General features: G+C 43.7%; 51 protein-coding genes and 9 tRNA genes (2 of these 60 only partly in view). 17 read left to right on the forward strand and 43 right to left on the reverse strand.

Features of this window, described 5'->3' with window-relative positions; all coding sequences use genetic code 11:
* Both ABMY45_RS01075 and ABMY45_RS01080 read left to right on the forward strand, forming a co-directional pair.
* Positions 1-72, forward strand: the 3' portion of a protein-coding gene (locus tag ABMY45_RS01075) for a tetratricopeptide repeat protein (protein WP_174168680.1). It extends 1,131 nt beyond the left edge of the window; the window shows 72 of its 1,203 coding nt (coding positions 1,132-1,203); its start codon lies beyond the left edge, outside the window; the stop codon is at positions 70-72.
* A gap of 8 nt (positions 73-80) precedes the next feature.
* Positions 81-1,016, forward strand: coding sequence for a M20/M25/M40 family metallo-hydrolase (locus tag ABMY45_RS01080; protein ID WP_349288296.1), 936 nt, complete (start codon positions 81-83; stop codon positions 1,014-1,016).
* Here ABMY45_RS01080 and ABMY45_RS01085 read toward each other — a convergent pair.
* Positions 944-1,276 carry a GIY-YIG nuclease family protein gene (locus tag ABMY45_RS01085; protein ID WP_102057019.1) on the reverse strand — a complete coding sequence of 111 codons (333 nt, stop codon included), beginning with the start codon at positions 1,274-1,276 and terminating at the stop codon, positions 944-946. The two genes, ABMY45_RS01080 and ABMY45_RS01085, sit on opposite strands and share 73 nt — an antisense overlap.
* Positions 1,277-1,457: 181 nt before the next feature.
* Here ABMY45_RS01085 and bamE point away from each other — a divergent pair, with 181 nt between their 5' ends.
* Positions 1,458-1,817: an outer membrane protein assembly factor BamE gene (gene bamE, locus ABMY45_RS01090; RefSeq protein WP_010605101.1), complete on the forward strand. Its 360-nt coding sequence runs from the start codon at positions 1,458-1,460 to the stop codon at positions 1,815-1,817.
* A gap of 58 nt (positions 1,818-1,875) precedes the next feature.
* Here the strand turns inward: bamE and ABMY45_RS01095 are convergent, their stop codons facing one another.
* Complete coding sequence (locus ABMY45_RS01095; RefSeq protein WP_349288397.1) at positions 1,876-2,211, reverse strand: RnfH family protein; 336 nt, start codon at positions 2,209-2,211, stop codon at positions 1,876-1,878.
* Complete coding sequence (locus ABMY45_RS01100; protein WP_010605103.1) at positions 2,211-2,645, reverse strand: type II toxin-antitoxin system RatA family toxin; 435 nt, start codon at positions 2,643-2,645, stop codon at positions 2,211-2,213. The genes ABMY45_RS01095 and ABMY45_RS01100 overlap by 1 nt, the downstream gene beginning before the upstream one ends.
* 141 nt (positions 2,646-2,786) lie before the next feature.
* Between ABMY45_RS01100 and smpB the strand changes: the two genes are divergently transcribed.
* Positions 2,787-3,269, forward strand: coding sequence for an SsrA-binding protein SmpB (gene smpB, locus ABMY45_RS01105; RefSeq protein ID WP_010379116.1), 483 nt, complete (start codon positions 2,787-2,789; stop codon positions 3,267-3,269).
* An 82-nt stretch (positions 3,270-3,351) separates the two neighbouring features.
* Here the strand turns inward: smpB and fabB are convergent, their stop codons facing one another.
* Complete coding sequence (fabB, locus tag ABMY45_RS01110; RefSeq protein ID WP_174168676.1) at positions 3,352-4,566, reverse strand: beta-ketoacyl-ACP synthase I; 1,215 nt, start codon at positions 4,564-4,566, stop codon at positions 3,352-3,354.
* A gap of 176 nt (positions 4,567-4,742) precedes the next feature.
* On the opposite strand from fabB, the gene mnmC reads away from it, so the two are divergent.
* On the forward strand, positions 4,743-6,728 hold the full coding sequence (gene mnmC / locus ABMY45_RS01115; protein ID WP_206470986.1) for a bifunctional tRNA (5-methylaminomethyl-2-thiouridine)(34)-methyltransferase MnmD/FAD-dependent 5-carboxymethylaminomethyl-2-thiouridine(34) oxidoreductase MnmC: 1,986 nt from the start codon (positions 4,743-4,745) through the stop codon (positions 6,726-6,728).
* Positions 6,729-6,885: 157 nt separating this feature from the next.
* Here mnmC and ABMY45_RS01120 read toward each other — a convergent pair whose 3' ends face one another.
* Together ABMY45_RS01120 and ABMY45_RS01125 are read right to left on the reverse strand one after the other, a co-directional pair.
* Positions 6,886-7,791 (reverse strand): hypothetical protein, encoded by a 906-nt coding sequence (locus tag ABMY45_RS01120; protein ID WP_206470987.1) that lies wholly within the window; start codon positions 7,789-7,791, stop codon positions 6,886-6,888.
* Between the two features lie 267 nt (positions 7,792-8,058).
* Positions 8,059-9,543: a DUF3612 domain-containing protein gene (locus ABMY45_RS01125; RefSeq protein WP_206470988.1), complete on the reverse strand. Its 1,485-nt coding sequence runs from the start codon at positions 9,541-9,543 to the stop codon at positions 8,059-8,061.
* 145 nt (positions 9,544-9,688) lie between these two features.
* On the opposite strand from ABMY45_RS01125, the gene ABMY45_RS01130 reads away from it, so the two are divergent.
* Together ABMY45_RS01130 and ABMY45_RS01135 are read left to right on the forward strand one after the other, a co-directional pair.
* Complete coding sequence (locus tag ABMY45_RS01130; protein WP_206470989.1) at positions 9,689-10,177, forward strand: malate synthase; 489 nt, start codon at positions 9,689-9,691, stop codon at positions 10,175-10,177.
* Positions 10,178-10,271: 94 nt separating this feature from the next.
* On the forward strand, positions 10,272-12,458 hold the full coding sequence (locus ABMY45_RS01135) for a cation:dicarboxylase symporter family transporter (RefSeq protein ID WP_029215785.1): 2,187 nt from the start codon (positions 10,272-10,274) through the stop codon (positions 12,456-12,458).
* 135 nt (positions 12,459-12,593) lie between these two features.
* Here ABMY45_RS01135 and recD read toward each other — a convergent pair whose 3' ends face one another.
* The 5 genes from recD to ABMY45_RS01160 form a co-directional block, all read right to left on the reverse strand.
* A complete protein-coding gene (gene recD, locus ABMY45_RS01140) occupies positions 12,594-14,471 on the reverse strand; it encodes an exodeoxyribonuclease V subunit alpha (protein WP_174168669.1) in 1,878 nt (625 codons plus the stop codon).
* Complete coding sequence (gene recB / locus ABMY45_RS01145) at positions 14,468-18,004, reverse strand: exodeoxyribonuclease V subunit beta (RefSeq protein WP_349288297.1); 3,537 nt, start codon at positions 18,002-18,004, stop codon at positions 14,468-14,470. Before recB ends, recD begins: the two co-directional genes overlap by 4 nt.
* Positions 17,991-21,248 (reverse strand): exodeoxyribonuclease V subunit gamma, encoded by a 3,258-nt coding sequence (recC, locus tag ABMY45_RS01150; protein ID WP_248298610.1) that lies wholly within the window; start codon positions 21,246-21,248, stop codon positions 17,991-17,993. Before recC ends, recB begins: the two co-directional genes overlap by 14 nt.
* A 282-nt stretch (positions 21,249-21,530) precedes the next feature.
* Complete coding sequence (locus tag ABMY45_RS01155; RefSeq protein ID WP_010605111.1) at positions 21,531-22,556, reverse strand: GGDEF domain-containing protein; 1,026 nt, start codon at positions 22,554-22,556, stop codon at positions 21,531-21,533.
* Between the two features lie 304 nt (positions 22,557-22,860).
* Positions 22,861-23,901, reverse strand: coding sequence for an alkene reductase (locus ABMY45_RS01160; protein ID WP_174168664.1), 1,041 nt, complete (start codon positions 23,899-23,901; stop codon positions 22,861-22,863).
* A 156-nt stretch (positions 23,902-24,057) separates the two neighbouring features.
* On the opposite strand from ABMY45_RS01160, the gene ABMY45_RS01165 reads away from it, so the two are divergent.
* Positions 24,058-24,636, forward strand: coding sequence for a TetR/AcrR family transcriptional regulator (locus ABMY45_RS01165; protein WP_010605113.1), 579 nt, complete (start codon positions 24,058-24,060; stop codon positions 24,634-24,636).
* On the opposite strand, the gene ABMY45_RS01170 is transcribed toward ABMY45_RS01165, so the two are convergent.
* From ABMY45_RS01170 to ABMY45_RS01180, 3 genes are all read right to left on the reverse strand, one after another.
* Positions 24,633-25,448, reverse strand: a complete 816-nt coding sequence (locus ABMY45_RS01170) for a hypothetical protein (protein WP_349288298.1) — start codon at positions 25,446-25,448, stop codon at positions 24,633-24,635. The two genes, ABMY45_RS01165 and ABMY45_RS01170, sit on opposite strands and share 4 nt — an antisense overlap.
* 137 nt (positions 25,449-25,585) lie before the next feature.
* Positions 25,586-25,987 (reverse strand): hypothetical protein, encoded by a 402-nt coding sequence (locus ABMY45_RS01175; protein WP_349288299.1) that lies wholly within the window; start codon positions 25,985-25,987, stop codon positions 25,586-25,588.
* An 82-nt stretch (positions 25,988-26,069) separates the two neighbouring features.
* Positions 26,070-26,555 carry a hypothetical protein gene (locus tag ABMY45_RS01180; RefSeq protein WP_174168660.1) on the reverse strand — a complete coding sequence of 162 codons (486 nt, stop codon included), beginning with the start codon at positions 26,553-26,555 and terminating at the stop codon, positions 26,070-26,072.
* A gap of 439 nt (positions 26,556-26,994) precedes the next feature.
* Here ABMY45_RS01180 and ABMY45_RS01185 point away from each other — a divergent pair, with 439 nt between their 5' ends.
* A complete protein-coding gene (locus tag ABMY45_RS01185) occupies positions 26,995-28,350 on the forward strand; it encodes a hypothetical protein (RefSeq protein ID WP_174168658.1) in 1,356 nt (451 codons plus the stop codon).
* A 350-nt stretch (positions 28,351-28,700) separates the two neighbouring features.
* On the opposite strand, the gene ABMY45_RS01190 is transcribed toward ABMY45_RS01185, so the two are convergent.
* The 20 genes from ABMY45_RS01190 to aspS form a co-directional block, all read right to left on the reverse strand.
* A tRNA-Ser gene (locus tag ABMY45_RS01190) sits at positions 28,701-28,791 on the reverse strand.
* An 89-nt stretch (positions 28,792-28,880) separates the two neighbouring features.
* Entirely contained in the window at positions 28,881-29,924 is a 1,044-nt protein-coding gene (gene nadA / locus ABMY45_RS01195) for a quinolinate synthase NadA (protein ID WP_010605119.1), read from the reverse strand.
* Positions 29,925-30,057: 133 nt separating this feature from the next.
* Positions 30,058-30,133 (reverse strand) — tRNA-Lys (locus ABMY45_RS01200).
* Between the two features lie 155 nt (positions 30,134-30,288).
* A tRNA-Lys gene (locus ABMY45_RS01205) sits at positions 30,289-30,364 on the reverse strand.
* A 155-nt stretch (positions 30,365-30,519) separates the two neighbouring features.
* A tRNA-Lys gene (locus ABMY45_RS01210) sits at positions 30,520-30,595 on the reverse strand.
* Positions 30,596-30,625: 30 nt separating this feature from the next.
* A tRNA-Lys gene (locus ABMY45_RS01215) sits at positions 30,626-30,701 on the reverse strand.
* Between the two features lie 155 nt (positions 30,702-30,856).
* A tRNA-Lys gene (locus ABMY45_RS01220) sits at positions 30,857-30,932 on the reverse strand.
* A 29-nt stretch (positions 30,933-30,961) separates the two neighbouring features.
* Positions 30,962-31,037, reverse strand: a tRNA-Lys gene (locus ABMY45_RS01225).
* A gap of 29 nt (positions 31,038-31,066) precedes the next feature.
* Positions 31,067-31,142, reverse strand: a tRNA-Lys gene (locus ABMY45_RS01230).
* A gap of 29 nt (positions 31,143-31,171) precedes the next feature.
* Positions 31,172-31,247 (reverse strand) — tRNA-Lys (locus ABMY45_RS01235).
* A gap of 149 nt (positions 31,248-31,396) precedes the next feature.
* Positions 31,397-32,149: a tol-pal system protein YbgF gene (gene ybgF, locus ABMY45_RS01240; RefSeq protein WP_174170098.1), complete on the reverse strand. Its 753-nt coding sequence runs from the start codon at positions 32,147-32,149 to the stop codon at positions 31,397-31,399.
* 12 nt (positions 32,150-32,161) lie between these two features.
* Positions 32,162-32,698, reverse strand: coding sequence for a peptidoglycan-associated lipoprotein Pal (gene pal / locus ABMY45_RS01245; RefSeq protein WP_010605122.1), 537 nt, complete (start codon positions 32,696-32,698; stop codon positions 32,162-32,164).
* 40 nt (positions 32,699-32,738) lie between these two features.
* Positions 32,739-34,097, reverse strand: a complete 1,359-nt coding sequence (gene tolB / locus ABMY45_RS01250; RefSeq protein WP_010605123.1) for a Tol-Pal system beta propeller repeat protein TolB — start codon at positions 34,095-34,097, stop codon at positions 32,739-32,741.
* Between the two features lie 9 nt (positions 34,098-34,106).
* Positions 34,107-35,048 (reverse strand): cell envelope integrity protein TolA, encoded by a 942-nt coding sequence (tolA, locus tag ABMY45_RS01255; protein WP_010605124.1) that lies wholly within the window; start codon positions 35,046-35,048, stop codon positions 34,107-34,109.
* Positions 35,048-35,476: a protein TolR gene (tolR, locus tag ABMY45_RS01260; RefSeq protein WP_010377593.1), complete on the reverse strand. Its 429-nt coding sequence runs from the start codon at positions 35,474-35,476 to the stop codon at positions 35,048-35,050. Before tolR ends, tolA begins: the two co-directional genes overlap by 1 nt.
* Positions 35,463-36,167 (reverse strand): protein TolQ, encoded by a 705-nt coding sequence (tolQ, locus tag ABMY45_RS01265; protein WP_010605125.1) that lies wholly within the window; start codon positions 36,165-36,167, stop codon positions 35,463-35,465. The genes tolR and tolQ overlap by 14 nt, the downstream gene beginning before the upstream one ends.
* A 993-nt stretch (positions 36,168-37,160) precedes the next feature.
* Entirely contained in the window at positions 37,161-38,165 is a 1,005-nt protein-coding gene (gene ruvB / locus ABMY45_RS01270) for a Holliday junction branch migration DNA helicase RuvB (RefSeq protein ID WP_010605126.1), read from the reverse strand.
* A 2-nt stretch (positions 38,166-38,167) separates the two neighbouring features.
* Positions 38,168-38,785, reverse strand: coding sequence for a Holliday junction branch migration protein RuvA (gene ruvA, locus ABMY45_RS01275; protein ID WP_010605127.1), 618 nt, complete (start codon positions 38,783-38,785; stop codon positions 38,168-38,170).
* A gap of 2 nt (positions 38,786-38,787) precedes the next feature.
* Positions 38,788-39,309 (reverse strand): crossover junction endodeoxyribonuclease RuvC, encoded by a 522-nt coding sequence (ruvC, locus tag ABMY45_RS01280; protein WP_010605128.1) that lies wholly within the window; start codon positions 39,307-39,309, stop codon positions 38,788-38,790.
* A 123-nt stretch (positions 39,310-39,432) separates the two neighbouring features.
* Positions 39,433-41,217 (reverse strand): aspartate--tRNA ligase, encoded by a 1,785-nt coding sequence (aspS, locus tag ABMY45_RS01285; protein ID WP_174170097.1) that lies wholly within the window; start codon positions 41,215-41,217, stop codon positions 39,433-39,435.
* Positions 41,218-41,411: 194 nt separating this feature from the next.
* Between aspS and ABMY45_RS01290 the strand changes: the two genes are divergently transcribed.
* Entirely contained in the window at positions 41,412-42,260 is an 849-nt protein-coding gene (locus tag ABMY45_RS01290; protein ID WP_158299115.1) for a DUF72 domain-containing protein, read from the forward strand.
* On the forward strand, positions 42,260-42,766 hold the full coding sequence (locus ABMY45_RS01295; RefSeq protein WP_174170096.1) for a YgjP-like metallopeptidase domain-containing protein: 507 nt from the start codon (positions 42,260-42,262) through the stop codon (positions 42,764-42,766). Before ABMY45_RS01290 ends, ABMY45_RS01295 begins: the two co-directional genes overlap by 1 nt.
* A gap of 27 nt (positions 42,767-42,793) precedes the next feature.
* Here ABMY45_RS01295 and ABMY45_RS01300 read toward each other — a convergent pair whose 3' ends face one another.
* A complete protein-coding gene (locus tag ABMY45_RS01300; protein ID WP_010377574.1) occupies positions 42,794-43,591 on the reverse strand; it encodes a M48 family metallopeptidase in 798 nt (265 codons plus the stop codon).
* A 231-nt stretch (positions 43,592-43,822) separates the two neighbouring features.
* On the opposite strand from ABMY45_RS01300, the gene ABMY45_RS01305 reads away from it, so the two are divergent.
* Positions 43,823-45,028 (forward strand): Bcr/CflA family multidrug efflux MFS transporter, encoded by a 1,206-nt coding sequence (locus ABMY45_RS01305; RefSeq protein ID WP_174170095.1) that lies wholly within the window; start codon positions 43,823-43,825, stop codon positions 45,026-45,028.
* A 55-nt stretch (positions 45,029-45,083) separates the two neighbouring features.
* On the opposite strand, the gene ABMY45_RS01310 is transcribed toward ABMY45_RS01305, so the two are convergent.
* From ABMY45_RS01310 to ABMY45_RS01330, 5 genes are all read right to left on the reverse strand, one after another.
* Positions 45,084-45,647 (reverse strand): YSC84-related protein, encoded by a 564-nt coding sequence (locus tag ABMY45_RS01310; protein WP_174170094.1) that lies wholly within the window; start codon positions 45,645-45,647, stop codon positions 45,084-45,086.
* Positions 45,648-45,721: 74 nt separating this feature from the next.
* Positions 45,722-46,828 carry an aminotransferase class I/II-fold pyridoxal phosphate-dependent enzyme gene (locus ABMY45_RS01315; RefSeq protein WP_174170093.1) on the reverse strand — a complete coding sequence of 369 codons (1,107 nt, stop codon included), beginning with the start codon at positions 46,826-46,828 and terminating at the stop codon, positions 45,722-45,724.
* 52 nt (positions 46,829-46,880) lie between these two features.
* A complete protein-coding gene (gene ovoA / locus ABMY45_RS01320; protein ID WP_227387032.1) occupies positions 46,881-48,986 on the reverse strand; it encodes a 5-histidylcysteine sulfoxide synthase in 2,106 nt (701 codons plus the stop codon).
* Positions 48,987-49,288: 302 nt separating this feature from the next.
* Positions 49,289-50,152, reverse strand: a complete 864-nt coding sequence (locus tag ABMY45_RS01325) for a DUF417 family protein (RefSeq protein WP_174170091.1) — start codon at positions 50,150-50,152, stop codon at positions 49,289-49,291.
* Positions 50,153-50,270: 118 nt separating this feature from the next.
* A complete protein-coding gene (locus tag ABMY45_RS01330) occupies positions 50,271-51,140 on the reverse strand; it encodes a LysR family transcriptional regulator (protein ID WP_174170090.1) in 870 nt (289 codons plus the stop codon).
* 103 nt (positions 51,141-51,243) lie between these two features.
* Between ABMY45_RS01330 and ABMY45_RS01335 the strand changes: the two genes are divergently transcribed.
* From ABMY45_RS01335 to ABMY45_RS01355, 5 genes are all read left to right on the forward strand, one after another.
* Positions 51,244-52,221, forward strand: coding sequence for a TDT family transporter (locus ABMY45_RS01335; protein WP_174170089.1), 978 nt, complete (start codon positions 51,244-51,246; stop codon positions 52,219-52,221).
* Positions 52,222-52,314: 93 nt separating this feature from the next.
* Entirely contained in the window at positions 52,315-52,800 is a 486-nt protein-coding gene (locus ABMY45_RS01340; RefSeq protein WP_039497284.1) for a MarR family transcriptional regulator, read from the forward strand.
* Positions 52,793-53,857 (forward strand): HlyD family secretion protein, encoded by a 1,065-nt coding sequence (locus ABMY45_RS01345; RefSeq protein ID WP_206471002.1) that lies wholly within the window; start codon positions 52,793-52,795, stop codon positions 53,855-53,857. The genes ABMY45_RS01340 and ABMY45_RS01345 overlap by 8 nt, the downstream gene beginning before the upstream one ends.
* Position 53,858: 1 nt before the next feature.
* Positions 53,859-54,890 carry a DUF2955 domain-containing protein gene (locus ABMY45_RS01350; protein WP_206471003.1) on the forward strand — a complete coding sequence of 344 codons (1,032 nt, stop codon included), beginning with the start codon at positions 53,859-53,861 and terminating at the stop codon, positions 54,888-54,890.
* 15 nt (positions 54,891-54,905) lie between these two features.
* On the forward strand, positions 54,906-55,553 hold the full coding sequence (locus tag ABMY45_RS01355) for a tRNA (adenine(22)-N(1))-methyltransferase TrmK (protein WP_227387030.1): 648 nt from the start codon (positions 54,906-54,908) through the stop codon (positions 55,551-55,553).
* On the opposite strand, the gene ABMY45_RS01360 is transcribed toward ABMY45_RS01355, so the two are convergent.
* The 3 genes from ABMY45_RS01360 to ABMY45_RS01370 form a co-directional block, all read right to left on the reverse strand.
* Complete coding sequence (locus tag ABMY45_RS01360) at positions 55,543-56,136, reverse strand: DUF998 domain-containing protein (protein ID WP_102057046.1); 594 nt, start codon at positions 56,134-56,136, stop codon at positions 55,543-55,545. The two genes, ABMY45_RS01355 and ABMY45_RS01360, sit on opposite strands and share 11 nt — an antisense overlap.
* A gap of 85 nt (positions 56,137-56,221) precedes the next feature.
* Positions 56,222-56,971: a transporter substrate-binding domain-containing protein gene (locus ABMY45_RS01365; RefSeq protein WP_349288300.1), complete on the reverse strand. Its 750-nt coding sequence runs from the start codon at positions 56,969-56,971 to the stop codon at positions 56,222-56,224.
* A 156-nt stretch (positions 56,972-57,127) separates the two neighbouring features.
* Positions 57,128-57,671, reverse strand: the 3' portion of a protein-coding gene (locus tag ABMY45_RS01370; RefSeq protein WP_174170083.1) for a nucleoside deaminase. The gene runs 38 nt beyond the window's last position; the window shows 544 of its 582 coding nt (coding positions 39-582); the start codon falls outside the window, past its right edge; the stop codon is at positions 57,128-57,130.

Raw genomic sequence — 57,671 nt, forward strand, 5'->3', positions numbered from 1 at the left:
GAAGGCAAACTGGCCTTATTGAGAGGAGTTGCAAGCAACCAATTGAATTTAACAGACAACGATGAGAGATAACAATAATAATGAAGAAATGTTCTTTCAAGCTAATCGGCATGATGCTGGCCGCGATATGTACCACGAATGTATTGGCTCAGTCGCGACATCAAAGTATTGCTAATGTTGATAATATATTGGTGCAAGATTTACAAGCTCTCACAAGTGCTCGTCACCAAGGCCGTAAAAGTGGTGCTCAATCGCCTAACATCAGTGCCCAATATATTTTTGCTGCTTTTGAGCAATTAGGTGGAAACCCGATCTATCAGCACTTTACCTTTAGAGCAGGTATTTTTAGTAAGGACGCAGGTCACAACGTCACGGCGATTTTACCTTGCACTCAACCTCGATGTGATAAGGCCATCGTTATCAGCGCGCATTACGACCATTTAGGAACCACAGGACAAAGACATTATCCAGGTGCCAATGATAATGCATCTGGCACCGCTGCAATGTTGCACATTGCGAGGCAACTTAGTCAAACAAATCGCGCTCGCGATATATTGTTTGTCGCAACCGATGCAGAAGAGCGCGGCTTACATGGAGCGAAACATTATGCCAAGCACCTTAAACGAGAAGTTGAGCTCAATATCAACCTTGATATGTTAGGAATAAATAACAACAACCGTTTATTTGCATTGTTTTCACCGGGTTTCAAGGAATATAAATCTGAGCTCCAGAACAAGGCGCAATCTTCAGTAAAATTGACCATAGTATCGTCACAACGACAAATTGAGCGTTATATAAATAACCCAAGAGTTGATTGGCACAAAGCAAGCGATCACTACGCCTTTTATCGCCAAGGGATCCCCTATATTTATTTTGGTATGGGTGAAGATAAACATCATCACACCACCAGGGATACACTAGAGAATATGGATCTAAATAAGTATCAGGCAGGGGTTAACCTCATCAATGACTTTATTTTGTCATTAACTCGTTCACCTTTTGACTCTACCAGCTGAATTTTTTGTGCTTTTGTCAGCTGCTTAACATGCCACTCAAGTTTTGCAGCTTGAGATTTAGTACCTGCAGCACATTGAAATTTTAACGTTAAGGGCCCTTTACCTTTTAAATTTTTTGCCCCCTTCCCAGCCTGATGCTGCTCTATGCGCCGCTCTACATTGGTTGTTATTCCTGTGTACCAATGACCAAAGCGCGTTTCTAGGATATATAAGCTCCAAATAGCTTGGTGATCCGTTTTATTGGGCTCGTTAAGTAACATTTTTCCTAGCACTAACAGGCTCTCCTAAAAATCTTATCAATGACTTCTACCACACATGGCAGCTCTTGCAACTTATCTGCGAACTTTTTACACTTAGTGCAGTCCAATTCCGCTAAGAGACTTTACCTTCTCTGTGCAATCGGTATCATGCAAATAACTGATAATAAGGATACACAATTTCATGCTGTCTAATAAAACCCTTTCTGTTTGGCTCAGTGCTGTAGTTATGACGGTATTTATGTCTGGCTGTTCAAGCTGGATTTATCGCATCAACGTGCCACAAGGTAATTTCTTAGAGCAGTCAGATGTAGATAAACTTCGCGTGCAAATGACCAGAGAGCAAGTGCTATATGTGCTAGGTACACCGCTTGCTAAAGATACTTTTAACAACAATATCTGGCATTACCAGTACGTATTTAATATTGATAGAGACTCAGAGGTCAGAAAGTCGTTTAGCGTTTATTTTGAGAATGACAAACTAGTTCGCGTGAGCGGCGACTTCGAAGAGCCGGAAGAATTTAACACCCCTTTAGACTCATAGAGTCAAGGGACACACATTATTTCGTAGTCAAAGGGGAAAGGTATTTCCCCTTTTTTAATTATTCCTTATCTCCTAAAGAGACAGGTCGCCCACCGGTAACTTTGCTTGCACGGCCCTCTTCTTTTGCTTTTTCCGCACGGCGTCTGCGCGCCTCTTTTGGGTCTGCGATGAGCGGACGATAGATCTCTATTCTGTCACCGTCACCCACTACTTGTTGAGATTTTACTGTGCGATTCCAAATTCCAAGCGTCAAGTCATTCGCATCTATCTCTGGACATCTTTCTAATATCCCTGACTGTAGTACCGCTTGCTCAGCTGACGTCCCCTCAGGCACATCAACCGACAATGACGTCGCGCTGTCAGGCAATGCAAATACCACTTCAACCTTTATCATCATCTCGCTCCGTAAACAATTTTGGCTCGCTGGGTAAACGCAGATACCATATTCTTGGCCACTTCATTGAATAGCTTGCCAAACGCCATCTCAATTAATTTGCTCGCAAATTCAAACTCTAACTTTAAACTCACCTTACAAGCCTGTTCATCAAGCGCGGTAAACTCCCAGTAGCCGTTTAAAGACTTAAATGGCCCATCAACTAAACACATTTTTACTCGGTTGCCATCAAATTCATTTTTTGTGGTAAACCACTTTTTTAGGCCGGCTTTCGAAATTTCTAGACTCGCGGTCATCCCTTGTTCATCATTGCTGATAACTTTTGCATCTGAGCAATGCGGTAAAAATGCGGGATAAGCGTCAACATCATTGACCAATTCAAACATTTCCTTGGTGCTATACATCACCAAAGCACTTTTTTCTATCTGTGGCATAGACACTCCAAATCTTAATACAAGGATTTTACCAAGGTTTTGCAGATTTATCTTGTTTGCAGCCACTGACTAAGTAAAAATACGTCACATTAATGAAAAAGCGCTGTCTTAAAACAGGATTTATAGGTAGACTAAGCCATTATGGCAAAGAAAAATTCAAGTAAATCAAATAGCAATACCATAGCGCTAAATAAAAAAGCGCGTCATGAGTATTCACTACATGAAAAGTTCGAAGCAGGTATCGAATTACAAGGCTGGGAAGTAAAAAGTATCCGCGCCGGTAAAGTCAATATCTCAGATACTTACATCCATATCAAAAACGGCGAAGCCTATTTGTTGGCCAGTCAAATTCAACCGTTAAATAGTGCTTCTACACATGTGATATGTGATCCGCTTCGTTATCGTAAACTGTTACTAAATAAACGTGAAATCTCACGTCTTATCGGTGCAACCGAGCGTGATGGTTATTCTCTGATAGCCACAGCAATGTACTGGAAAAAGTGCTGGGTAAAACTCGAGTTCTATCTTGCGAAGGGTAAAAAGCAACACGATAAACGTGCTGATATTAAAGACCGTGATTGGTCACGTGATAAAGAACGTTTGATGAAACACAATGTACGTTAATTTATTTTAATATACGAACAGAACGAAAAAAGCAGGCTTAGCCTGCTTTTTTGTGTTTGATATCAAGTTAAGTGTAAAGCGCTTAACCTTTGTACTTTTTCATCACAAGTGTTGCGTTAGTACCACCAAAGCCAAAGCTGTTTGACATCACCGTATTAAGCGGTCCATCACGGCGCTCGGTTACAATGTCTAAACCTTGTGCTTGCTCGTCCAATTCATCAATGTTAATTGATGGTGCGATAAAGTCATTATCTAGCATCAGCAAAGAGTAAATCGCTTCATGCACGCCAGCCGCACCGAGTGCGTGGCCTGTCATTGCTTTAGTTGCACTAATAGCTGGGGAATTATCGCCAAACAATTCTTGAATAGCGCCTAACTCTTTCACGTCACCAACTGGTGTTGAAGTACCGTGCGTGTTTAGGTAGTCAATCGGTACATCAAGACCTTGCATCGCTTGCTTCATACAACGCACAGCGCCTTCACCTGATGGTGCTACCATGTCGTAACCATCTGATGTCGCACCATAGCCAACGATTTCAGCATAAATGTGCGCGCCGCGAGCAAGTGCGTGTTCTAGCTCTTCAACTACCACAATACCGCCACCGCCAGAGATGACGAAACCATCACGATTTGCATCGTACGTACGTGATGCGCGCTCAGGCGTTTCATTGTACTTGGTTGACAACGCACCCATGGCATCGAATTCCATCGCCAATGTCCAGTGTAGCTCTTCACCACCACCAGCAAAGATAACATCTTGTTTGCCTAGTTGAATCTGTTCAACAGCATTGCCAATACAGTGTGCTGATGTTGCACATGCAGAGCTGATTGAGTAGTTCACACCTTTAATTTTAAATGGTGTTGCCAAACACGCAGAAGTCGTGCTTGCCATGGTACGTGGAACCATATAAGGCCCTACACGCTTTACGCCTTTTTCGCGCAGAATATCAGCGGCTTCAACTTGGTACTTAGACGAACCACCACCAGAACCTACGATAAGGCCTGTGCGTTCGTTTGATACTTGCTCTTCTGATAGCCCTGAATCTTCAATTGCTTGCGCCATCGAGATATAAGAAAACGCTGCCGCGTCCCCCATAAAGCGATGTGCCTTACGGTCAACGAGAGATTTTACGTCGATATCTATTTTACCAGACACTTGGCTACGTAGGTTGTAGTCTGCAAATTCTTGGTTAAAAGCAATACCGCTCTTACCTGCTTTTAATGACTCTAAAACTTCTTGCTTGTTGTTGCCGATGCTCGAAACAACACCGATCCCCGTAATAACGGCTCTTCTCATGGGTTTATTCCCTTCGATATTACAAATTATGCGTAGTATACGCTGAATTTTAGCGCCAAGTGGTCAGCTTTCCAGCGTACACATGTACTCTGAACCTAAATAACTAAAAATGCAACCAGACTATTGAGTCGAAAGACAGTAAAATAGTTCCCAAATAGTCGAACATAGAGTCTTTCATGATAAAAAACGCTCAAATACACTTCAACGATGCTGGTACCCCTGTTGCCGATAGTTTTGACGATGTCTATTTTTCCAACGATGATGGATTAGCTGAGTCACATTACGTCTTTTATACTCAGAACCATATCGACGAGCGGTTACAAAATCATGGCAAAGACCGATTTGTCATCGCAGAAACTGGTTTTGGTACTGGATTAAACTTTCTCAACGCTTGGTATCACTTCAACCAGCGTAGCAAAGACGCATGCGTTAACCAACTTCACTTTGTCTCATTTGAGAAATATCCAATCCATATTGATGATTTAGTTAAAGCGCTACAAGCTTGGCCTACGCTTGCCCCGCTCGCCAAAAAACTTTGCCAACAATACCCGATGGCCCTTGAAGGATGCCATCGCCTAGAGTTTGACAATGGTCAAGTGACCTTAGATTTATGGTTTGGTGATATTCACGATAATTTACCACAACTAAGTTTCGAACAAGCCGGATTTGTCGATGCGTGGTTTTTAGATGGCTTTGCTCCGAGTAAAAACCCAGAAATGTGGCAACAAAGCTTATTTGATGCCATGGCCAATATGAGCCGAGATAGCGCTACTTTGGCAACATTTACCGCAGCGGGTTTTGTCCGCAGAGGACTACAAGACGCCGGCTTTGCGTGCAAAAAAGTCAAAGGGTTTGGCCGCAAACGCGAAATGGTGGTTGGAACGCTGAGCCGTGCCAATAAAAACTCCAATACTCCAGCGTATTACAGCACCACACCGCGTAAGCTAGAGAGTATCGCTATTATTGGCGGTGGTATTGCCTCAAGTTGTTTGTTGTATCACCTTAGTAAACGTGATCTTAGTGCAACACTTTTTTGCCAAGACGACACGTTAGCCAAAGGCGCTTCTCACAATCGTCAAGGCGCGCTATATCCAAACCTGCAAGCAGATCACACGCCATCGAGCGAGCTATACGCCCACAGCTTTTTATATGCAAAGCGCCTCTATCAGCACATTGCAAATACAGGATATCACTTCGCACATGATTGGTGTGGCGTACTCTTGCAATCCGTTAGTGAGGCCAAACGAGCGCAACATCAAAACCTAGCCGAAAAGGCAACTTGGTCACATGATTTAATTCATGCCGTCGACGCCAAGCAGGCTTCAGCTATCGCAAATACCATGCTGCCCTACGGTGGACTCTATATTCCAGAGGCCGGTTGGCTAAACCCAGCAGAGGTAACGCACGCTGTGTTTGATGCAGCCCACGCATTAAAAACGATTTCGACTTATTTTAATACTGATATACAAAAACTTGAAAAAGCGGAGAGCGGCTGGCTGTTACACAGTGAAGATAATACCTTTGGGCCGTTTTCAGATGTATTTGTCTGTGGCGGTGAGCACTCTGACCGATTCGAGCAAACCAAACATGTTCCTTTACACGGCGTCCGCGGTCAGGTCTCTCATGTTGATGCTGGAGAAGAATCACAAAAACTCAATACCGTACTTTGCCATAAAGGGTACTTTACTCCTGAAATGGATGGGCAACATTGTATGGGCGCGACATTTGAAAAAAACAGCAAAAGCCGAGAGATAAAAGCTGAAGATGATGCAGCTAACCGTGCCCAGCTTGAACGCTTTTACAAAGACACGGAGTTAGCCGCGAGTCTTGGCGAGATCACCTCAGCAAAAGCCGCAGTACGTTGCTGTTTTAACGATCATTTGCCTATGCTTGGTCAAGTCCAGCATAACGATGAATTTTGCTCAGCGTTTGCTAATTTAAGGAAGGGAAAACACTACGGCTTTGGGAGGCCTGCACTACCCTATCAAGGAATTCATATTGTGACCGGTTTTGGCGCACGAGGACTGTGCAGCGCTCCACTTGCTACTGAGCACTTAGTTGCAACTCTACTTGGCGAAGCAAGACCTTTAAGCGAACGAGTACATCAGGCAATCCACCCTGCGAGGTTACTTGTGAGAGATCTGATCAGAAACAAAATCTAATATTAAGTTTCGTAATTAACCTAAGCTGTGGATAAATAATGCGCCCCAGCTCAGGTTAAATTATAAAAAGCGTGCAAAAGTACGTACTCTTACTGTCTACCTTTTTAATTAAGTGTTCTAGTTCACTCAATTGAGCGACTATTAAGGCAATGTATTATTATTTCTTAATAAATGTAAAAGAGCTCTTCGACATTTCCCCTTTCTCGCCATTGCCACCGATGAGCAGAGATTGGAAATTGTACGTATACTGACCGGCAGGCCAATAGGCAGGAATTGTGAAGTAACGACCGGTTTGAACATACTCTTCTTTAGACGCCAGCTTGATTTCTGATGTCTCACCTAAATTATAGGCTGTACCATCTGGCATGGTGATATATTCCCATGCTTCAACAGTGACTTCTGTCTCTTCTTTGTTAGCTACAGAGTAAGCGTAGTTTACTGTACCACCTTTTGTTGCTAGTTGCTGGTTACCCGCTACAACGCTGGTTATAACTGACTTTGTGTTTCCAACAGTAAAGTTAGTAATATCTGCGTAGATAAAAGCACCATTGTACTGGACTAAAGCTTCAGTCCAAGCGAAATGATTTGGTGCCACATTCCAATCTGATATTAGGTTTACATCACGAAGTACGTCAGTGATTTGCTTAAATTGCAGGTAAAAACTGATGTTTTCACCGTTATTTGTCACTGTATTTTTTGGAGAAAAATTCGTATTGTAGTGAAATTCGTTATACTCAGGGAACTCCATTTTGGTTGACTCTATATTATATACTGTGCCACCAAGGTTTTTATTTGAAGCTGTTAGCCCACTTTCAAAGCTGGCAGAAAAGTAACTGTTAGGATTACTATCGACATAGTAATTATTCACTAATTCTGCTTCAGTATCGTATGCAATCGTGAAGTTTAACTTTTCTCCAGCTTGTATCAGCGGACTTTCAGCTCCCTGACGAGTTTGTACAAAGTTAACTTTTGCATCAAAGTGTACTGTTATAATTTCAGCAGATGCTGACATGGAAAATAACAAGCAAGAAATTGATAAGTAAGCGTTTTTTCGGTTAAACATTAAATACTCCCTTTATAAGTTTTGTTAAATACCCATTTGATTAATTAAGCAGTCTATGTTGAGAAGATGACACCTTGTCTATAACAGCACTGCTTCCCCTCAAATAATTCATATGTCACACAGAAACTGCAAAAATATCTTAATCAAAATAACCTGTCATAGAGTAAATAATTTTAGTACCCACCTTATGAACATGAAAAGTGTAAACTAAATATGTATGTTATCTCAAGGCAAAAATAGCATAACTAGATATCACCATTATCTTTATTAACCATGGCCATTGAGGTAACACCCTGGCTTTCTCGGGCAGCTTTTTCCTCGAGTACAAATCACCCGAACTGAGCCCTCAAGTCCTCTTTCAATCCACTGGATATTTAAAATCTTGGCGACACGGAGTAATTGGGTTTTCATATGATAGGGCACCACGCTCGCGCCACCATGGCTAATACAAGCTTTTTGTAACTCTCCAATCAAGGCGTCAGCATCAATCCCTTGTGCATTAATAGCAGGATTGAGATCAAGACCCGCGCACAGCACCCTTGGACGATTCGCAACATCAACAATTTTTACTGACTCACAGCAATACAGACGCGGTTTGCCATTGACGTTCAGGATCGAAAGCTGAGCACTGGCACTATTGCTATCATCATGAAATTTACGAAATACGGCCCAGTGCTGACACGGATCGGCAACGCTACGCATATTGCCCCAAGGTAAAGGAATGCCATTGCCCCGATACACCGCCTTGAGTTTACCGGCTTGATAAGCATCAAAATAATGCCAATGTGGATAAGGTGAAACCGATGTCATTCTGCGCATTGCGACGGAAGCAGAAATACCAAGTTGCTCATGGACGCGCACATCGTAACCTCGGCTTTCGAGTAACTGCCGAAATGGTGTACGGGGACACAATAAGGCCCCTGCAAAGAAGCTCGATTCAAAATCCTGCCACGCGCTCAAAATATCCTGAGCATTTGGAGTATCATGATCGGGGTTATCGTTACTTTTACGACTTTCTCCAGTAGTGAGTACACATTCTAAACCCTCACTATTGTGAAGCACGGCATGGCCAATATGAACGGCTAAATCGTATTTCATTCTCGCGGGATGTGCGTGCAATGCGCGATTTATAAACACCATGTTTGGCTCTTTGAAATAAGAAGTGATCATCCCCTCTCCGTCAGGCGATGATTGCTCAAACCACTCCACTTTTCGACCTTTTGCTATCAAAATTGCCATGAGATCATCACAGCTGAGATAGAGATTTTTACCTCCCACTTCATCGGCTGCTCGCTCTAAATCAGGAAAGTGGTTTTGATGGTGTTCTTGGTGGGCACGGATCAAAAGGTGCGCAAACTGCCTACCACTGATCCCCGCTTGGGATAGCATTTCTGGGATCGCAATTTGTAATATCTCTTTGGCAAATAGAAAGTTGGGCTCTAAAGCCATCCCCATTATCCCACCGAAATTGCCTTTATCTGGCGCTATCTCCGGTGCTTCAGGTTGACTGTCTAAAAACCACTCAATCGGTTTTTGAAATACATTAGAGAAGTTTTCGAGCATCGCTTCGCTTGGCGTACGCTGGCCTCTTTCAATCATTGACAGGTAGGAAACGGAAGGCGCGCTGGTTGGATCTTGCTTAACACATCGAGCCGATAAATCTTCTAAAGTCAGATGGTTACGCTTTCTTAGATTTCTTATTTTAGTACCCAAAAAGTGAGACTTTCTAATTAAGCTTGCAACTTTTGCCATGATTTCACACCCCATTTTTGTGAAATTCACACTGTGAAATTCTTTTTGTGAAATTATTTGAATATTTAACTTACACTCAAAATGTACACGAAACAACCTGAATATATTTCCCAATTTATGACAACATGAACAAGTGAGGTGGATCATGGCAGCGCAATTACAACCGCATACAGAGCAATCAATTGACGATACAAAAGCGCAACAGTCAATGCTGGCAAAACAGTATCTTGATGAACAATGTCCTTTAGAGTTTGGCTCACACATAGAGGTGACAGACTATGTGGTTTACTACAATCACCTGCTTGCGTTTTTTGCCAACGGCACCCATTGTGGTTTAAAAAATTGTAGCCAATTCGTCGCGCTTTGCGGTCACCGAGAAACGCCTGAGGCTGTTTTGCTAAAACAGGACGATGGCTTACATATTGAAATTACCTTCAATCGCACCGGAATGCTCGGCCAATTTGATAGCGCCCATATCGAAGATATTATCGTCGAAACGCCACTGGCGTCTGTGGTTGGTAAAAAGACTAAAACCCAGCTACAAAAACTATGGATGAGCTTTTATCACGGGGTGCAACAACCAGCAGGAAAAGCCTGTTATCGTGCCAAAAATGGGGATGATTATGAACTTTGAGTAAACACTCGATAATTTGTAATCAAATCGCTCAAACATTCAGTAAGTTTTAAGCTAAGCTAATTAAAATACCGCTCTTTTTTCGACTGAGCACATGACTAAATTGCTTAATTTTCTAAAAAACATTAACTGGATGCTTTGGGCGCTCATACTTGGCATTTTTGCTGGTTTAGTTTTCGGTGAACGGTTATCATTTTTAAAACCTATCGGTACAGGTTTTGTAAACCTGATGCAAATCACCATTCTCCCCTATATTGTCGTCAGCCTTATCGTGGGTTTAGGCAAATTTAATCCCGAACAGGTTAAAAGTATTCTTGCAAAAGCGGCGCTAGTCATGGTCTCCATTTGGGTGGTAGGTCTTGCTGTGATCTGGTGCTTTATTATGACATTACCAGCGCATGATGCCGGGACCTTTTTCTCCCCGGCACTGGTCGCCGCTGCTCCCGAAGTAGACTTCGTCAAACATTATATTCCCGCTAATCCATTTGCTTCTATGGCGGAAGGTAATGTACCTGCCTTAGTCATATTTTGTATTGCGCTAGGTATGGCACTTATTTCCAATCAAAAGAAAAACCGTTTACTGGATGTGTTAGAAGTCGTCGGTCAAGGTCTGTCGGTGATTTCCAAGAAGATCATTGCCATCTTCCCTATCGGCATTTTTGCGATGACTGCAAGCACCGCTGGCACCATGAGCGCAGAAGAATTGTCTGAATTGCAAGTATACTGGGTTGTCGTTTTATGTGTCGGCGTGTATTTGATGTTAGTACTACTCCCTATGCTTGTTGCCGCACTCACCCCTGTTAAATACCGCGACCTCATCATGGTTATGCGCAATGCATGGATCACCGCATTTAGTACCGGAAACGTTTTTATTGTATTGCCAGTGATCACCGAGGGGATCAAAGATCATTTACGCAAAATTAAGCAAAGCGACGAAAGCTCTGATCACATCGCTGAGGTGTTAGTGCCTATCGCTTATACCTTCCCGAGTTTAGGAAAGCTTACGACCCTCATTTTTGTCTCTTTTGCAGCATGGCTTACCGGCAACCAAATCGGCATCGAACAAATTCCTAATGTGTCTTTGTCGGCGATGCTAAGTTACTTTGCTAACGTACATATCGCTATTCCCTATTTGCTCGATACCTTGCGTGTCCCGGCTGATACTTATCAGTTATATCTATCAATGTCAGTACTCACCGCAAAGGTGGTTTCACCGACCACGGTGGTGTATATCTTCGCATTTGTATTTTTATGTATTTTTATCAACCGTAGACAATTACACCTAAAACGCGTGCGCTCGGTTTATTATTTAACGCTACTTTCTGCACTACTCCCAGCATTTATGTTGTTGAGTTTTACGGCAAATAATTACCTCGGTAAACAAACTAAATCGGCCGATGAGGCCATTGCTAATATGGTGATCTCAGATACCGTCCCTGCTCATGTGCTTAGCTATGTCCCTAAAGCATACCAAAGTGGTGAGTTGTCTTTGACGAATATCGATGTGATTAAAAAACGTAACCTGCTGCGTGTCGGATATCTTATCGATAATGTGCCATTTAGTTACTTTAATCAAAAAGACCAGTTAGTGGGTTTTGATGTCAGCCTAGCACATAGGCTCGCATCTGACCTTGGGGTTAAAATCGAGTTTATTCCTTTTAAAAAGCCACAACTGGCAGAGTATCTCAACAAGGGATATTTCGACATTGCAATGTCCGGCCTTGAAATTAATATTGCCGACTTACAAAGTGTGCGCTTTAGTGACAAGGTATTGGAACTGCAACTAGCGCTCTTGGCCAAAGATCATGATTTGAAGAAGTTTGCTGACAAGTCAGCCCTACTTACGCTTGATAAGCTGAATTTAGCTCACGTTGAGTATGCTCCGTTACTCAAACAATTGGCGCAGCAAAACCCTAAGGTAAAAGTATCCGGTATTAACAATTTGCAAAGCTATTTTAAGCACCCAGAAAGATATGACGCCTTAGTGATCAGCGCAGAGGCGGGCTTTGCATGGAGCATGTTCTACCCTGAATTTGGTGTTGTGGTACCGGAAGGGGCGAGTTTGAAATACCCCGTTGGATTTGCCGTCGCCAAGCGTAATCAAGATTTACTGAGTTATGTAAATGCGTGGTTGACTATACAGCATACCAATGGCCGTATTGAAAAAACTTATGATTACTGGATCTTAGGAAAAGGTAGTGTACAAAAGCAAACTCGTTGGTCGTTAATGGATGAACTTGAAATCGACCCTAACACACTTATTGATAAACTAAAGTTCTAATACCAACGGAATAAAAAACGCCGTCAGTTAACACGTTAACTGACGGCAAGTCTACTCACTGGGCGAGCTAGCTTTCAAGCTCACTTTAACCTTAGCCAAACCACAAAATAAAACAAGTTTTTAACAAAAAATTCATCATTTTGATAGCCGGCTTCGTAAACCACTACTGCGACTTACACTTCGATTCATACCCTGTACTAATACTTTATATTGCGCCACCAATTCAAACTGCTGTTTAGCTCGGGTGATCCCAGTATAAATAAGCTGGCGATTTATCCCCTGCTGTGCGCGTTGAATGGGTGGTAGTATCATTGCCGTGTAAGCAAACTCAGAGCCTTGCGATTTGTGGATAGTCATCACGTATACTCTATCAAAGCTCGGCAATCTTGCAGGATAAAAGCGCCTAACGCAGCCCTGTTCATCAATAAATGATGCCTGTAGCTCACCCTGTTCGTCGCGTAAAATGATCCCGATATCGCCGTTAAACAGTTTCAGCTGGTAATCATTTTGGGTGATCATAATGGGCATACCAACGTAAAACCGTCCTGTCGGTTGCACTAATCCCATTTGACTAAGCTTGAGCTCTATTCTGCGATTTAATTCGTTCACACCGTAAGGCCCCTCTCTCACGGCTGCAAGCAATTGATAACTGGCAAACTCGCTATGAATGATGGCTTCACTCTCACCATGATGAATGGCAAGCAGGTATCGCTGGTATTGCTCCGCCGCTCTGGCAATTAAGGCATTGTAGGTTTCACTATTTAATTCATGATGCTGTATATCGCTAAAACCTTGCCTCAGCACGCTGTCTAATTGCCGCTTATTGTTACTATTTACGGCAAATGCTAACTGACCTATCCCACTTCGACTGTCAAAACGGTGACTTTTTTGTAAAAACGCCAGATTATCTTCCAACATAAAGTCAGCGCTGGTATCACCCGATTCAGGCAAGTTTTGTTTACTCAACTCAGCTAGCTTTGCTTTCAGTGCCTGACTGTAATGTGGTGCTTGCCCAAGCGTTAAGTTTTCACATAAGTCGCTGAGTACGTTACCGGTATCTACCGATGCGAGCTGATCTTTATCGCCGAGCAAAATAAGCCGTGCATGTTTTGGTAGTGCATCCACCAGCTTAGCCATAAGCGATAAGTCCACCATGGATGCTTCGTCAACAATCAGCACATCAACATGCAGCGGGTTATCTTGATTATGACGATAGTGCACGCTATTAGGAATAACGCCTAACAAGCGATGAATAGTTTGCGCCTGCTCCGGCAGTAAATCAGCAAGCGCTGGCGGCAGGTTTAACCTCGCTTTCGCACCAATAATTGACTCACTGAGCCTCGCAGCCGCTTTGCCGGTCGGCGCTACTAGCTTGATGGTCAACGGCGCACTGTTATAAAGCGACTGTAAAATAGCAAGCAGTTTTGTGACCGTCGTGGTTTTTCCTGTACCGGGACCACCCGTGATGACACAAAATCGCTTAATAATAGCAAGCGTACAAGCCACTTTTTGCCAATCAATGTCTTCTTCACTGGCTGGAAAAAACGACGCCAACAGTGCACTCAGTTTTGCTTCGTCCAGCGTAACATCGGCTTTTGCCAACATTTCAAAGTGTCCAGCAAGCCTTGCTTCATAATTTGCTAATCTCGCCAAGTAGAGCTTATTACCGTATAGCCGAAGCGGCTTATCTTCACCGATCGCAGGATGCTGTGCGAGCGCAGCAAAGGCTATACCTGTGCTTGAAAATGGCGACAACTCTACAGACCCATCCGCAACCGCGTAGCTGAGCTCAAACGGATCCTGATAATTAATACTGTCTAACTCTAAACAACTATGCTGACGTCCATGAGCGATTAATAATAGTAAAAATACATAGAAGTAATCGTCGTAGCCTTGCTGATTCAACAACTTGGCTAACGCGATATCGGCTTTACCAACTCGTTTGTGTTCAAGCAATAACGCTATAAAGCTATGATGATCGAATGCCTCAAAGTCCATACTTAACTGGCTCATACAGACTCCTCAAATAATGCATCTAATTCTAACACCTGCTCTACGCTTAACTGATTGAAGAAAATCCCCTGATTGTCCGGTAATGCACGTAAGAACAAATAGTAGTTTCCACCTAAATGCTGCTCAGGGTTATAGTCCACGAGGCGCTGCTTTAACAAGCGGTGAAGTGCCACGGTATAAATCATATACTGTAAATGATACTGATGAGACGACATCGCGGCATTGAGGTTATCGTAGTGATAATCTTCTGGGCTATCGCCAAGGTAGTTGGACTTGTAATCGAGAACAAAAAACTGTCCTTGCCACTTGAAGATTAAATCAATAAACCCTTTCAACATGCCTGTCACATCATCAAAGTTTAAAAACGACTTTTGTCCAGTGATATCACTGAGGATCTTGTTCAGCTTCACCGCACTGAGTGGTTTCAGTGGCAAATAAAACTCCATTTCAACAATACAGTCGTCCGGTGGCAGCACACCAAGTTGTAAATGAGGATGTGGCGCAAGTGGTGCTGCCAAACAGCTTGTTATCCAGCGCTCAGCGGTCTCTTGCCATTCGGTCGCAATACCAAACTTATCCAAAGATTTAGTGACCGCTTCGGTCAACGTATACTTATCTTCGTTTTTGGGGGAATTCGGTGCGGTAAAATCTATTAGCTCAAAGATTTCGTGCAAACAGCTGCCCGGCTTGGCCCCCTTAGGAAAAGTATAAGAGGTTTTTTCTCGCTCTTGGTGCTGCTCAGGTAAGTCCAGTAAATGGTTTTCGTCCACGGCCCCGGCAGGTTTATCACCATGATGCGTGTGATAGCTTAGCTGGCTAAAGCTTGTAGTACGCCAGTGGCGTTCAATCTGACCGCTGAAGGTTTTCGCTGACAAAGCTAGAGGCTTGTCTTCAAGCGATATGTTTATCGCTTGCTGTGGTGCGGTGATTTCATCTAATCTTACGCACTCCATTGCCGCATGTGCTTTACATAACTCGCTTAGGGCACTTTGCCAAGCCTCGGCACTGTCGAAAGTTTTCGTGCCAAACAAGGCAAATCCTAAAGCCGTTTTGTGCAGCGCAGACTTTTTACTGCGCCCTTGTTGAATGTCGTAAAGCCCAAGCTCGCAATAATGCACCGCACGCGTCAGCGCAACGTAAAGTAAGCGAATATCCTCAGCCAGTCGTTCTTGCTCTGCTTTTTCTTTCGCGTCATCACTGGCTTCAAGGTCGACAACTAACTTATCCCCTTGGTGATAAACTAACGTATCAGGCTCACGAAACCCAAGTGCAAATGGCATAAAGACAATCGGATACTCCAAACCTTTTGATGCGTGCATGGTCACAATTTTCACCAAATTGGCATCGCTCTCTAAGCGAATTTGGCTGCTGCCACTCTGAGCATTATTTAGCTGCGATAAAAACCAACGTAACACACGACCCGTGCCATCAAGCTCTAATTGCTTATGCTGTAAAAGCTCAGCCAAATGACGGAAGTCAGTAAGCCAACGCTCCACTTCCATTCCCTGCTGCTGCCAAATCACTGGCAGCTCACAAGTTATCAATAAGTGTTCCAGCATCGCCATTGCACCAGAGCGATACCACAGCTGTGTTAACTCACTAAATAGCTGCAAATAACCTTGCCACTGCTGTTCATTAAACTGCAAGTCGTACAGTGCTTGGTTGTTTAAATAAAATAATGGTCCCGCAAGCACGCCTCTGAGCGCCGCTTCGTCGTAACTCCCGTGCAGTACATCAAGCAGTTGATACAACGCGATTGCTAGCGGCTGCCTAAATACACTATCTCTGGCAAGGTACACACTGGCAATATCGAGTTGATTTAAGGCTCGTTTTATCAAGCTCGCTTCTATGCGGTCGCGAACTAACACACAGATATCCGCTGGCACAACTGGGTTTTCGCCAATCTTCGCAACCCCCGACCGCCCTTGCTCGATAAGCGCTGCAACTCGACCAGCGAATGCTTGGCTTAGCCGCGCTTGCGCGGCGCTTTTGTTAAGCGCTTCATCCTCACTTGGTAATACACTAAAGCGCAGAGCTGACGGCTTTTTAGACGCGATAGTAAATTGCGCATCCTCGGCTTTACCTTGTGCGCTCACCTCAATGAAAGGGATATCTTTGTTGTAGATAAAACTATTGGGATGGCGAGTAAATATCGTATTCACTGCGGCAACCACGTCACTATCGGAGCGATAATTGGTTGCAAGCGTATACTGCCTGTTTTGCGCAACTCCTTGCTTTGCACCGATATAAGTAAAAATATCCGCTCCACGAAAGCCGTAAATGGCTTGTTTTGGGTCGCCTATCAAGGTTAATGCCGTATTTTTCTTTGCATAAACTCGGCTGAAAATCCCATATTGGATGGGATCGGTATCCTGAAACTCATCTATCATAGCAACCGGATATTGCAATGCAATTTTTTCGGCTAAGCACTCACCACTGTCGCCCATCAGCGCTTGATGCAGCTGCTTAAGTAAATCGTCGGGAGAGATCAAGCCATATTCTTCTTTGTGGGCGTGAAGCAAAGCCCTCACCTCAGTCACCGCTTGTTGCACTAACGCGATTTTAAGCCCATTCCCGACCAATTGGTGGAGCTCTGCCAAGGTATCAAAGTGACGAATAAGTTCGTGCTCCAGCGGCGTTGTATTCTTTTTATATTGAGCAACATCAGCAAGGCTTTCACTGCCCCAAAGTCCAAACGAGTGATTGCTGCTACCAAACTCAAACCACCACTGCTCACTGTTGACATAATTCTCAAGAGCTTGAAGGTTATCCTTTCGCCCTGGTGCACGATTGCCTGCCAGCCCCGATTTTTTCAACACATTGATGTAGTCAGTTTTGACTATTTCGGCCTTTAGCCACAGTGCTAATGTTTGGTATTTTTCACGTGCGGCAAACACTGCATCTAAGGAAACAGAGGGTTTAATTTCGGCATTTTCTCTTGCTAATAACGGTCTAACTTGCTTCGCCAGTGCATAAGGCGTAGCAAATTGCTCTATCACAGCCTGTGTTTTTTCTGTGTCTAGCGGGTAGACAAAACGTCGCCAATGATCTGCCATCGCGGCATCAATCAGCTCGCTCTCATCGAGAATAAATTCGAGGTTAAATGCCACCTTAGACTCAAAAGCGTGTTGCTTCAGCATTCTTTGGCAAAAGCCATGAATGGTGAATATCGCGGCCTCATCCATTGACTTAGCGGCAGCATCAAGGAGATCAAAGGCGCGCTTTTTATCTTCAATTTGCGCCAAAATGGCATTGATCAGTTCATCTTTACAGACTTCACCTAGTAGCACGTCTCGAGCTTGAATAATGCGTTTTCTCACTCGGTCTTTGATCTCTTGTGTTGCCGCTTCTGTGAAAGTTACCACTAAGATTTGTTCAACGCTTAACGGCTCATGTTGTTGATCAGAAGTGCGCAAGCCTAGTAAATAACGCAGATATAAACCGGTGATGGTGTAAGTTTTCCCCGTGCCTGCACTGGCTTCAATTAGGTTTTGGCCACTTAAAGGCATAGTAATGGGGTTAAGCATCTCCATGACGTACCTCCTCAGCGGCATTAAGAATAGGTGTTAACAAAGTAAGGCTAAGTGCGCAAAAACGCGCTTCATGAGCTGACAAATCGCTAAAGCATAGTTGAACATAGGGATCTTCTCCCTCTCCTCGACCAACATATTGCGGCTTAAATTTATATGCGGCCTTTTTAATATCCTGTGTCTTGGCATATTCCATGCTAGAACTTGGGAAAAATGCCACAGGTTCGCTCAGCGCTTGTTTATAAAAAGCCAGCCACTGCTCCAAATATTGCTGAGCGTGTGGCTGTGAAATAGCGGTAAAGTGCACGCTTTGATCTAGCCCAACAATATAAGTAGTGACTTCATGCCCCATTACGCAAGCCGCGCAGTGATGTAAAAACCCTTTAATTAAATCTTTCGCTTTAATACTGGCGCTGCGATAGTACACTTGCCTGTTTTCATACACACAATCAAGCCAACCAACCAGCAAATGCTCTGCAATACCAAGTTTTAGCTCTAGAGGCGCCTTTGCTTCATTAAGCAAAGGCGTTAGTACCTTAACCATAGGTTCAACGCGGGTCAGCAGCCCCTCTAGCTGTAGTTTGCCGATGTTCGCTTGTGGCAGCGAGCCTCGTTGTAAAATCTGTTCAAGATTTAAGGACCGTTGTTGTAGCTGAGCATCCAGCACTTCATCTAAATATTGATAGCGCTCCAATGCATCTAAGGCGAAAGGCTCTTCATCAAGTGTTAACGCTTCTATTGGTTTGAGTTTAATGCCCAGCGCTTGCTGATAAAATAACTTTTGCGGCTCGCAAACGCCGCGCAGCAAATCGCTAAACTCAATTTCTGCGTCTAAAACTGGTACTAACGGTTTTACCTCATCAGCATGCGCCGCCCTATGCTGCCAAAGCCAAGTACGATTGTAGCTCTGTAGTGAGCCCGCTTTAAAATGTTCGGGATTAAAAGGTTGTAATGGCAGCTGTGAAGTTAATCGAGTGACTAACGACTGCTTTGGCATGTCTTCGAAGTAAAAGCTGCGATCTAAATATTCTGTCAATTCGCTGACTAAAACGGATGGCACTTGGGCTTCGTTGTTAAAACAAGAGCGGCCAATATAACTGATATACAAGTTTTCTCGAGCACTGAGTAAGGCTTCTAAGAACAAGTATCTGTCGTCTAGTTTTCGTGAGCGATCGCCTTTACGTCTCGTGGAGTGGGCGACTAAATCAAAACCAATAGGCTGCACGGTACGAGGATAGTCCGCGTCATTTAGACCAAGCATACACACCACTTTAAATGGAATAGCACGCATCGGCATCAGCGTACAAAAGTTTACCGCTCCGGCTAAAAAGCGCTGCCCAACCCCTTTTTCTCTGACGCCTTGCTTAACCAAATACGCTAATATTTTTGCTGAGACTGGCGCTTGAATATCGCCATTTTCCTGGTGTTTTTCGATATTCTCTATAATCTGCTCAAGCTTAAGTAAATCCCAACTCTGTTCAGATTCTGACGAGTAAAATAGCGCCATGGCTTCACGTAGAATTGCTGCGAAACTCGTTAAGGTCTTTTCGCTGCTGAGTTGTAGTTTTAACCAGATAAGCGCATCAACAAAGCCGATAAGCTTGTTAAGTACCGCCACCGACATACCTTCGACTTCATCAGCAGGATAAATGGAAGCGAACGGTGTCTGTTCATCGTTTGTTGCAACCCCTAAGAGCAAACGGTTGAGTCCATGCTGCCACGTATTTAGTGGTATTTTTGGCAAGCCATATTCGCTTTTATGGCTGTCGTTTAGGCCCCATTTAACACTGACCTGATCAAGCCAATAGCGAATTAAGTCAAACTCATGGCTTTCAAGGTTAAACTGTTCGGCGATCGGCGCAACGCCCAGCAAATCGAGAATATCCGACACGCAAAAACGGTTATTGGGTAAGTCTGTCAACGTCACAAAAGACGTTAAAATAGGCCGCTCTTGCTCAATTGCAAGATCAGAAATCGCATAGGGGATCCGCAGATTGTCCTCACTACTGTCAAACACAGCTTTAATAAATGGCGAATAGGTGCCCACATCAGGCATCATGACGATAATGTCTTTAGGCGTCAGACTAGGGTTTTGTTCAAACTGATTGAGTAAGTAATCATGGAGCCGCTCGACCTCACGCAGTGGCGTATGGCAATCCTGAAAAACGATACTGGTATCATCGGCCATAATGGGTAACTTGCCCTGCTGCGAAACAAACCAATTTGGATCAGCAGTTAACGACTCTCCTTTAAATGCCAACTGGTAGATCTCTTGCTGAACCTGACCAAGCAGACTGTCATCAAACGCGTCATCAAATCCATCAATCCAACTGGCATCAAGCTGCAATAATTGCTCAAAATAGTCACGCCCGAGCTTTCCCCATGAAGAGAGTAGTGGATTGCCAACGTAATAATACTCGCCGTCTTTCGCTTCGAGCTCTGGCATTTTGGCGTATTTTGCGGCGACTTTAGCTTGAGTCTTCTCATCGACTAAATCTCCCCAGTAGTGTTCACTAGGGTTAAAAAAGAATAAAAATACATTCGTTTTTTGGCCAAGCGATTGAAAAATATCAAGTTGGCTGGTTGATATTGCCGACAGTCCAAATATACAGATCCGCTCGGGAAGTTTGCCTTCTGGTGCATTGGCCAGCCCTTGCAGTAACTGATCGTGCATGTTGGCACGGTGATACGGGCTTTGTTCAAGTGCTTCAACATGGTGGACTAAACGACGCCAGAGATCAGGCTGCCAAGGGGCGATGGCTTCAACATCCACATCTATAAGCGCATCTTGGCCCTGATCCCAAAATTCAATCCACTGGGGGCGATACATTAAATATTGGTCAAAAACGTCGGCAATTTTTTCACACAACGCAAAGAGTTTAATTCCTGAAGGGTCGTCACCTAAATAGTGCTTAAGCGCAATATATTGAGGCTTATCAATGCAGCCGGGTAATAGCGTAAATAGTTTCCAAGTCATATTGCCTTTATTAAAAGCGGATTCCTTGGGAACATCATCAATGAAATTTTGATATAGCTTCCAAATGAAGCTAGATGGTAATGGAAAGTCGACTTGTGCACTTATCCCTAAGTGTTGACTCATGCCTAGTTTGAGCCATTCAGACATACCAGGAGATTGTACTAACACCACTTCTTTTGCAAAAGGATTTGCGAGCGGTGCCGATTTTATGAGTGTGCAGAGTTGTGCCTGCAAGATTTCCATTCGATTCGATTGGATGATGTGTAACATGTTGTCTGCCATGCAGTTTAACGCTGTATTAAGTGTATCGGAATCTTCCTATAAGCGGTAGTTATTGAAGTTATTGCGAGTGCACTTGAGTAGAAAATCAACAACCGCCGCTTCTCAGAAACACTTTTATACCTATTTAACCTGAGTTTCGTATAATTAATGCCTTTCTAGCAGAAAGTTTTAGCGCTCATTGCATTCACTTGTTCTAAATGAGAAATTTTTAACACAGCTAGCGTCAGATTTAATCCCTCAAATTGAGCACCTTATTAAACCAAATTGGTATTAGAACAAATCTATATCAGAGCTCTCTTCCGGCGCTTCAATTTTATGCTCAGACAGCAACGCTTCGTAAAAACAAAGCATATCGCGACCGTTATCTTTTGCGTAATAAAGTGCTTTGTCGGCATTTTCAAGCACAGTGATAGGGAAATCATATGGACTAATGCGAGACATTCCAACACTGACGGTGAGCTTTTTTACGAATGGAAAGTGAGTATTTCGTACCAACTCCATAAACTCGTCCATCTTAGCTTTTATCGAATCGTAATCGGTTGGCTCAAAGACCAGTACAAATTCTTCGCCACCGAAGCGAAACAATAAGTCTGTGGATCGAAAAAACTGACGCATACGCTGCGCTAATAACAGTAAAACCTCATCTCCGCATACATGTCCGTAGTTATCGTTGACTTTTTTGAAGTGATCGATATCCATGATAGCAAGCCAGGAGGTTGCGCCTTTATGCACCGAGCGCACATCACCATGCCATACCGTTTTGTGTTGTTTGATAACTTGCTTTTCAATCAGTTGCTTTAAACGTTTTTCAAAGGTTTGACGGTTCAGTAGTCCGGTGAGTTTATCACGCTCGTTTTCGTGAAGAATGGTGAGATAATTTTCAAAAATGCGGCAAAATGCATTAAGTAATACTTGATCTGCACTCGACAAGCCCGTACTGATAACTGCTATTGCACCAACCGGCTTTTCCTGAAGGCTGATTGGCACCCAACGATGCTCAGTGCCATCTTTCGCTTGTACCGTAATTATACAGGCCGACTGCAAGCAAGAAATTAATTCCTTATCTGGCTCTTTAACTAGGCTTCGCTCTTCCCAATCAAATTCCTTATCGGAGAGTTTTCTTAAGAGCAGGCTTCTCTCTATCGCGATCTCTCCAGGAACGAGCAAGTCCTTATAGACAGCGACCTCTTTACAGCCTATGAACTCTTGAATAGTAGATACTAAGCTATATTCAAGAGAATCAACGTCTCTCGTTTTTGTTATTTTGATAACGGAATTTAGTAAATCTTCTTGCATGTCCGACGCACTCACAACTGCATTGCTGGCATATTATTACACACTTAGCGAACAAATAAACTCCAAAGTACTCCTTTATTCCTATCAATGTTAAAAAATAAGCTACAATCCAGTTGATTATTAATTAGCAAATACTTGAGGGTTAAACACTTAACTGCTCTCAAGCTTAATTGATAAAGATGACAACTTTTGCATCAAAAGTTTTCGCTTTACCACTGACGCCTGCTTTAGCTTATGCAATGTACAAAAAAATGCCAAACTTAAGTGTTTGGCATTGCTATAAATTCATACTTATGGATTGGTTTTATTCTAATGTTGCAAGCATAGACTCATCATACTCTTTCACGGCTTGACCAGCTTGCACCTTCTCCACATAATCAGGATTAGCAATAAACGGCCTACCAATGGCTAATAAGTCAAATTGTTGGTTTTGGATAGCCTCAGCACCTGATTCAGCCGTATAACTCCCCACACCTACTAACGTCCCTTTATAAATGCTGCGTAAGTAAGCTGAAGCACTGCCGCCCAAATAATCAAACTCCATTGCATCGTCGAAAATGCCCAGATGCAGATAGGCTAAGTTGCGACTGTTTAACGCTTTAAGTAGGTAGTCAAATACCGCTCTGTCTCTTTGGTCGCCATCCATATTGAAGTAAGCACCCGGTGACACTCTCAGACCCACTCTGTCGGCACCAATACGCTCAGCGATAGCATCTGTCACCTCCAAAGCAAATCGGCTCATATTTTCTGGTGTTTGACCATACTCATCGGTACGCTGATTCGCAGCGTAATGTAAAAACTGGTCAATTAAATAACCATTGGCACCATGAATTTCAACCCCATCAAAACCTGCTTTTATCGCGTTTGCTGCCGCTTGGGCATAGTCGGCAATGAGTTTTGTAATATCTTCCTTCGTCGCCGCTTTTGGCGTTTGGTAGGTTAAATCACGCATTCTTGGAATTGAACCTTCGATACCAATAGCCGACGGTGCTAAAACTTCTCCGTCAAAAAAGTACGGGTGCGCAACACGCCCAACGTGCCACAATTGCGCAAACATTTTCCCCCCCTCAGCGTGTACAGCATCGGTTACTTTTTTCCACCCTGCAATTTGTGCTTGTGTAAACAAACCTGGGGTATTCGGGTAGCCTTGCCCATCAGGACGAATAATCGTCGCTTCACTAATGATTAATCCTGCTTTGGCTCGCTTAGCATAGTACTTCACCATGTCATCGGTAGGAACTAAATCGTCGTCTGCCATACAGCGCGTCAATGGCGCCATCAAGATGCGATTATTGAGTGATATCGTGTTATTTAGCTTAACATTTTCAAAAAGTACCTGTGGCATGCGTGTCTCTCCATATTTGAATATACATTCAAGATATGGATTCTTGAATCATTATTCAAGTTAAACCTTTACATTTTTTTCATTGTTATCAAAAATAGGGGTGAAGTATTGGTATAATGACGACGTTTAAACCCACTTGGTGCACCTAGGAAATCGATGAGAACAGCAGAGTTTGATAGAGAAACCGTACTGAGAAATGCCATGCAAGCATTTATGACTTATGGCTACAATAAAACCAGTATGCCCAAACTGACCGAAGTAACCGGACTCCATCCTGGTTCTATCTACTGTGCGTTCAAAAATAAAAAAGGTTTGCTATTAGCCGCTATAGATCAATATCAAGCAGACCGACGAGTGCATTATCAACAGCTGTTCGAAAACAGCACCAGCCTTCGCTGCGCACTTGAGCGATTCTTACAAGATCTCGTCGGTGAGTGTTTGGGCGACGAGTCAAAGAAAGTGTGTTTGCTCACCAAAACGCTTAATGAAATTGGCGAGCAGGATGCGGAAATTCAAACGGCACTCAGCGCTAACTTGCACCAATTTGAATCACTGATCAGGCAACAATTTTTAATGGTTTGGCCCGATAGTGAAGCATTAAGTGAAGATGAAGCCACAAAGAGAGCGCGTTTTTTCATTATGTCTGTATATGGTATCCGAACTTATGCAGCGACTCAGTGCGACAGCTCACACCTAAATGCACTGGCGGATAGGTTATTGGAGGTCTCTATTTAAAGCCGAGAGCTTTGAGCTTGGCTAAACTGCCGTTTAAACGTATCGTGTAAACTCTTGTCTATGAATTCGAGATGCCAGTTAATAAAGCGCTCGTCCACCGTCAAGCCCGCCAATACAGAATTAACCGCTTCTAAAAACCCGCGTGTAACGGGTGTATCCCGACAAGCGATATGCCCAGTAATAAATGGAGCAAAACCACTAACCGCAATTGGTACGGGTTTTTCTGATGCGTCTTTCGCGTGGTATGCAATAACCGAGGGATACTCAAGCAGCAACTCAAAGCGCTTGCTCATCAACATAGAATACATTTGTGCTTCGTTTTCGCTGCCTTCTTTCACGTAGAGCTGATCTGCTGGTGTCTGCTGTATCATGGCATCGGCAATATCACCATATGAGCGCTCTTTTTCTACGCCCAACAACCATTTGGGATGACTCGTTAACAATGCTTCTAGGTTTTGCTCGGTTTGTGCAGACGACAATTGCGCGGAAGGTGCAGCAAAAACTTGTAGCCCTAAAAAGTAAGTGGTCGGCTCAGAAAATAGTAATGTTTTACTGCGCGCTTTATTCACAACTAAGTTTCTAACACACTCCCCTTCACCACCTGCAATATTTTTAAGCGCACGATCAACACTGGCATCAGACTGTGTAATCTCAAACTGAGTTAATTGGCTTTGCAGATAGGAAAATACACGACTCTCAGTGAGGACACCTTGAGAAGGGTTATTGTAAATTGTGATTGCTTGCGGCTGGGGCTGAGCGATTGAATAGCTACAACAAAGTAGCAAACCAGATAGTATGCCAAGTCTATTCATTGATATGTCCTTTTATTTCCCGTTGATACTTCCCACAGTAGTCTATTTTATACTGCAAATTATATCGTTGGAACAGATTCAAAATAAGTAAAACTGCAATTCGTCCTCTTCCGGATGTTTTCACACAACCATTTTATTTACTTTCGATACTTTTCATAGAAAGAGTCAATTGAGCATTCAAATAGCGCTTTTATATGATTTTTAGCCTCTGGAATTGAGACAAGCTCAAAATCGACGGAAACAGATTTACCACCAAATAGTCCAAAAGTAGCTGGCTTAGACACAACATCCAAAGTCAGTAATCCGCTGTTATTTTCTATTGGTGTCAATTGGTAAGAGGCGCATTTACCGCCTTCATCGCCAAGTATAAAAAAGAACCCGCCACCTTCCCCAAGTGCCTCAAACAATTCCAATTCTTTGTCCCAAGGGTAATGATCAATAACATCCCAAGCTTCACGATAAGAACGTAGTTCTTTTTCATAATTGATCAGCTCAGTGCTGCCGTCAGGATGTTGGTAATAGACTTTAACTCGCCTCATTAAACTTTCCTTATCCACTAACATCACATTTTTTGAGAATTTGCTGCCGGAGAAAAGCCTTCAGCAGCTTAGTTGACATACTCTACATTTTCGCCACAAATACGTCATGTATTTTCTCTCGCGTTAGCTGGTTGAAATCACCGTCATGATAGTTTTCGACATATTCAATAAAGGCGCTTGGAGTGATAGTAATAGCTGACAGAAGCCAGCTCGAACCGTCATCTTCATCATTATTAAACTCTACAGCTCCCCGAGACCTAGTCGCTTCATTATCAAGTCGCCAAATGCAAAACGTGACCTCTTCTATTTCGAAAGCCTCGTCATTCAGTACTTCCAACAGCTCTGTCGGCGCTCCCTCGTACATCCCAAGCCGTACACCGTACTCTTCTTGAGCATGAGGGCTAACTTCCGACTCATGATCGAACCCCTTGATAAGGATCGACTCGTCTTTAATCACAACAACAATATTGTCGCCGCCCCCATTTTCGTAAGTCGCGATATCAATACCAGAGGCCCAATTTTCGGTATAAGTAAAACAGCGCAAATACTCATCATCAGATGATTTCAATATCTAATGCCGCACTGGCCTTAAGAGCCAACTTCAATTCCTTATTTGATATTTTGTTGAGTTCCATCTCTTTCTCTATGTTGGAGGTGAGTTATTATGTAATTTAGCACTTTCTAAGGTCTAAATTATGATGAGTGTCGCTGCTTTTTTGACTTTCAGAGTCAACTTCCGGAGCAGCTTAATTATGCTACTATCGAGCTTATAGTAAAATCCTAATAGGAACGCAGAAATTTCTCCTAATGCTTCAGGGGGTTTGACTATATCTTATGACTAAGAGCGGATGTTTTAGCACCAATAATACATCATGTAAATGCATCAAGTAGTCTCAACTATATAAAACCAAACAGAGAGAAAAATGTTTCTTTCTACTATTTTACTAACGAATGCTGACTTAACCCTTCATATAAGAAAGGGTTAAGTAAGCACAGGGACAGACAATATGGATATATCAAATACCCAATGGCATGCTAAAACCAAAGCTTCGCCTGCTACCTCATATCGTTCGAATACGGATACCAACCAGAACAATGCACGCAATACACAGGTGTCTGTTTCTTCATTGGCTGTGAAACTAAAAGAAGCACAACAGGCGATTGACGCAGCTCGTTTAAATCAGCAATCATTTCCACAGGATAACAACGTTTTAACGTGGCAAGCGCAAAGCAATCAAGAAGAGATTAATTCGGCTAAGTGGGAGTTTGAGCAACTGTCAAAACCTCAACTGGAGACTATCGCCATGGATCCCAGTAATACCTTTTCAAAAGCAGAGAAGACTGCTGCTTACGAAAAGTGGCATGCACTTGATCAACGAGCGTTGTCTGAGCTGAAGCGGAACGCCCTCAATGATGATAATGCAATGACATCATTTGAAGCTGCGCTATACACACATAGCCAGACATTCTCAGAACTCGGTAAAGCTATGCTCCCTGATGATTATCTTTCGCAAGCACAGTCACACTTCGAGTCAGCGCTCCAAGACATGAACTTATCAGCGCATACAATGAGCAATCAAGCTGAGCATTACTATAGCCTAATGGTTACAGATCTGTTTGCTGGCAATGAACCTAAAGTGCACAATGGCGCTGAAGGGATGTCTTCACATAACTTAGAACGCAGCAACTATGACTTCTTGACTCATAAAGACAGATTTATGCTGGCTGATATGTATGAATATGCAGAAAAAAGTGGCATAGATTTCGAGTATATTCAAAAACTTGCTAGTGACATAGGAAACTACCGACGACATGATGACGGCAAATTACTCAGTAATTTCAACGAGGGGCATTTTAATACCGAAGGCCAAAAGCTCACTGTCGGATTTACGCAAAGAGATCAAGCCTCTATAGATCGCCTGATGAATAATGGTGCACTATCTTCCAGTGCTCTGGACGCGGGCTTTGTATCTTTTATCACAGACCCAGGCCTTGGCGCACTCTCTCACCAAGGCAGCTACCAGTTTCTGGCACATATAGCAGAAGTAACAGCCGGTATTGCGACCAGTGACTCAGCAACGGAATTTAAAACGTTCACCGAGGCAAGTAGCATCAACGAGCGCTATGTCATGACCCAATCTGAAGAAAGTATTTCCCTCCCAGAACCGGATGTGACATGCAAAAACGGGGTCTGTGAGGTAACCGAAAAAGGACGGAAAAATGGCGTAACCTTAACGCAAAATACTCAAGTGCTCGCACCGCCTATTGAGTTCAAGCCCGCTCAATTTGATACCCTATTCCACCTACAAACCGACCCCGATACTCAGAAATCACTCTGGTTCGAATGGCTTATAGAAAAGTAATTACTTAAACTTAAAGCGGGCATTTCGTATTTTTGTAAATAAGATAGCGAAGTTATCTCCACCTTATGTTCGTTTGACTTAATATCTATCGCTGAGACATTTAAGTTAAAATAAATCATAGATACCCACCTCAAATTCGGATGGCTGTGCTGTCTGCAACTCCAACCGATAATCTAAGGCTAAATGCACAAGCAAAGATATTTTAAATAAAAATGACGTAAGCCAGAATGGCTTTCGAAGATGCGCTGTATTTAGGAAATAAAAACGAAGTTTAGGGTTTTCATAACCCCAAAATGTCCCCAAAAGTACAAACGGATTTTAGTAGGTAATTGATTTGAATAAAGAAAAAATGGCGGAGAGAGAGGGAGTCGAACCCTCGATACGCTATAAACGTATACACGAGTTCCAGTCGTGCGCCTTAAGCCACTCAGCCATCTCTCCGCACTGAATTGCGGGGCTAATACTATGAAAAGCCTCGCACTTTATCAAGCAGTTTTTTGCTTTTAGGATCTATTTGTCTATTAATCCTACTATTTCTGCAAGGATGCAGAAAAATCTAGCATACGATTTAGCGAACGTAGTGCGCCTTCACGCAATTCCATATCAACGAAGACTTCTTTGCCTTGTGGGCTGATAAGCGCTTCTTCAATTGCCTGTAGGCCGTTCATTGCCATCCAAGGGCAATGGGCACAGCTACGGCATGTAGCGCCTTCACCAGCGGTTGGTGCTTCGAAGAACTCTTTCTCAGGGCAAAGTTGCTGCATTTTGTAGAAAATACCGCGATCGGTGGCAACGATAAACTTCTGATTATCCATTTCTTGCGCAGCTTTAATTAACTGACTCGTTGAGCCTACTGCATCTGCTAAGTCTACGATTTCCGCAGGAGACTCAGGGTGAACCAGTACCGCAGCGTCAGGATGTAGCTGCTTCATGTCTTTAAGGGCTTTGGTTTTAAATTCATCATGAACGATACACGCACCGTTCCACATGATCATATCGGCGCCTGTTTTCTTTTGAATATAAGAACCCAAGTGCTTATCCGGACCCCAGATAATTTTTTCACCTTGCTCATCAAGGTGCTCAACAATCTCAAGCGCGCAAGAAGAGGTGACAATCCAATCCGCTCTTGCTTTTACCGCAGTTGAAGTATTGGCGTATACCACCACTTTTCTGTCTGGGTATTGATCACAAAACGCAGAAAACTCGTCGATAGGGCAACCTACATCCAACGAGCAAGTTGCTTCGAGTGTTGGCATCACAACGGTTTTGTGCGGTGTCAATATTTTTGCCGTTTCGCCCATAAAGCGCACGCCGGCTACGATGATCATGTCTTTGTCTTCTTGCTTAGCGCCAAAGCGTGCCATTTCTAATGAATCAGCAACACAGCCGCCAGTTTCTTCAGCAAGTGCTTGGATCTCAGGATCAGTATAATAGTGGGCAACCAGTACCGCATTCTTTTCAACTAATAGCGCTTTGATACGCGCTTTATACTCTGCTTTTTCTTCAACGGTAAGAGGGGCAGGTTTTGGAGGGAAGATATAATCTTCCGGCATAATACGTTCAGCTAGACTCATTTCTCGACCACTAGTCCACATTGCATAATTAGGTGGAATTATACGAAAAATACAGGGGTAATCCTAGCGATTGTTTAGCTCTAAATGGCGAGTTTAAGAAAGTATTTTGAATAATATATGAAGAATAAGAGGATGGTGGGTCATGATGGACTCGAACCATCGACCAATGGATTAAAAGTCCACTGCTCTACCAACTGAGCTAATGACCCGCTCAAGCATTAAAAGTGCCATTAATTCATCCTGAAGAGGTGTTCTGGCTCGTCGTCCTGACTCGCGTTCAAAAAGCTGCGAAGCGATGCTCCGGTCTTTTTTCACCCAACTGAGCTAATGACTTGCTCAAAACTGAATTAGTATGCTTGTAAAGTGGTGGGTCATGATGGACTTGAACCATCGACCAATGGATTAAAAGTCCACTGCTCTACCAACTGAGCTAATGACCCGCTCAAGCATTAAAAGTGCTATTAATTCATCCTGAAGAGGTGTTCCGGCTCGCCGTCCTGACTCGCGTTCAAAAAGCTGCGAAGCGATGCTTCGGTCTTTTTTCACCCAACTGAGCTAATGACCCGCTCAAGATTGAATTCGTATGCTTGTAAAATGGTGGGTCATGATGGACTCGAACCATCGACCAATGGATTAAAAGTCCACTGCTCTACCAACTGAGCTAATGACCCGCTCAAATATGAATTATAAAGCTTGTAAAGTGGTGGGTCATGATGGACTTGAACCATCGACCAATGGATTAAAAGTCCACTGCTCTACCAACTGAGCTAATGACCCGCTCAAGCATTAAAAGTGCCATTAATTCATCCTGAAGAGGTGTTCCGGCTCGTCGTCCTGACTCGCGTTCAAAAAGCTGCGAAGCGATGCTTCGGTCTTTTTTCACCCAACTGAGCTAATGACCCGCTCAGAATCGAATTCGCAAGCTTATTAAGTGGTGGGTCATGATGGACTCGAACCATCGACCAATGGATTAAAAGTCCACTGCTCTACCAACTGAGCTAATGACCCGCTCAAAATCGAATTCGCAAGCTTATAAGTGGTGGGTCATGATGGACTTGAACCATCGACCAATGGATTAAAAGTCCACTGCTCTACCAACTGAGCTAATGACCCGCTCAAAATCGAATTCGCAAGCTTATAAGTGGTGGGTCATGATGGACTCGAACCATCGACCAATGGATTAAAAGTCCACTGCTCTACCAACTGAGCTAATGACCCGCTCAAACATGAATTCTAAAGCTTATAAGTGGTGGGTCATGATGGACTCGAACCATCGACCAATGGATTAAAAGTCCACTGCTCTACCAACTGAGCTAATGACCCACTTAACGCAGCAGTTTTTTGTTACCAATCGCCTGCTGCGGGCGCTTATAATACTTATTTAAATTTTGAGTGCAACTGAAATAGCTAGTTTTTTTCACTTTTTATGACTAAGCGCCTAATTTTAAGGCACTCAGCTCAAAAAGTGATAACTACATCTTCGCTAAACGCTCTGTTGCCAATTTTGCAGGCGTCGTACTTGGATACTCTTTAATCAATTTATTAAGGAGTGTCTTCGCTTCTGCTGCTTGTCCCTGTTTATGTATAATAGTGCCCAGCTTTAACATCGCTTCTGGACGTTTATTCGATTCAGGGAAATTATCAACAACGGTTGCGAAATGAGACTTAGCTTTACCATCGTCAGATTTTATTAAGAATAGCTGACCTAACCAGTAATGCGCGTTCGGCACATATACTGAGTTTGGATACTGCTGCAAGAAACTTTGAAACTCAGGGATCGCCGCATCGTAGCGTTTATCCTTCATTATCATGTTTACAGTACGGTCGTACGCTTCATTCTCTGATAGATTACTGCTAAATGCTTGTTCGGGCGTAACATCTGGCGTTGCCGCAGCAGTTGTTTTTGACTGGTCGTAAGCTTGGCTAACGCGATTTTCAATCTCTTGATACAGCTCACGTTGACGTTGTAGCACTTTTTCAAGCTTATAGCTTTGCTCTTCCGTCACACCGCGTACTTGGCTTACTTCTTCTTGCAGCAGATTAAGTTGTTGCTGTAGCTCAGCCTGTAGCAAATTGCGAGTTCTCATCATACTCTCAAGTTGAGAGACTCGTTCTTCCAGTGTTTGATTTGAATTTGCAGCTTCTGAAACAGGAGCGGGAGCAGCCCAAACTTGGGCGCTCCCGCTCATGAGTAAGAATGCTGCCAAAATAGTATTCGGCTTCATAATAACTCTTTCTTAGTACACCAATACCGCGCGGCGGTTCTTAGCGAATGCTTCTTCTGTACGTGACTTCACTAAAGGTTTCTCTTCACCGTAGCTCACTACAGAAATTTGGCTGTCAGAAACACCAAGGCTTTGAAGGTACTTAGCTACTGCCTTACCACGGCTTTCACCTAGCGCGATGTTGTACTCAGGCGTACCACGCTCGTCTGCGTGACCTTCTACTAGTACTTTCACACTTGGGTTTTTCACTAGGAAATCAGCGTGCGCTTGAAGTAATTCGGCGTACTTACTCTGAATAGTAGATTTATCGAAATCGAAGTATACGATCTGTTCTTGACGTAGTGCTTCGTATTTCTCTCGTAGTTTTTCTTCTGCTGATTTCTCACGAGAAATAGTGTTTACGTCAACAGTGTTATTATCTTGATTGGTTGCCGCTTGATTGCTTTCGCTCGCCGCGCCCTCGTCAACACTTGAAGATGAGCTACATGCTGCAAGTGTCATCACTGGCAACGCGACCATTAAGGCTTTTAGAGTTTTGTTAAGTTGCATCGAGTATATTCCTATATCTTTATAAATCTAACCAGCAAAATTACTGTAAAAACGGCGACCAGGCTGGTGCCTTAACTTGGCCATCCAAGACAGGTAACCTTGCCTTAAAACGACCATCCATAGACACCAATGCCAATACCTGCTTATTATTGTGCAAGGTGCTGTATATTATCATCGAGCCATTTGGTGCAATACTCGGAGACTCATCTAATCTCGTACGAGTGAGAACTTGAAACAGCCCGGAATCTAATTCTTTTTTCGCAATGTGGTAACGGCCAAGCGTGCGGTTAACCATAATCAGACGCTTTCCATCTGGTGTGATCGAACCTGCTAAGTTCATGTCGCCGTCGAACGTCACTCGCTTAGACCTACCAGTTTTTAAATTTAACTTATAAATCTGAGCATTACCACCCCTTTCAGATGTATACACAATTTCTTGACCGTTTGGGTGCCAAGAAGGCTCAGTATCTATACTACGGTGTCGAGTTAAGCGTGTTTCTTGACGAGTTTTAAGGTCAATTAGATAAACTTCTGTCGCACCACCTGAGTCCTTAGAGAGTACCGCAAGTAATTTAGTTCCATCAGGAGAAAACTGTGGCGCACCATTAATACCTGGATGGCTAGTGATCAGTTCACGCTTTCCTGTATAGATATCTTGAATGTAAATTTGGGATTGGCGATTTTCAAAAGTCACGTACGCAAGTTTGTTTGCATCTGGCGACCAAGCAGGCGACATTAACGGCTCTTTTGAGCGCAATAACACCTGCTCGTTGTAACCATCATAATCGGCAACAACTAATTGGTATGGCTTATCCTGTCCGTCACGCACGATAATGTAGGCAATCTTAGTTCTAAATGCGCCTCGCTCACCTGTTAAAGCTTCATATACTACGTCGCTAATTTGGTGCGCGTAATTTCTAAAGCCTGTACTGCTAACAATACTTTGGCGTCCTTCAAGCACATGATCGTCGCTTTGCATTAAGCGACCATTCGACATTATGCGAGTTTCACCACCGGTCAGCTGTGCTCTGATCACGTCAATCAGTTCATACTTTACCAAGTAACGTCCAGCAGATTGCTGGGTCACGGTGCCTACAACTACCGCTTCAACCCCTGCATCGACCCATGCAGCGTAGTCGATTTCCGAGTCAGTTGTTGGTAATTGAGGCATGTCAGCCTCGGCAACAGGCTTAAATTTACCGCTGCGCATCAAGTCTGCAGAAATAACGTCACTTAAACTCGACGGCATTTCACCAGTGCCATTATATTTAAATGGTACAATTGCGATGGGTCTAGCACTGTCTACCCCTTCTGTTATCACAATTTCAAGTGCGGCTTGCGCAAACTGTGAAACACCCAGAGTAAAAACCAGCAATAAGGTTGTGAACTTCTTTAGCATGTTCGTCCTTTAAAAATTTGGTTTAATTGTTAAATTGATATTCTTAAGCTGTTCAAACACGTCTTTATCTTTAGAAACAGGTAAAGTATCTGCCATTTTCACAGCACGGATAGCGGCTTCACATACAAGCTTATCGCCACCCAATGACTCTACATGCGTCACAAGGCCATTAAAGGCAAGACGAATGTTTACTCGGCATTGTTTACCTTTCATTGTTTCATCAATAAGCAAGTTTGCTTGAATGCGTTGCATAATAAGCGCTTTAAACTTATCCACTTCGCTCAATACTTGCTGTTGACGGATCTTAGCTCTTGCTGCCTGCTCTTTGGCAAGCTGGTCACGCAGCATTTGTTCTTCAAGTGCCTTTTGACGTTGACGCTCCGCTTCTTCCGCTTTTCGTTTTTCCTCAGCTTCGCGACGTTTCCTCGCCTCTTCGGCCTTTCTTAAGCGATCTTCCTCAGCTTGGCGTTGGGCAGCAGCCTTTTTAGCAGCTTCTTCCGCAGCGGCTTTTTCAGCTCTCGCTTTATCAGCCTGTTCACGTTGCTTTTTCTCAATTTCGCGAGCGCGTTTAGCTTGCGCCTCAGCTTGGCGAGTCTCTTCCAACTTAGCTTGACGCTCTTGCTCCAGCTTTTTTATGCGCCGAGCTTCGGCTTCACGGTCTTTTCTAGCTTGCTGTGCTCGCTGTTCAAGATCGCGAATACGGCGATCTTCAGCAGCTTGCTTTTCTTCTTCACGCTTCTTTAAATCAGCAATCTTTTTCTCAACCGCTTGCTGATCAACCGACACTGCAGAAACCGCCCTTTCAGGCTTTTGATCTTTCTGCTGTGGATTTAAGGTGACTTCCATCACAGTAGGTGTTTCAACTTGAAAATTTGCCGTAGCAAATAGCAGACCGCCAATCGCGCCATGAAGCAATACTGACTTAACTACGCTGCTAGATAATGAACTCATTACTCATCCTCAAATGATTTAGTCATTAAGCCAACAGAAGGAACACCCGCTTTTTTCAAGAAGTCCATTAAATAGAGTACTTCTTGATATGACACTCTGCCTGAACCTTTGATCATCACAGGAGTATCTGGATTTTGTTCTAACTTTAGTTTAATCACCGCAGCTACTTCTACGGCATCCATCGGTGCTTCAGGATCGGTACCGACAGTAACAAAATAGCGACCTTCAGCATCAATGGTGGCAATAATCGGTGGCGAGTCTTTGGTTTCAACCAATTCAGACTCTTCCATCTGAGGTAAGTCTACTTTTACGCCGTGTTGGATAAGTGGAGCCGTTGCCATAAAAATGATTAACAGCACCAACATAACATCAATATAAGGAACGACGTTGATCTCCGCGACGGGACGACGTCTCTTACGCTGATACATTTTGTTTTGCCTCTACTTGTGTTGCAGCCTGACGATAAAGAATGTTAGCGAACTCTTCCATAAAGTTAATGTACTGAGTTTCTAGCTTTTCTACATTTTTGGCAAATCGGTTATACGCCATAACCGCTGGAATTGCCGCAAACAGACCCATGGCTGTTGCAATCAACGCCTCAGCAATACCTGGTGCAACCATTTGCAGTGTCGCTTGTTTCACTTCGCCAAGCGCGATGAAAGCATTCATGATCCCCCAAACGGTACCAAATAGACCGATATAAGGACTGATAGAGCCAACTGTCGCTAAGAAAGAGAGGCTTGATTCTAACTTTTCAATTTCACGAGAAAGCGCGACACGCATTGAACGGTGAGTACCTTCAACAACAATCGAAGGAGATTGGATATTGCCTTTTTTATGCTTTGCAAATTCTTTAAAGCCGGATACAAATAACGCTTCTAACCCTGTTGCACTACCAGCCCTTGCAGCTATTTCATTATAGAGTTTGCTAAGATCCATACCGGACCAAAATTTTTGCTCGAAATTCTTTGATTGGCTTTGGGCTTGAGAAATGACAGTTTTACGTTGAAAAATAATTGCCCAAGAAGCAATAGACAATCCCACCAGGGTCAACATTACAAGTTGTACCAAAAAACTGGCTTTTAAAATTAGATCGACAAAATTTAGTCCCGATTCCACGTTATTATACTCCCAAAAGTGTTTCGGCAATGGTAGCCATTTATATTCTTGCGCTCTACTGAGCAATATCTAGAAATAGACTAGATTTACTACCAAAAGGTTCAGCTAGTTTAACCACACTACAAATACCTTACAATCTCAATACTGCGAATTCATTGTATTTGACGATAAATAGAGCAAAACAGTGTAACTCCCTTTGCTTTACCCAAACTTAAGCAAATTCGGCAATCTCCATCACAGTCTCTAAATATGACCCAAAACTGCATAAAATAGGAGTTTTATGCACAAATAGAGAATAAAACCTCAAAAAACAAATTGGTCTTACCAATTAACAACAGATTATCTAATATTTACATTTTGCGCATTTAACATACAACCCCATATTTTACATGAACTTATACAAATACATCGCCACATTTAAGCTCACTTTTTAGCCTCAATAAAAATTCTGATATTAGTTTTTTTTATCTGAAAAAAGAATTTTTCTAGTTTGATGAAAAACCAAAACCTCTTTAATATACACCCTGTACTGAGCGAGCAGCTGAAGTTTCAGCAAAGCACAGTTACTTGCAATAGGATTCTGATTTTTCGTATTGCTTAGATGATGCATTTTGTGGATAAAACCCAAAGTAACTCATCTTGTTCCCTGGATTACTTCCTTCAACTTGTTGTTTTGCCCGCATTATTTGCGGGCTTTTTTTTGCCTGAAATTTGGTGCACGCCCCTTATTACTCTCCTCGTTTTCTTTAACACTCGATTATTTTGCGGTTTTTATTTAGCACTTGGTTTAAAGGACGAGGCAATCTACAAATAGTTTAAGCAACGTATAACACACAGGTAAATTACTTCAGCGGTAATGAATCTTGCTTGAATTGAGCTGATACAAAATTATGGATTTATGCAAACGTGATTTGCAAAACTCTAATGTAGAAATGAAATAGCCGAGTGAATACTCGGCTATGAAGAACAAAGGTGTTTGTTACCCAGCTTGGATTATTCTGGCTTGCTTAGCTCAAAATGCATATAGGCTTTATCAGAGACAATACGTCCTCTTGGCGTGCGTTGAATAAAGCCTTGTTGGATCAAAAATGGTTCTATCACATCTTCGATGGTTTCTTTTTCTTCTCCAATCGCCGCAGCAAGGTTATCAAGACCAACCGGGCCACCGGTAAACTTTTCTATGATTGCCAGCAGATATTTGCGATCCATATAATCGAAGCCACATTTATCAACATCGACCATATCCAGCGCCAAGTGTGCAATCTCTTCAGTGATAGAGCCATCGCCCTTCACTTCAGCAAAGTCTCTTACCCTGCGTAGTAAACGATTTGCTATTCGTGGTGTACCGCGCGCTCGACGCGCCACTTCAGTTGCACCCGACTCGCTGATCTCTAGATTTAAATGATGCGCTGAGCGCGTTACAATCGAAGACAAATCCGCAACCGAGTAAAACTCCAAGCGCTGCACAATACCAAAACGATCTCTTAATGGTGAGGTTAATGAGCCGGCACGTGTCGTTGCGCCAACCAAAGTAAAAGGCGGTAAATCCAGTTTAATCGAGCGTGCTGCAGGGCCTTCACCAATCATGATGTCCAATTGGTAGTCTTCCATAGCGGGATAGAGAATTTCTTCCACCTGAGGACTTAAACGATGGATCTCATCAATAAATAACACATCCCCTTCTTCAAGGTTAGTGAGCAATGCGGCCAAGTCTCCCGCTTTTTCAAGCACAGGTCCCGAGGTGGTTTTTATATTAACCTCAAGCTCGTTTGCGACAATGTTCGCAAGCGTGGTTTTACCTAAACCCGGCGGACCAAATATCAGCAAGTGATCTAAGGCTTCCTGTCTTGAACGTGCCGCCGCTATAAAAATTTCCATTTGCTTTTTGACATGCGGCTGACCGGTATAATCATTTAGTAATTTAGGTCTAATCGCCCTATCTACTAAATCTTCATTACCTTGGATCTCAGGTTCAATTAATCTATCTGCTTCAATCATAGTTACATCATCGATTTAAGAGCGTCTTTAATGATACTCTCGGTCGTCATGCCTTCTCTGTTTACGGCTTTTACCGCTTTTTGTGCTTGAACTTGTTTATACCCTAATGCCATTAAGGCTGCAATCGCTTCATCTGCTGGGGTATCACTTACCGTCGGATGCTCTTGCGGCGCAAGTACAGCGGCATCGCTAAACGGTGTGAGTAAGTCATTGCCAAAGTCTTTTAGCTTATCTTTCATTTCAAGCACTAGGCGCTCAGCGGTCTTTTTACCAACTCCTGGGATCTTAACCAAAGTCGTTGCATCGCCATGATTCACGCAGCTAACAAATTGCTCTGCCGACATGCCCGACAAAATTGCAAGTCCGAGCTTTGGACCGACTCCGTTTGCTTTAATTAACGTGCGAAACAATGCACGTGCTATCTTGGTATTAAAACCAAACAGTAACTGCGCATCTTCACGCACCACAAAGTGAGTAAATACGGAAACCGGCTCGCCCACGCTCGGTAATTCATAAAAACAGGTCATTGGCATTTGTACCTCATAACCTATACCTGCAACATCAATTAATATCTCTGGTGGCTGCTTTTCTAACAGTGTTCCGCTTAATTTTCCTATCATCGTTATCTCAACCTTCCTCTTACGGTTTTACGCGCTGCGCCTGCCATTTTTATTAAGTTTTGCCTTGAGTGCGCGTGACAAATCGCCACCGCCAACGCATCTGCTGCATCAGCTTGGGGTGTGCCTGGCAATTTTAATATGCGCTTTACCATTTCCTGTACTTGGGCTTTGTCTGCACCACCGGTACCCGCAACGGCTTGTTTAACTTGCCTTGCCGAATATTCACTCACAACCACTGACTGCATGGTCGCTGCAACAATGGCCGCACCTCGCGCTTGACCAAGTTTTAAGGCTGAGCTTGGATTATGCGCAACGAACACTTGCTCAATCGCAAAGTCGCTCGGCGAAAACTGCTCTATGAGCTGTGTGATCCCTTGATAGATCATTTTTAATCGAGTGGGAAAGTCATGTTCACCAACTTTAATGCAACCGCTCCCCAAATATTGGAACTTTGCACCTTGGTGAGCAATCACACCATAGCCTGTAAATCTTGACCCCGGATCAATTCCTAAAATGACAGCCAAACGCATCGTCTCTTGGTTTTTTGGTTATAATGCCAAAATACTGTATAGATTACCAGTTATAAGCTAGTTCATCTGATCAAAAAAGGCGACCTAAGTCGCCTCTTTTACATCAGGTTGACGAACTTACTCGCCTTCACCTTGCTCTGTTAACTGCTTTTCTATTGAGATAGCAAGCTCTTTTAGCGCATCTGGGTTTGCAGGGCTTGGCGCATCAGTCATCAAGCACGACGCTTGCGTCGTTTTCGGGAACGCAATAACGTCACGGATGTTGTCAGTGCCACACAGTAGCATCACCAAACGGTCAAGACCGAATGCCAAACCTGCGTGCGGAGGCGTGCCATACTTCAGAGCATCAAGTAAGAAACCAAACTTCTCTTGCTGCTCAGACTCTTCAATGCCTAGGATCCTGAACGCAGCCTGTTGCATTTCGTTGTTGTGAATACGAACCGAACCGCCACCGACTTCGTAGCCGTTAAGTACCATATCGTATGCATCAGAAAGTGTACCTGCTGGATTTGCTTCAAGGTCCGCAGCACTTACGCCTTTAGGCGCGGTAAACGGGTGGTGTACCGCGTGTAGGTTACCTTCGTCGTCTTCTTCGAACATCGGGAAGTCAACAACCCAAAGTGGTGCCCACTTAGTTAGATCTGTGATTTCTAAATCAAGACCAATCTTCAGACGTAGCGCGCCCATCGCTTCGTTTACAGTATTACGCTTGTCTGCGCCGAATAGAATAATGTCACCTGTGTTTGCGCCTGTGCGCTCAAGCAGTGCATTGATCACTTCTTCATTCAAGAACTTAGCGATTGGTGACTGTACGCCTTCGCTACCCGCATCACGGTCGTTCACTTTCATCCAAGCAAGGCCTTTCGCACCGTAAATACCTACAAACTTAGTATATTCATCGATTTGCTTACGTGAAAGTTGTGCGCCACCTGGTACTGATAGTACTGCAACACGACCTTTTTCGTCATTCGCTGGGCCACTTAGTACTTTAAATTCAACGTCTTTTACGATGTCTGCAACGTCGATAAGCTCAAGCGGGTTACGTAGGTCTGGTTTATCCGAACCATATTTGCTCATCGCTTCGCTGTATGGCATCACAGGGAACTCACCCAAATCAACGTCTAGGAAAGACTGCCACATTTCACGGATCATTTTTTCTGTCACGCCACGAACTTGGTCTGAGCTCATAAATGACGTTTCGATATCGATCTGAGTGAACTCTGGCTGGCGATCGGCACGTAAGTCTTCATCACGGAAACACTTTACGATTTGATAGTAGCGGTCAAAACCAGACATCATTAGTAGCTGCTTAAATAGCTGCGGCGACTGCGGTAGCGCATAGAAACTGCCTTTGTGGACACGACTTGGTACTAGATAGTCGCGTGCACCTTCAGGTGTCGCTTTCGTTAGTACTGGCGTTTCAATGTCTAAGAATGCATTTTCATCCAAGAAACGACGCACGAAGCTACTCGCTTTAGCACGCATTTTAATGCGATCGCTCATTTCTAGACGACGTAGGTCTAAATAACGGTACTTTAGACGACGCTCTTCAGAGTTTTGCTGATTGAAGTCAAGCGGTAATGGTTCTGAACGGTTGATAATGGTTAAGCCAGTGCCTAAGATCTCAACTTCACCGGTTGCCATGTCTTTGTTTACTTGGCTTTCAGGACGCGCACGGACAACACCTTTGATCTGAACACAGAACTCTTGGCGCAACGTATTCGCTTTATCCATTAAGCCTTCCACTTCAGGATCGAATACCACTTGCACAAGCCCTTCTCTATCTCTTAAATCGACAAAGATTAGGCCGCCAAGGTCACGACGTTTATTGATCCAACCACATAGTTCAACTTCCTGATCTACATGGCTCTTATTTAGTTTTCCGCAGTATATAGAGCGCATAAAATTCCTGTCAGTCCAGTTTGCTCTTACGACTAATCACTTCTCACCACACAATATGAATTCACAGTATTGGTAAGCCAGTCGCTAAGACTCATTTTCAATAACCGCCAATTATATAAAAATACGCTGCATTGTCATCCTCAATCTAAGGATCTGATACACTATTCACACATTTAATCGTTGTTTTGATCACTATGTTGTATCTGGGTTGCCCACAATGGAGTAGCGCACACTGGAAAGGTCGAGTATTTTCCAGCCATTGTAGTGCCACAAATATGCTCAAAGAGTATGGCCAAATTTTTAATAGCGTTGAAGGCAATACGACTTTTTATGCCGATCCAAATCCGCAGACCGTATTAAAATGGCTAGAACAAGTGCCCGATGACTTTCGCTTTACGTTTAAAATTCCTAAGCGTTTTAGTCATGAAATGGCACTTAGCCACTGCCAAGATGAATTATTGGCTTGGTGTAAAAACATGGCGCCGCTGTTTCCTAAATTAGGCGTGTTAATGCTGCAATTACCTGCGCAGTTTGCGCCTGAACATATAAATAAAATGCGACAATTTTTATCTTGGTTGCCCAAAGCGCTAACTGTTGGTGTTGAAGTACGGCATTGGGACTTTTACCGCAAAGGCGATGCTGAGCGCAGATACAACCAATATTTAATCGAAAATAACTACAACCGCATCGTGATGGATACTCGCGCACTCTTCAGCGAGCCTGCCAGTACTCCTGCGATAGTAGATGCACAGCAAAAGAAGCCGCGATTACCTGTGCATGCAATTGCCACTGGAGACAGCCCTATTCTGCGATTTGTTGGTTGCTCTCAGCTTGAGTCTAATAGAGACTTTTATCAGCCTTGGTTAACTAAACTCAATCAATGGCTCAGCGAAGGTAAATCACCTTATGTGTTTTTCCATACCGCAGACAATTTTGATGCGCCATTTTTAGCGAGACAATTTATTGCAGATTTAGAGATACATCATCAAGTAAGCAATCCATTCCCCGCTGAAAAAGAAGCAAAGCAAGAGGCGCTGTTTTAATGTCCCATCCCTATTTTTTAAACTACTCAGAGCAAATCCAGACTCAAGTCACTCAATTAATAGAGAGCAAACGACTCAGTGCTTTTTTCAAAAGCCGCTATCCTGAACCGCATCAAATCAAAAGCGATAAGCTACTTTACGAATATGTGGAAGGATTAAGACAGCAGTACTTAAAAAATACCCCACGGGTATCGCAGGCCAAGTTTGAAAAGCGCAACAATATGGTATTGAATGCGTTAGGAACCCATACGTTCAAAACCACACGACACGGGCAAAAACAAAAAACGTCGCACCAAATACACATTGCAGCACAGTTAAAACACGCACCCGAGGCAGTGCTACGAGCATTGGTTGTACACGAGCTAGCGCACTTTAAAGAGAAAGACCATAACAAGGCGTTTTACAAGCTTTGTCAGCATATGGAACCCCACTATCATCAACTTGAGCTAGAGTTACGGCTATTTATGCTGATGTGTGAAACAGAAGGCAACACCAATTACACTTAACTTAAGGGTAATTGGTGTTTTGAGAAATTAGCGTTTACAGCTTGGTGCAAAACCACCCGTACGCGCTTTGTTAGCGGTTGCTTGGGCAGTTGTCATGTTTGCTTGTAATTGCTTAATTCGATTTTCAGGCGCAGGGTGCGTCGACATAAATTCTGGTGGACGCTGTTCGCTCATTTTCGCCATATTTTGCCAAAGCGCAACCGAGCCTTCAGGATTAAAGCCTGCCTTGGCCATTAGATCTAGGCCGATAACGTCCGCTTCGCTTTCATGAGAGCGGCTAAATGGCAGCGCGACACCATACTGCGCGCCAAGACCTAATCCCTGCATAATGGCATTGCGATATTCGATATTATTCATTTCAAGCACCGCCGCCCCTGCTTGCAGGCCAAACTGCAACACACTGTTTTGCGATACACGCTCATTAGCGTGTTCAGCAATAACATGTCCTACTTCATGGCCCATCACCGCAGCAAGTTGATCTTGGTTTTCTGCAACTTTGAGAATCCCCGTATGAACCCCGATTTTGCCGCCGGGTAGTGCAAATGCATTAGCAGAGTCATCTTCAAATACCACAACTTCCCATTGCTGGTTTGCGTAGTTTGCTGGGAGTTGTGCTATTAAGGCATTTGCAATACACTTAACGTAGCGATTGGTTTTAGCATCAGTATCAACTTTTTGCTCTTGCTTCATTTGTTCAAAGCTTGCAACACCCATTTGGTCCATTTGCTGCTCGGAATAGAGTGCTAACTGAGTGCGTCCGGTAGGCGATGTTTTGCAGCCAGCAAGCGTTGCTGCCACAGCTATCGCGAGAACCAGTTTTTTCATAACTTGTTCCTTTTCTTATTTTATAACTTAAGTTTCTCTAAGTTTACCGCAATTTCGTCACTTAACGAGACTAACTTAGTACAATATAAAAAATTTTTCATGAACTTCTGCTGATCAGAACGCCGTCTTTTCGTTGCTCCACTCTAGTGCACCGAGTTCCATTTCCATATAAAGCGTCTCTGATTGGTGTATTTATTCTGCTTAACATTAACAAGGTAACAATACCAACATATGAAGTCATCAACACTCCCAGCAATACTCTTGCCATTACTGGCTAGTATTGTCGCGATAACGCCTTTGGCTATCGACTTGTATCTCCCCGCGATGCTTGCGATTGCAGACAGCTTGAATAGCCCGCTTGAGCAAGTACAGGTTTCTCTTAGTAGCTATTTAGCAGGTTATGCTGTCGGCATGATGGTGTTTGGCCCCCTTGCTGATAGATTCTCAAGACAGACGTTAGCTATTTGGGGCTTGGTCGGCTTTACAGCATCGTCAATTGGGCTTGCGCTAACGAATGACATCGATATGTTTTGCTTCTTACGTGTTGTTCAAGCATTTTGTGGTGCCGCAGCGACTGTCGTTGTACCAGGCGTGATCCGCTATTATTACAAAGAACACACAGCCAAAGGGATGTCTTATGTTTCGATGATCATGATGATCGCGCCACTTATTGCTCCCTCTCTTGGTGCGTTGATCTTGTTGTACTTTGATTGGCACGCCATTTTTTGGTTCTTAGCGGTTTATGCGGTACTGGTTATCATCGCATTACAGTTTTTCTGTATTGCAATTCCAACCAAAGCCGATGTACCGCTTAGCTTATCGTTCTTCTTAAAAAACTATCGCATTGTGTTAACACAAAAAAAGGCCCGCTACGATATTCTTTCTTCGATGCTGGCATCATTCGCATTCTTTTGCTTTTTAACCTCAGTTTCGTTTATCTATCTTGAATATTATGGTGTGTCGGAGCAGCTGTTTGGAGTGTTATTCGCCATGAATGTGATTGCATTGATGCTCGGTAACTTTGCCAACACGCGTTTAGTGCCAAGGCTTGGTTCTAGGAAAATGCTCAATATCGGTCTTACTATTGGTATCGTCTTCGCGACACTACTGGTCATACTCAGCAGCCAATCAGTCTCGGTTTGGGTGCTAGCTTCTGCCATTGCACCTTTGATGATGAGTTTGGGGATCATTGCCAGCAACGCTGATGCGCTGATATTACTGGGCTTTGAGCATCAAACCGGTACCGCTACCGCGGTGATAGGCACGCTACGATTTGGTAGCGGCGCTTTGGTCGGCCCCTTACTTGCACTCGCGGTTCCTGAGTCACCTTTGCCGTTCTCATGCTTTATGTTCGCTGCCATTGTGTTGACTATCGTCTGCCAATTGTTAAATAGGCGTTTTGAGAAAAGTCTCAACGCCACAGAAATCAAAGAGTAAATCACAAAAAGCCCCGACTTGCGGGGCTTTTCTCTAAAATCGTTATTATATCAGGTTAATTTAGCTCTTTATCTTTCCAGAACTTAGTGCCTTTTACTGTTGCTTGCAGTGCCAAACCACTTTCAGTAAAGGTGTACACAGTAACATCACCATAATAGGCTTCGCCTTCTACCGACGCACCTTTTTTAGCGGCTTTCGCTGCAGCATCTGCATTTCCGCCAAACGTCCAGCCTGAAGTAACAAACTTATTCATTGCTTCAGGAGTATGGAATACCATCACAATACGATAATCTTTTACACCGAGACCAAGACCTACACCACCTTCAGCCATATTCATATAAGTGTTACTTCCTGCCGTATTATCGTGTACGACACCGTAACCTGTTCCAGCTGCAACAAATAGCAGATTAATATTGGCATTAGAAAAAACAGCATAGCCCGGCGCTGCCGCAATTTGCGAACGCGTATCTGGCTTTTTGCTGTAAAGCTGAGTAAGTACATCGTTTTTCATATCTAGGATGGCACGTTGCTTTTCAACCTTGTCACCATCGCCCATTGAAGCACATGCACTAAGCATGACGGCCAAAAAGCCAGCCATTAAATGTTTAACGTTTACCATAGGTTCTTCCTTTCCTGCATTAATTGAAAATAACATTACCTATCATAGACGCTTAGTTTGAATGCTGGATTAATTTAGAGATATGTTTCGAGCCTTGCCAAACCAGCGGCAAAGTTACGCTTGCCCGTTCCTAAACGGAAGTGGCACTCGCTCTCCAATAGAAATAACTTTGCGGGTAACAATAGCGTGTTCGAGGTCTCTGCAAATTGACGTGACCACTTTTCAGAATCCCGTACTGAATTAATCTTCAGTAATGACAACACACCTCCACGAGGCTCAACCCAAGTCACTTTTTGCGAGTATAAACTGACAAATTCACGCATCAATTGGACGTTATTTGCAATGATGTTCGCATTATACGCTAAGATAGTTTCACTATGCAGTAATGCGGTCGTCGCCAATAAATCATCTACTTTACTGCCACAAATGCTTAAGTAACTTTTACCGGCCAACAGCGCATCTGCTAGTGCTTTCGAACCGCAAATTGCCCACCCTACTCGGATGCCAGGTAAGCCCATACTTTTGGATAATACGCCTAACGTAATCGACCGCGGATAAGCCGAAAAGCGCCCACTTACTGCGCGGTCATCGCCATGGCTCTGTGCTGATACTTCATCACTTAAAATGTAAGCACCACACTGCTCTGCTAGCTGCTGTATTTGTCCAACTTCTTTGTCAGTCAAGCCTGTGCCCGTTGGATTATGAGGGGCATTGACGATAATGAGTTTGGTTTTTGTCGTCACTGCGTTTTTGAGTCTTTCTATATCAACCTGCCAGTTGTCCTCTTCTCGCAATGCCACCGTGTTGACGATAGCGCCAAACTGTTTGGGAAGTGTTGCAAGCGATGGGTAACTTGGCGTACAGACCACCACCTCATCTTGTGGGTCTAGTAATTGCGCCATCGTAGTGAAAATAGCTTCTTGAGCACCGCTAAATGACACGATTTGATTAAGATCCACACATGCCGTCGTCGGCAGATGATAAGCTTTAATCGCCGCTTTTAGCCCTTCACTGCCCGCAATCGGATTGTAACCCAGTTCAATGTCTGGCATTTTACCGCCACCAAGCTCAATAAGTTCGCCAAGCGTGACGCCTTGAGCGCAGGAATCACTCAAGTTGATGTCGATGGGAGTAGCCAAGCTTTGACTAAACTTAATGTGATCGGGTAATACTAATTCCATTCTCTAACCTAAAAAGTCATGCCAGCACTTTGGCTGGCATGTGTATCAACGACTATTTAAGACGCCATAGCGTAAGTTGGCATCGCTCTAGTTCAACTTTACGTGCGTTTTTGCTTATGGCGGACATTACTTCATCTTCAGCCAACAGTTCAAAATCTCGTCCCAGTAAAATTTCTAAACCATCACGGCCCGTGACGTTCTCACCACTGACCTTATAACCGCCCAACCAGTTTTGTGCTTGGGTTAGCGCTTTGTCCCACTGATAGGCTGAGCTTATCGCAAGGATCCCGCCTGCATTCAAGCGCGATTTAATTTGGTTTAAAAAGGTTTTTGGTGAATATAAGTATTCCACAACACGATGACACAAGATTAAGTCATACTCGGCGAATTGTGGTTTAAGGTTATGCCCATCCCCTTGGCAGAAATGGATACGCTCACTGAGTTCATTAAAACCTAATTGCGAAGTAGACACTTCGTGGAAGTCCACAATTTCACCTTCAATCTCGGTAGCAAAGCGTACCGGCGTGCCTTCTTTTAAGGCCAACGCGTGTTGAATATTGCGCGCAGTAAAATCAATGCCATCTACTTGAGTAAAGTGTTTCGCTAATTCAAAACTTGCACGACCGACCGAGCAACCCAAATCCAGCGCTTTATCTGTATTACCTTGATAATGCACCATTAGCTGTGAAACAACACTTTGCAATGGATTGCCAAAATGCATAACTGGCTTTCCGTAGTGGCTATGTAGCGCATTGGCAACGTCCGCATCCATTTCGCACAGGTTGACCTTTTGCACTGGCACTTGTGATTCTTCACTTTCGATGTATCTGAATCCTGCATGTTGGAAGAAGTGGCGTCTAAAGGCATAACGTGAATCTCGCACGGCTTCGTTGCCTGTAGAAATCCAGGAGCCACCTTTGATCAAATTGTGTTTACCGTCAAAAGTAGGGGTTGAGAAATCATCGTATAAAGGGTGCACTTTAAAGCCGCTGTATGCGTCGATCGGACTTTCCGTCCATTGCCAAACATTGCCGATGATGTCGAATAAACCTTCAGTTTCAAAACGGTTAACCGGACAGCTTGAAGCACATACCTCAAGGTTGATGTTTCCCGGCGCTTCGCTCCATGTCGGCAGATCAACATCAAGCTTATCGCGTAGTACTTGCCACTCTGCTTCTGTTGGTAAGCGTACAAAGTGCTCACTTTGCTCAGACTTCCAGTTACAAAAAGCCTTCGCTTCAAGGTAATTAACCTCAACTGGCCAATTGAGTGGTAAAGGGATTTCTTCGGCTAAGTTTCGTTGCCAAAATCCTGTGTCTTTTTTTACCCAAAAACGCGGCATGGTTGATTTAGTTGAAGCCAGCCAAGCTTGACCTTCAGCCGTCCAAAACTCAGGCTGATTGTAGCCACCAGCTTCGACAAAGGTTAAAAACTCTTGGTTTGAAACCACATATTTACTGGCCTTGAATGGTGCCACTTTGACGTCTTGTACACCATATTCGTTATCCCAACCGTAGGTTTGATTTGATTCAGGTTTACCGAGGCGAACATCATAACCGATTACTGAGATTAGGTTGTTGTCAGGTGCATCACCGTACTCATCACACGCTTCCCAACCGGGTTGTAAAGTCAAGTCAGCCAGCGGCAGCATCCGCATTATTACAGAAGAGGTTTCTAGGTGGATACGTTCGTGTTCAATCCCCATTAGGACAACCCACGCAAGGCTATCTTGAGTGATTGGTAGGGTAATATCCATCTCATCGATTAACCCGTTAATAAGTGCATTCACTTGTTGGCGATAAGCACGCACTTCTGGCACTGTTGGCCAATCGTAATTATTGCCATCAAGGTCATCCCAAGACATTTCGTCTACGCCAACTGCACAGGTAGATTCAATGTGTGGATTAACGCGTTGAGTGATATATTTCCCTAACATCAACTTATTAACGTAAAAACAAGCGGTATGACCGAAATAGAAAATGAGCGGATGCCGTAACCGCTCAGCCTTCACAAAATAGGCGTCGTCATTGTTGATATTGCTAAATAATGATTCGTACTGCTGCCAGCTATTGTTGAAGTATGCTTTGATCTCAGCGCGCTTTTTCTCCACGTCGCCACCTGAAAGCCAGATTGGCTTTAATGTATTTGGTCTTTCCATACAATTATCTTCTTTAAACTTGCTACTTCGATACATACACCATTTCAATGCATGCAGCTTTTAAACTTTGCTCACTTTGCCACTTAATGCCAATGGCATCTTGCTGTATACGTTTGATAATCTAGCTTAGACCACTGATATCAACTTTTTATGACCTTAACTTATTCACATTTAATTTTCACTGCCGACAAGACTATTTTCGGAAAAAACTTCACTTGGTACATCTGGCATATGTGATAAAAATAAAAAGAGCGCAACTTAGGTCACGCTCTTTTGGCAGCCGGGCTGCATCACAATGAAATTTACGCGACCACGGGCTCTAAAGACTCAGCTGAGCTGGACTCCAATGTCAAAAACACCAGCACCATGATATTGGCGATGAACCACAAGTCTTTAATCACAAATTGTCCTAAACCACCAAGCAAACTCATGTCGCTGAACGCACCGGCTGCGGTAAACAAAAAGCTTTGTGTCATAACAAACACCGCAAGACACCCAAGGCTTGCAACGCCAATCAAGACTCGCTGATTAAACCAAATGCCAATGCCGAGCAAGCCTGCCATCAAAACGTCATAGACGCCTATAACATTTGAGGCTTCTTGCACGGAAAACAAGTCATACATCCAAGACATAAACGGTGAAGTTTCCACTAGCGGCACGATTGCCTTTGCTTCGAGTTCGAGAAATTTCATTCCGCCAATCCAGACTAAAACCAATGCCACCGGGAAATAGTTCGCCCACACTAGCGTTCGCGTGTTGATATGATGACGACAGTATAGAAATAGTGCGATGGGTACTAACGCAAAATACTTGATGATCCCTTGCCCAGAACCAATAACGGGAAAGCCGCCATGAGCTGCTATCCAGCGGTTTTCGGCAAACAACGTCAACAAAGTAAATAAACTAATGATGGCGATTAAGGCAAGCGGCCACGCCGCAGGAATAATCTTACATTGCTGTAAAATGACTAGACCCGCGGCAACCATTAACGCAAAGCCAAATACAATGCCAAGTGTGGCAACAGGCACCCACTCTGTTAACCCGTAAAAGCTAAAGGTACCGGAAATGGTACTTGGCCCAGCGCCAAACAAAAATGAAATGCCAAGCAGTAATAAGCTCACTGCTAACACGCCTGAAATAGAATAATCGATAGTTCTAAACGACATATCTAACCTCTTAATATGCTATTGTCTATAAGACCCGAGGTTTGAGAAAGTTCATTCAGCGTTTGTGAAGTTTATACCCATTGCAAGGTATACTAAGTAGTTAGGTCCACAACCCAGTTCAATGCCAGTGCGTCGCAAAGTCAATGAGTCGCGTTAATATTGGGCTTTGAAATTTATCTTTACGCGTCACCAACCAAAACTGCCTCGGTGCGGCTTTTAAACCTGAAAGCGCCTTAATTCGTTGCTGTGCTATGGCATGTTCAGCGGAGTATTTTGAGATACACGCTAAACCGAGCCCTGCCGCCACACCATTTATAATCGCCTCGGTGGAATTTAACTCAAACGCGGTTCGCCACGACGTAAGCTGCGCTGCAATATTCGCTAAGAAAAATTCTCGACTGCCGGAGCCTTGTTCCCGCAACAACCAACGAGATTGACTTTGTATCAGCGTTTGAAAGTCAGTTACCGCAAAGTCCATTGCACTCACGATACACATTTCATCTTCAAACCAAGGCATGATGTCTAAACCTTCGCCTATCACTCGGCCTTCAACAAAACCAATGTCTAATTCGTAGTCACGAAGCATAGCGCACACTTTCGCCGTATTGGTGATAAACAACTGCTGCTGCGTATGCCCTGTTTGCTGCTGAAAAGCCGCTAGCATGGGAGGCAGCAAATGATTGCCTAAGGTATCGCTGGCACCAATTTTAATTTCGCCATATAGCCTCTCGCTTTCTTTAAATAGGGACTCTAAGAAGCGACATCTATCTAGCACTTGATGCGCATGCGGTAGTAATAACTCTCCGGCTGGATTTATCATTAATCGATTATTTACACGATCGAATAATGGTTGTTCGAGGTGACGCTCTAACTCCGCCAGAGCCATGCTAACAGCAGCCTTAGTTAAACATAGCTTATCCGCTGCAGCCGTGATCGAACGCTCTTGCACGATTACCGTAAATACATTGAGTTGCTTAAGGGTTATCATTGTCGTTAAGAATTACTGAACACTAATTTAAATATATTCAGATATTCTTAATTAAAGCGCAAGCGTATTATTCCCTCATCGAACAATTATTGTGAAATTACGCATGGCTACTCTTCATTCTTACAGTAAAAAACTCACCGCCAATATCCCCACCCCTATGTCTGGTCTTGCTCTTGGGCTGGCTAGTTTAGGCTGGTGTATCAGTAACCTCTTTCCCGCATTTTTTGTGTTAAAACCTTTAAGTGCACTGCTGGCTGGCTTTATTTTATTGCTGTTAGTGCTTAAGTTTATTCATCAACCCGCTCAATTAAGAGCAGATCTCGCGCATCCAGTGGTTGGGAGTGTCTTACCAACCAGCGCCATGACAATCATGGTTATTTCTCATAGCATCGCGGCCTATTCTCACCTTATTGCAACTGTGGTTTGGCTACTCGCCATTGCAGTTCATCTGGGTTTGCTAGCCAGCTTTGTGTATTTTCGCAGCCGCAATTTTGAGCTTAACCAGCTTGTGCCAAGTTGGTTTATTCCCCCAGTGGGGTTTGTCGTTGCCGATGTCACCTTTAACGGCATGTCAGCGTTGCAACCATTGGCGATGGGGCTCTGGTACTTGGGAGTGATATTTTACTTACTGCTGCTACCGTTCATGATTTACCGTTTATGTAGAGGCAGTGCCATACCACAGCAAACCCAACCAACAATTGCAGTCATGGCAGCGCCTGCTAGTCTATGTTTAGCAGGATATTTAAGTGTCCATCCAATGCCAGCGGCTGGCGTGGTGTTTGCCCTACTGAGCGTCGCTATTATTATGACCCTAGCGATATACCTTGCTTTTATTCAGCTGCTACGGCTGCCATTTAGTCCTGCCTTTGCGGCATATACCTTTCCATTAGTCATCGGCGTCACCGCCATTAGTAAAGTCGTCACTTGGCTAAGCAGCGAACACTTAAGCCCAGGCTGGTTAAGTGTGTTGCAATACCTAGTTTGGCTTGAACTTGTCGTTGCGATCGCAGTAATTAGCCACGTTTGTATTCACTATGCGCGATTCTTACTAAAAATAAGCACTGCCAATTCAGAGAGTTAAAGCTAATATTGCAATAACCTAAACACACACCATTTACTTAGCATGCTAACTATTTTAGAATGCTTAGCATGCTAAGTAAATATATCTTAAGTTATGTCGTCACTTCCCTTTCATGAAACGCTCGATCTTAGTCTCTGTGGCAAGTTAGGCCGAGTCCATAGAATTTGCCGTCAAGCCGTAACCCAAGCTGTGGAGCCACTCGGTTTTACCCAGCCACGCTGGACCGCCATGATGCATATTCATCATTTGGGTGAAGGTTGCACACAACACCAATTGGCGTGCAGTTTAGATATCGAAATGCCGAGCCTGACTCGCACGATGAAACAGTTAGAAGAAAATAACGTGATAGAGCGCCGCATTGATAAGCAAGACAAACGCTGTCGTAAAATCTACTTCACCGAACACGGGCAAGCCCAGTTAGCGCAGCTAAAGATGCGGATCAGTGAAGTGAAGGCACTTTTATATCATGGGCTTAGCGATGACGAGCTCAATGCTATCGCACATGCGTTGGTCAAACTTGAGAACAATGCTCAGCAATGTTGTGACAATATTTCTGAAAATGGGAGTACCAGTGAGTAAACTTAGTCCAGATCAGCAATTTTCCCGCTACGTAAAGGTTTCAATCGCCCTTTTTGCCCTCTGCTTTAGCTATTTTATCTTTGCTGATCTCTATATACCAATGACGCCTCAGGCACGTGTGTATCATCAAGTAACCAAAGTGACGCCCAAAGTCAGTGGTGAAGTGCTTGCAGTAAATGTCAGCAATAATCAAAGAGTTCAGCAAGGGCAACTACTACTTACTATCGATGAAGCGCCGTATCGTTTAGCATTAGCTAAGGCTGAGCTCGCTTTGGCAGAAGTTAATCAACAGAACAAACAATTAGACGCACAGGTGGTTGCGCAGCAAGCACAAATAGAGGCTGCTGTAGCCAAGTATGATGAGCAACAGCGACTTTATAAACGCAGCCAATCTTTGCTGTCACAACACGCAATTTCAACGCAGGAATCAGATCAAATTCAAGCAAATTTTGCGACGGCTAAGTCACAGCTCAGTGCACTCAAAGCTAATCTACATGCGCTTGAAGTAAAGCGTGGTGCAACCGACGAACAGAATATTGCACTAATGCAAGCACGAAATGCCGTAGAGCAGGCTAAATTGCAACTCAGCTACACCGAAGTCCGCGCGCCCCATGATGGCATCATTAGTAACTTACAGATCACCACGGGGACCTATGCTCGCACGGGTGTGAGCCTAACCAGTTTGGTTTCGGACAATGTTGACTTAGCTGCGGATTTCAGAGAAAAATCGCTTTACCACGTCAAACTTGGTGAACAAGCGTTAGTGAGTTTTGATGCGTTACCGGGCAAAGTCTACCCCGCCGTGATCCATGAATTTTCTGCTGGCGTCAGTGATGGACAACTCAATGCCGACGGCCAATTAGCTGCCGTTGAGACCTCCAATCGCTGGGTGCGAGATGCGCAGCGTCAACGCGTTCATTTAGCATTTGATGAGCCATTACCTATACTAGCAAGTGGTGCCAGAGCGACAGTTCAAGTCCTGCCTGAAAGCACTTTGCTTGCAACCCTTGCACAAGCGCAAATCAAATTCGTCAGTCTACTTCACTACGTTTATTGATATGAAAGTTGCACTGAACGCCAATGACCTAAGACAGATGCTGCGTATTGCAACTGGGAGTACGCTAGGCTTTGCACTAAGCAAACTGCTCAACTGGCCGTACGGTATCTTTTTTACCGTATATCCCATGCTGCTACTTGGGTTAGTACCAATGTTAAACGCACACATAGTGCGCCAGTTTATCTTAAGTGGGTTGGTCTGTGCCTTTTCGGTATTGGTGCTACAAGGGCTATTTGGCTTCCACCCTGCGTTAATGTCCTTACTCACCTTTGCCTTATTTGCCTTTTTGTTTTTGCAAATGAGCAAAGGCGTTAATTTCTTATTTGGTGCAATGAGTGTGGTGGGACTATCAATCCAACTTCATTTTGCCAGTTATGCTTCAACCAGTGGTGGCTTATATTCACTCATAGCCAGTAACTCTCTGGCTATTATCATTAGTATCGCAACCGCATATGTAATGCATTGGTTATTTCCGGACGTTATTGTGCGTCAATTACCGCCACGGCCAGCAAAAGATGCTGCAAGTATTCGCCATGAAGTCTTACTGTGCGCCACCGTAGCCACACTCTCATTTATGGTATTCCAAATCCTAGATTTACAAGATTCCGTTTCCGCCCAAGCGGCATCAATATTAATCCTCTTTCCACTGAGCTGGAAAGCGGCGGGCACAGCAGGCTGGCAACGTGCAGTTGGCACGCTGATAGGTTGTAACTTGGCATTAGCAGCGCAAATCCTACTGCAAACCTATAGCCAAATTTTGCTTTTTCCAATTTTGATTTTATGGATCTTAGTCTTCATTTTTAGCCGCTACCACTTGCTAAGTGGTGGTGCTCCTGGGATTGGCTTTGGTATTATTACCACTTTTGGGATCTTGTTTGGTCAGTCTCTCGCACCAAATCAAGATTTGATCTACAGCGCACTGTATCGCTTCAGTTCAGTGAGTGTTGCAATTACGGTAAGTCTCTGTGCAATCTACCTTATTCATCGCCTACTTAACCACTTTAGTGCAACGCGCCACCATACCTACGCCTGAATAAAAGGAATCCACTTGAAGCTTGGAAAACGCTTACAGACTTTGCATGATGTTGTTACTGAAGACTATCAACATATTTGGGACTGCTGCTGCGATCATGGCCAGCTTGGCGCACAGTTTTTAGATTCGAGCCAAGCGCACATACACTTTGTTGATGTAGTCCCAGCGCTTATCGCGAAAGTGAAACTGGATCTCACACGCTTCTTTCCAGAAGCCGAAACGCGCTATAGCCTTTACACCCAAGACGTTGCGAAGCTCCCTCTTGCACAATACTCAGGCAGGCAATTAGTGATCATCGCAGGTGTTGGCGGCGACTTAACAGCAGAACTGATGACAAGTCTTTGCTGCAATTTGCGTGACGAGGTCGATTTCTTGCTTTGCCCAGTTCATCATCATTATGCCTTGAGGCAAACCTTGCAATCTTTGCCACTTAGGCTGACCCATGAATCACTGGTTGAAGAAAATCGACGTATTTACGAAGTGCTCTATCTTACTTCAGGTAAGACTGGCGCTGCCATAACCCCATTGGGCGAAGCGATTTGGCAACAAGGCACGCTGTCCAAACGCTATTTAGAGAAAACACTGGATCATTATGCACGAGTTGCCAAAGGCAAACCCGAAGCGCAAGCCATTTTATTGGCTTATCAACACCTTACACTATAAAACACAGCGCACTCAGCCAGACTAGCTGAGCGCCATAACTTAATCGCTGATAGAGCCCACTGTTACGCTTTTGCTTGTAAGCATTGGCAAGCTGATAGCTAAAACCGATACAAACAAGTACACAAGCAGTAGAAAACCAAGCAAATAGCGAGCTTAAAGGGCTTACAAACCAAACCAATAAAGGAGCGATAAGTAAACTTAATAGCATTACCATGCCCGCGAAAGAATGAATATTACACGCTCGACTTGGCGAGGTTGTGTATGGATCGGGATCCATAGGAAAGAAACCTGCAACAGCGGTTGCTAGACCATGACAAACAATCAAACCGCCAATAACACCTAACGCCCAGTTCCCTTCGGGTACCAAGATGATATAAAAACCAAAACAACAAAATAGCAAGGCTAAGGGGTAATTATTAACTGCGGGAGACAATCGTTCTGTTGGGCTACCACTGGCACCTAACTCACTACAAAATTGATTTTTGTGACTATAATTTGGATAACGCTTGGCAACGCCATACACCCCTACCAGCATCCATATACTTGCTAGTATGCCAAAATAACTCACCAACTCTTGCAACATCACGCCTATCCTTAATGCGCTAAATTTATGTCTACACACTTTATACTAATTTAGGAACATACGAAACCAAGCAGCTGCATTCAATTTAGTGTATTTTCCAGCGCTCCAAAATAGCTTGTTGTTGACCACTTTGACTTAATTCCGCTAGTGCGTGCTGCAGGCGGTTCGCAAGCTCATTGGGAAACTCTGCATTCACCGCCAGAGCCAACTCACTTGGGAAATGCTCAAGAAGTAACTTATGCTCAATTGCTTTTGGGTCCAGCTTAAGGGCGTTTAGTTCTTTCTCGAGTGTTAGTGTGTTGGTTAGTACAAAATCAATCCGGCCCTTAAACAATAAATTCCAAAGACTTTGGTAGTTTGACACTAATACCAACTCATAACCTTCAGAAAAGCCAGCTTGTTTGAGAAAAGTTTCACTATAGTAACCGCGTATGGTTCCAGTACGATAGCGCTTTGCAGCGTCAAGATCGTTTATTGGCGTTTGAGATTGTTTCAGGCCAATAAGTGATGCGGACGTATGGCACATTGTCCCCAAAAAGCGGAAATAGACTTCTCGAGTTGGTGTTTTTAGCCAAGATAACAGCACCACATTAGGTTTAGTTTCTAATTCGTGTAACACACGTGCCATCGGCATTATTTCAATTTTAGCAGTAACATTTACTTTATCTGCTACCGCTTGAGCAAGCTCAACTAGGCCACCATCCACTTCTCCTTGGCCATTAATAAAATGATAGGGAGGCAAGTCTTCCGCTACAAAATGCACTGTTTCTTGCGGCGAAGCAATTATTTTGGTTGATGCAAGTAGCGCTACAAGGAATAAAAGTTTCCTAATCATTTTATCTCAATAAATTAAATAATCATTCGGTCAGTGTGCCCGTATTTGCATTGCAATTCAATCAGCAGCAATGGCTAGATTGCTTCAGAAAGTATTTCATTTGATAATCCAGTACATCATGTAGTAATGGTTTTACCTCGCCATGGGTACAGTTAGCTACTTATGACCCGCGTTTACCGCTGCCAGACCTTGCCAATCTTCTAAATCTTGTTCTGGCTTTTCAGCACGAAATTGTTGATACAAGGCAATACCTTGCTCATCTTCTAAAATATCGACTTGTACGCCCTTACTTTCAAGTAACGGCTCATTGCCTGAAGCATTAGTGATATCCCCTACCACGACTCGCTGAAAACCACGCATGTAGAGTAATGTTGCGCATACGTCACAAGGACTTAGGCTGGTATACAAAGTGGTTTTACTAAAATCAATCCGTCCCGCATCTCGAATTGCCGAGGTTTCACCATGGTTATATGGGTGGCTCTCTTGCACTAACGTATTATGTCCTTTACCTACAATTTGATTGGTCTCGTTATCAACAATAACCGCACCAATTGGGCAACCGCCCTCTTCATAACCCTTTTTTGCCAGCAAAACAGCAATGCGCATAAAGTCTTGATCGCAAAGCTTACGCGTAAAGTCGCTATCGAGTAATACGCCAAGACTCTTGGTTGGCATATGTGCAATGGCATTGAGCGCTTCG

Origin of the sequence: Pseudoalteromonas sp. XMcav11-Q, from assembly GCF_040104525.1 — a bacterium.
Taxonomy (GTDB): domain Bacteria; phylum Pseudomonadota; class Gammaproteobacteria; order Enterobacterales; family Alteromonadaceae; genus Pseudoalteromonas.

Bases quoted from the DNA above. Each gene is read 5' to 3' on its own strand.
- ABMY45_RS01080 (WP_349288296.1), top strand. From the start codon at position 81: ATGAAGAAATGTTCTTTCAAGCTAATCGGCATGATGCTGGCCGCGATA.
- ABMY45_RS01085 (WP_102057019.1), bottom strand. From the start codon at position 1,276: ATGTTACTTAACGAGCCCAATAAAACGGATCACCAAGCTATTTGGAGC.
- bamE (WP_010605101.1), top strand. From the start codon at position 1,458: ATGCTGTCTAATAAAACCCTTTCTGTTTGGCTCAGTGCTGTAGTTATG.
- ABMY45_RS01095 (WP_349288397.1), bottom strand. From the start codon at position 2,211: ATGATAAAGGTTGAAGTGGTATTTGCATTGCCTGACAGCGCGACGTCA.
- ABMY45_RS01100 (WP_010605103.1), bottom strand. From the start codon at position 2,645: ATGCCACAGATAGAAAAAAGTGCTTTGGTGATGTATAGCACCAAGGAA.
- smpB (WP_010379116.1), top strand. From the start codon at position 2,787: ATGGCAAAGAAAAATTCAAGTAAATCAAATAGCAATACCATAGCGCTA.
- fabB (WP_174168676.1), bottom strand. From the start codon at position 4,566: ATGAGAAGAGCCGTTATTACGGGGATCGGTGTTGTTTCGAGCATCGGC.
- mnmC (WP_206470986.1), top strand. From the start codon at position 4,743: ATGATAAAAAACGCTCAAATACACTTCAACGATGCTGGTACCCCTGTT.
- ABMY45_RS01120 (WP_206470987.1), bottom strand. From the start codon at position 7,791: ATGTTTAACCGAAAAAACGCTTACTTATCAATTTCTTGCTTGTTATTT.
- ABMY45_RS01125 (WP_206470988.1), bottom strand. From the start codon at position 9,543: ATGGCAAAAGTTGCAAGCTTAATTAGAAAGTCTCACTTTTTGGGTACT.
- ABMY45_RS01130 (WP_206470989.1), top strand. From the start codon at position 9,689: ATGGCAGCGCAATTACAACCGCATACAGAGCAATCAATTGACGATACA.
- ABMY45_RS01135 (WP_029215785.1), top strand. From the start codon at position 10,272: ATGACTAAATTGCTTAATTTTCTAAAAAACATTAACTGGATGCTTTGG.
- recD (WP_174168669.1), bottom strand. From the start codon at position 14,471: ATGAGCCAGTTAAGTATGGACTTTGAGGCATTCGATCATCATAGCTTT.
- recB (WP_349288297.1), bottom strand. From the start codon at position 18,004: ATGGAGATGCTTAACCCCATTACTATGCCTTTAAGTGGCCAAAACCTA.
- recC (WP_248298610.1), bottom strand. From the start codon at position 21,248: ATGTTACACATCATCCAATCGAATCGAATGGAAATCTTGCAGGCACAA.
- ABMY45_RS01155 (WP_010605111.1), bottom strand. From the start codon at position 22,556: ATGCAAGAAGATTTACTAAATTCCGTTATCAAAATAACAAAAACGAGA.
- ABMY45_RS01160 (WP_174168664.1), bottom strand. From the start codon at position 23,901: ATGCCACAGGTACTTTTTGAAAATGTTAAGCTAAATAACACGATATCA.
- ABMY45_RS01165 (WP_010605113.1), top strand. From the start codon at position 24,058: ATGAGAACAGCAGAGTTTGATAGAGAAACCGTACTGAGAAATGCCATG.
- ABMY45_RS01170 (WP_349288298.1), bottom strand. From the start codon at position 25,448: ATGAATAGACTTGGCATACTATCTGGTTTGCTACTTTGTTGTAGCTAT.
- ABMY45_RS01175 (WP_349288299.1), bottom strand. From the start codon at position 25,987: ATGAGGCGAGTTAAAGTCTATTACCAACATCCTGACGGCAGCACTGAG.
- ABMY45_RS01185 (WP_174168658.1), top strand. From the start codon at position 26,995: ATGGATATATCAAATACCCAATGGCATGCTAAAACCAAAGCTTCGCCT.
- nadA (WP_010605119.1), bottom strand. From the start codon at position 29,924: ATGAGTCTAGCTGAACGTATTATGCCGGAAGATTATATCTTCCCTCCA.
- ybgF (WP_174170098.1), bottom strand. From the start codon at position 32,149: ATGAAGCCGAATACTATTTTGGCAGCATTCTTACTCATGAGCGGGAGC.
- pal (WP_010605122.1), bottom strand. From the start codon at position 32,698: ATGCAACTTAACAAAACTCTAAAAGCCTTAATGGTCGCGTTGCCAGTG.
- tolB (WP_010605123.1), bottom strand. From the start codon at position 34,097: ATGCTAAAGAAGTTCACAACCTTATTGCTGGTTTTTACTCTGGGTGTT.
- tolA (WP_010605124.1), bottom strand. From the start codon at position 35,048: ATGAGTTCATTATCTAGCAGCGTAGTTAAGTCAGTATTGCTTCATGGC.
- tolR (WP_010377593.1), bottom strand. From the start codon at position 35,476: ATGTATCAGCGTAAGAGACGTCGTCCCGTCGCGGAGATCAACGTCGTT.
- ruvB (WP_010605126.1), bottom strand. From the start codon at position 38,165: ATGATTGAAGCAGATAGATTAATTGAACCTGAGATCCAAGGTAATGAA.
- ruvA (WP_010605127.1), bottom strand. From the start codon at position 38,785: ATGATAGGAAAATTAAGCGGAACACTGTTAGAAAAGCAGCCACCAGAG.
- aspS (WP_174170097.1), bottom strand. From the start codon at position 41,217: ATGCGCTCTATATACTGCGGAAAACTAAATAAGAGCCATGTAGATCAG.
- ABMY45_RS01290 (WP_158299115.1), top strand. From the start codon at position 41,412: ATGTTGTATCTGGGTTGCCCACAATGGAGTAGCGCACACTGGAAAGGT.
- ABMY45_RS01295 (WP_174170096.1), top strand. From the start codon at position 42,260: ATGTCCCATCCCTATTTTTTAAACTACTCAGAGCAAATCCAGACTCAA.
- ABMY45_RS01300 (WP_010377574.1), bottom strand. From the start codon at position 43,591: ATGAAAAAACTGGTTCTCGCGATAGCTGTGGCAGCAACGCTTGCTGGC.
- ABMY45_RS01305 (WP_174170095.1), top strand. From the start codon at position 43,823: ATGAAGTCATCAACACTCCCAGCAATACTCTTGCCATTACTGGCTAGT.
- ABMY45_RS01310 (WP_174170094.1), bottom strand. From the start codon at position 45,647: ATGGTAAACGTTAAACATTTAATGGCTGGCTTTTTGGCCGTCATGCTT.
- ABMY45_RS01315 (WP_174170093.1), bottom strand. From the start codon at position 46,828: ATGGAATTAGTATTACCCGATCACATTAAGTTTAGTCAAAGCTTGGCT.
- ovoA (WP_227387032.1), bottom strand. From the start codon at position 48,986: ATGGAAAGACCAAATACATTAAAGCCAATCTGGCTTTCAGGTGGCGAC.
- ABMY45_RS01325 (WP_174170091.1), bottom strand. From the start codon at position 50,152: ATGTCGTTTAGAACTATCGATTATTCTATTTCAGGCGTGTTAGCAGTG.
- ABMY45_RS01330 (WP_174170090.1), bottom strand. From the start codon at position 51,140: ATGATAACCCTTAAGCAACTCAATGTATTTACGGTAATCGTGCAAGAG.
- ABMY45_RS01335 (WP_174170089.1), top strand. From the start codon at position 51,244: ATGGCTACTCTTCATTCTTACAGTAAAAAACTCACCGCCAATATCCCC.
- ABMY45_RS01340 (WP_039497284.1), top strand. From the start codon at position 52,315: ATGTCGTCACTTCCCTTTCATGAAACGCTCGATCTTAGTCTCTGTGGC.
- ABMY45_RS01350 (WP_206471003.1), top strand. From the start codon at position 53,859: ATGAAAGTTGCACTGAACGCCAATGACCTAAGACAGATGCTGCGTATT.
- ABMY45_RS01360 (WP_102057046.1), bottom strand. From the start codon at position 56,136: ATGTTGCAAGAGTTGGTGAGTTATTTTGGCATACTAGCAAGTATATGG.
- ABMY45_RS01365 (WP_349288300.1), bottom strand. From the start codon at position 56,971: ATGATTAGGAAACTTTTATTCCTTGTAGCGCTACTTGCATCAACCAAA.